Raw genomic sequence first — 57,068 nt, 5'->3', positions numbered from 1 at the left:
GCGCGATGCCGGAGGTCAGGCCGCCACCGCCGCAGCAGACCAGTACATCGGCGCGTGCGATGCCCATCGCGGCGGCATCCTCGGCGATCTCAAGGCCCGTCGTGCCCTGGCCTGCGATGACTTGCGGCTCGTCATAGGGGCGGATCAAGGTCAGGTTCCGCTCTGTGCGTAGCGCCTCGCCAAGATCCTCGCGACTTTCACCGGCGGCGCGGTCGTACAGTACGACTTCGGCGCCCAAGGCGTGCGTGTTGGCGATTTTCAAGCTGGGCGCGTCGGCGGGCATGATGATGACAGCAGGCACACAGTGCTGCGCGGCCGCCAGCGCCACGCCCTGCGCATGATTTCCCGACGAAAACGCCAAAACCCCGCGCGCGCGCTTATCCAGTGCCGAGACAGCCGAATACCCGCCACGATACTTGAAGCTTCCGGTATGTTGCAGGCATTCCGGTTTGACCCAGATGCGTCGACCGGCGATCTGGTCAAGGAACGGCGACGACAGCAGCGGCGTGCGCCGCGCGTGGCCCTTCAGGCGCGCGGCGGCGGCGCGGATCATGTCGATATCGCTCATGCGTAATCCCTGAGGTGGGACAAGATCCCGTCCAGCGATGCCGCCTCGTCAAGGAAGGGCACGTGGCCCCGGTCCGGTACGGTGAATGCGCGCATGGTGGGCGCGCGGGCCTGCATCCGGGCGAAGAGGTCCGCAGATAGCAGATCGGAATTCGCGCCATGCAGCACAGTCAGCGGCATTGACGCCAGCGCATCGAAGAACGGCCAGAGATCGGGGGCGGGCAGGGCGCCGGCCTGTCCCATCAGCGCATCGCGCAGACGCGGATCGTAGCGCAGCGCCAGACGTTCGCCGGGCTGCTCGGCCCAGATATTCTCGGCATGCAGGCGCCAGCGCGCGAGGGTGACGCCGGGAAATTGCGCGTCGTTCACAGCGGACAGCCCCTCTGCCGCCTCATCATAGGTGCGGAATATGGGGCGCCGACCCACATATTCCTTGATCCGGTCCAGCCCGCCGGGGGCAAGTTCGGGCCCGATATCGTTCAAGATCGCACCGTTCAGCCGCCCCGGATGCGTTGCCGCCAGCAGCATGGCAATCAGTCCGCCGCGCGAGGTGCCAAGAATGGTGGCACGCTCCAGCCCCAGATGATCGAGCAGCGCGATGGCGTCCTGCGCCTCTTGCGGCACCGAATAGGTGGTGATGTCGTCTGCGTAATCCGACTGGCCTCGCCCGCGGTAATCCATGCGGATCACGCGGTAGCCCGCCAAAAAAGGCAGAACCAGCCGAAAATCGGCCGAATTGCGCGTCAGTCCTGCAAGGCAAAGGATGGGCGGTCCGTCGCCGCCCTCGTACTCGGCTGTGTCGGAATAATGGAGGCTCAGCCCGTCAGAGGTGGTAAAGTGCGCCATCTACAGCCCCGCCAGTGCGGGAATGCCGCCCAGATCTGCCAGCACATGCGCGGGGCGGCCCGGCAAACGTTCGACCGGGGCGCCGTCGCGATTGACCCACGCCACGTTGAACCCGTAGGCGGCAGCGCCCGCCGCGTCCCAGCCATTGGAGGTGACAAACAGCACCTCGCCGGGCGCGCAGGCAAATCGGTCGCCGACCATGTCATAGACCGCGCGCGCCGGTTTGAAGATGCCGCAGGTCTCGATTGACAACACATCGTCCAGCATCACGCCGATTCCGGCGGAGGTGACGGCGGCACCCAGCATCTCGGGCGTGCCGTTCGACAGGATGGCGGTGTCCAGCCCCGCCGTGTTCAGCGCAGCCAGCATCTGCGGCACTTCCGGGTAGGATTCCAGTTGCCAATACAGCGCCAACAGGCGTTCGCGCAGCGCGGCATCGTCGATGCCCTGCGCCTCCAGCGCCCAGTCCAGCGCATCCTGCGTGATGCACCAGAAATCGACGTGATCCTGCATGATCGTACGCAGCCAGCTGTAATGCAGCTGCCGCAGCCGCCAGTCCTGTGCGATCTGCGGCCAGCACTTGGCCAGCGCGTCCTGACCCGGCTCGGCTGCGGCGGTCCGCGCGGCGGCGGCCACGTCGAACAATGTGCCGTAGGCGTCGAAGATGCAGGTGGTTATGGCCATGGTGCGCTCCGGCTGGAATGGTGGCAGACTGGCATGGATGGCAGATCCGCGAAAGGGTGCAAATGGGGGCGCTCATGTGCACCATGTGGCCTGATTTTGGATGTGCACCGGGGTTTTGTCTGCTGGTATTGTAAAAACATCTCTCAATAACAATCGCTTGATATCAAATTCCTATGCACCGGTTTGCAATCGGGATCTACCGTTGCTAGGTAAAGCGTCAATCCGCACAAGCACCCGCGCGCGGCGCGGCCTTGCCATTCATTCATCCCAAAACACACCAGAACTGGAGTCTTCTCATGACCGAAGTGAAATCGGGCGATACCGTTCATGTTCATTACACCGGCACGCTGACCGACGGCACCGTCTTTGACAGCAGCGACGGACGCGACCCGCTGAAATTCGAAGTCGGCTCGGGTCAGATCATCCCCGGCCTCGATACCGCCATCCCCGGCATGACCGTTGGTGACAAGAAAACAGTCGAAGTCCCCGCCGATCAGGCCTACGGCCAGATCGATCCCAACGCGCGCCAGCAAGTCCCGCGCGAAGGCATCCCGGCAGACATTCCGCTGGACCCCGGCACGCAGTTGCAAGTGCAGACGGAGACCGGTCAGGTCCTGCCCGTGACCGTGCTGGAAGTCACCGAAGAGCATGTCACGCTGGACGCCAACCACGCGCTGGCCGGCAAGGACCTGAAGTTCGACATCGAGCTGGTCGCGATATCCTGAAGCGATTTAGCTAAGGATACAGGGATTGCCCCCGGGTGCGAGTGCTGACGCATTCCGCGCGCGGGGCCAAAATCAAATATGGTCGGCCCGATGGGGCCGGCCATTGCTCGTTTTATGGACGCCGAATTTCGCACCGCCTTCGCCCCTGAATAGGGCCGGGGCGATAGATCGATCTTGGAATGTGATCCGCCGCGCTAGGCGCCACTGCTTTTTCTGGACAGGATGTTCGTTGTATGTTCCTGTGGTGGCAGGCTGGATAGATGTCATCACAGGAACCGCAAATGGACCAGACAGAGAAATTCGCAATCTTTGACGCGCTGCATCGCGGAACCGGCGCGTTCGTCATTCCAAACCCTTGGGATGCGGGGTCTGCGCGGCTGCTGGCCAGTCTCGGGTTTGCGGCGCTTGCGACGACCAGCGCGGGATATGCCTTTGCCGTGGGCAAGCGCGACTCCTTTGCCAGTCTGACCCGTGATGAACTGCTGACCAATGCGGCGCAGATCGTGCAGGCCAGCGATTTTCCGGTGTCGGCGGACCTTGAGGATGGGTTCGGCAGCGACCCGCAGACCTGCGCCGAAACCGTGCGTATGGCGGCAGATGTCGGACTGGTCGGTGGCTCGATCGAGGATGCGACAGGTGATCCGGGCGCACCGATCTTTGATCTGGAATATGCCGCAGACCGTATTCGCGCCGCTGCGGAGGCGGCCCGCGACCTGCCATTCCTTTTGACGGCGCGGGCCGAGAATTACCTGTGGGGGCGCCCGGATCTGAAGGACACGATTGCGCGTCTGCAAGCCTTTTCCGAGGCCGGGGCCGATGTGCTCTATGCGCCGGGCCTCCCCGATCTGGAGGCGATCCGCACAGTTTGCCGCGAAGTGGACAAGCCGGTGAACGTGGTCATGGGGCTTCAAGGGCCGGGGTATTCGGTCGCTCAGCTATCCGATGTCGGCGTGCGGCGTGTCAGCGTTGGCGGATCTTTCGCGCGCGCGGCGTTCGGCGCGCTGAAAAGAGCGGCCGAGGAGGTGCGCGATACAGGGACGTTCACATACGCGCAGCAGGCCATGCCGGGCGACGAACTGGCCGCGCTGATGGCGCAGGATGGGGCGGTTGACCGGCGTTGACGTCGGCGGTTGGCCTGTCAAATTTGCAGTAAGACCGCGCCTGCACGGCCCGGCGTCATCACGGCCTCATGCGCTTTGGCGCAATCCTTCAAACCGTAAACCGTATCTATCGCCGGAATCAGCGCGCCCGATGACAATGCTCTGTGCAGGTGCTGGATTGCCGTCGCGCGTTCGGCTTCGGGCAGGATGTAGATCAGCGTGATGTCGATCTTGATTGCCTTGAACAGCAGTGGGCCGAAGGGCAGGGTGGGCGCCATATCCTTGCCCGAGCCGTAGGCGGCGACGGTGCCGTTCGGGGCCATCACTTCGGCCAGCAGGGGGGCGTTTGCGCCAAATTCAACCTCGACCGCGCGGGCAATACCGGCCCCATCTGAGGCGTCCATGATCTGGGCGGCAAGGTCGGGATCGTTGTAGTCGAGTACCGTATCGGCGCCTGCTGCGCGCACCCGGTCCATCGCGCCCGCACTACAGGTCGCGATCACCCGCGCGCCGGCCCATTTGGCCAGCTGCACCGCGTTATGGCCGACGGCCCCTGCGCCGCCGCTGATCAGCACGGTTTGCCGGGCGATATCGCCGCCGCCCAGCACGGTATGCGCTGCGGTCAGGCCGGGGATGCCCAGCACGGCGCCGATCTGCGGATCAAGGCCATCCGGCATCGCCACGGCCTGCGCAGCAGGCAGGCAGATATATTCGGCGGCGGTGCCGAAGGCGCGTTGCCATTGGCCATTCCAGATCCAGACGGGGTGGCCGATGCGGGCCGTATCCACGCCATCACCGACGGCATCAATCACGCCAGAGCCATCGGAATGGGGGATCACGCGCGCAAAGGGCGGCTTGGTCACGCCGGGGCGCGTGCCCGAGCGCGCCTTGGCGTCAGAGGGGTTGACCCCGGAATAGGCCAGCCTGACGCGGACCTCGCCGGGCGCGGGTACGGGCGCCTCGACCTCGTCCAGTTGGATCACATCGGCGGGCGGGCCAAAGCGGCTGTAAAAGGCGGCACGCATCAGGATTTGCGGCGCAGCCGGATGACAACATCGACCGAGGCGATTTCCGCGCCCTCGGGGGCGGTGGGCAGGCTGGTGATTGTCAATTGGTCGGCGGGCGCATCGGACAGCCGGTTTTCATCCTCCCAGAAGAAATGGGGATGGTCGTGCGTGTTGGTGTCGAAATAGGATTTGGTGCCGTCAACCAACACCTCCTGCATCAGGCCCGCCTCGCAAAACGCGCGCAGCGTGTTGTAGACCGTCGCCAGCGACACCTGCTCGCCGCATCTTTGGACATCGGCAAAAAGGCTTTCGGCGGTGACGTGGCGGTGCTGGCCGTCCCCGATCAGCATTGCGGCCAGCGCCACGCGCTGGCGTGTGGGTCGCAGCCCCGCCGTGGTCAGCCATTCAGAGCCTCGCAGGCTCGCCTCGGGTGTCGCTGTGCATGTCATCGGTCGGTGCATCCTGTTGTCCTGCCCCAATATAGGGCGCGGTGATAGGAAATTTCAAATAGATTTCCCTCAGCAAAGGGCCGTGCTGTCGCCGCAGGCTTGCATGCGCGCGCGCCCGGGTGTTAGAGGATATGGCGCGATCACTGAAAATAACCAGATCCCAGCTCAAAAGGACCGCCCGAATGGCAGACTATCCGACGCACTTCGGAAAAGAAGACCTACTGAAATGCGCGCGGGGCGAACTGTTTGGTCCCGGCAACGCCCAACTGCCCGAGCCACCCATGCTGATGATGGACCGCATTACGGACGTGTCGTCAGATGGCGGCGCGCACGGCAAGGGGCACATCACCGCTGAATTCGATATCACCCCGGATCTGTGGTTCTTCGGTTGCCACTTTCCCGGCAATCCGATCATGCCCGGCTGCCTGGGCCTCGATGGCCTGTGGCAGCTGACAGGGTTCAACCTGGGCTGGCGCGGCTGGCAGGGCCGCGGCTATGCGCTGGGCGTGGGCGAGGTCAAGCTGACGGGCATGGTGCGCCCGGATCGAAAGATGCTGACATACCATGTTGATTTCACGAAGGCCGTGCAGACGCGCCGCCTCACCATGGGCGTGGCCGATGGCCGGGTCGAGGCCGATGGCGACGTGATCTATCTGGTCAAGGATATGAAGGTCGCGCTCAGCGAAAGCTGACCGCAGGCTAAAAGACAAAAGGGAGAGCGCCATGCGCCGCGTGGTCGTAACTGGATTGGGAATCGTCTCGTCTATCGGAAACAATGCCGATGAGGTGCTGGCATCGTTGAAGGATGGGCGGTCAGGCATCACCGCGAACGAGGAAATGGCCGAGCATGGCTTTCGCAGCCGCGTGGCCGGTGCGATCAATCTCGACGTCGCTGAACATGTCGACAAGCGCACCCTGCGCTTCATGGGACCGGGCGCCGCCTATGCCCATATCGCCATGGCGCAGGCGATTGCCGATGCCGGGCTGGAGCCGTCGGATGTGGTCAATCCCATGACCGGCCTCATCGCCGGATCGGGCGGCCCGTCGACGAGCGCCATGCTGAGCGCGCATCAGACCGTGCTGAAAACCGGCGCGACCAAGCGGATCGGCCCCTTCGCGGTGCCCAAATGCATGTCGTCGACCGTCAGCGCGAACTTGGCGACGGCCTATCAGATCAAGGGCATGAATTTCTCGATCACCTCGGCTTGCTCAACCTCGCTGCACTGCATCGGCATTGCGGCGCAGCAGATTGCGCTGGGCGTTCAGGACGTGATGTTCGGCGGCGGTGGTGAGGAATTGGACTGGACGCTGTCCTGCCTTTTCGACGCGATGGGCGCGATGTCGTCGAAATATAATGACACGCCCACCAAAGCCAGCCGCGCGTTTGACGCTGGTCGTGATGGGTTCGTCATTTCAGGTGGTGGCGCCATTCTGGTGCTGGAGGCGCTGGAGCATGCACAGGCGCGCGGCGCCAAGATCTACGCCGAAGTCACTGGATTCGCGGCCACATCTGACGGCGCCGACATGGTCGCCCCCTCGGGCGAGGGCGGCGAGCGGGCAATGCGCGGTGCGCTGCGCACGCTGGGCGAGGGGCGCAAGGTCAGCTACATCAACGCACACGGCACTTCGACCCCGGTGGGCGACGTCGGCGAGGTCGAGGCGGTGCGCCGCGTGTTTGGACAGGGATCGACACCGCCAATCAGCTCGACCAAGTCGATGACCGGCCATAGTCAGGGCGCCACCGGTGCGCAGGAAGCGATCTACTGTCTGCTGGCGTTGCAGGATGATTTCATCATCCCGTCGATCAACGTCGAGACGCTGGACCCCGCGTTGGATGCGTCCGAGGTGGCGACCACCCGCGTCGACAATGCGGGCCTTGATACGGTAATGACAAACTCCTTTGGCTTCGGCGGCACCAACGGCTCGATGCTGCTCAGCAAATTTCACGGATAGGCCTGCATGACACATTCACCCGAATTGCCGACCGCCACCCTGCCGATGCAGGGCAAGCGCGGGCTGATCATGGGCGTGGCCAATGAGCGATCAATCGCGTGGGGTATTGCCAAGGCGATGCACGCGGCGGGCGCCGAACTGGCCTTTAGCTACCAAGGCGAGGCATTCGGCAAGCGGCTGGAGCCGCTGGCGGCATCTGTCGGATCCGATTTCATGGTTGACGTGGATGTGACGGACGACGCGTCGCTGGATGCCGGGTTCGAGGCGCTGGGAAAACGCTGGCCGACGCTGGATTTTGTCGTCCATGCCATTGCTTTTTCGGATAAAACCGAGCTGACGGGCCGGTTTCTGAACACCAGCCGCGCGAATTTCAAGCACACGCTGGATATCTCTTGCTACAGCTTTATCGACGTGGCGCGCCGCGCGCATCCGATGATGCGTGATAACGGTGGCACGCTGCTGACGCTGACCTATCAGGGCAGTAACCGCGTGGCGCCCAACTACAATGTCATGGGCGTTGCCAAGGCGGCATTGGAGAGCGCGACGCGCTATCTGGCTAATGATCTGGGCCCAGACGGGATCCGCGTCAACGCGATCTCGCCCGGGCCGATGAAAACGCTGGCCGGCGCGGCCATAGGCGGCGCGCGGCGCACCTACAAGCATACCGACATGAACGCGCCCCTGCGCTCGAATGCCACGCTGGAAGCTGTCGGCGGCACTGCGGTGTACCTTGCCTCTGACGCAGGCGCCTGCACCACGGGCGAGATTATCCGCGTCGATGGCGGATTTCACGTGCTGGGTATGCCGCAGGCGGAAAACCTGTAATCTGAACCGGTGCCGCCAAGTGGCTGGCGCCGGATTTGGGTATTTTTACCAAGAATAGCCAATGGCTGTCTGCGGGAACGCAGGCGAGGTGCGCGGCGATGGGGCGGAGCTTGATGGCCCGTTCAGGGGCAGCCAAGGCGGTCTGTGCGCCGCCGTCATTCTGCGTGGTAATAGAGTGCGCGCCCATGCAGTGACAGTCAAATTGGGCTAACCAATGGGGCGCTCCACCGTCGCGACAAGGATGGCCCGGAGCTCCCGCGCGTCAGCCTTCGCACCGCTATCATTCATGACGCCCATCATATTGCGCAACGCGGTATTGGCCCTTTGTGCAACTTATACTTGCCACCCGCGCGGGCGGAACGCCGATGACGGACTTCGACACACTGTTTCAGGCGATGACCGCCCATACGACACGCGTGGCGGAAAAGCTAGGCCAGCACGGCCTGCTTGCGGGAACTCTGACGATGTTTCTCCACATCAACCGGCACCGCATGGATCAACCACAATATGCCGGGTGCCGCACACCCCGCCTGACACCGATGTCTTCGGACATCTTCGATCTGGTTGATGCGGTACGGCGATGTGCGCAGGCCTTTATGGTTGCGCTCGATCAGGTGAGTGAACGCTTCGGGGAGAAGACAGTGGTGCTGGCAAATGAGGGTAGGGGGTCCATCTGCTACAGCGTTTCGCGAAAAACCTCGATCACTGCTTTTCGCGAAACGCACGCGACGTATCAGCGTTGCACGCGTTTCACCTTAACCGAGTGCCTCGGGTCTAAGGCGAAACGCCTTAGTCTGTAATCGCCGGACGTAACCTCCCCAAAACCGCCGTTTGAAAATTCCCCAGTCGTGAGCGGCAGGGCCAATTCCGAACCTCAAATATTCGGAATTGGCGCTGACGCGGGACATGAAGCCTGATGCTCCGAATGGAGAGTGACGGGGGCAGGCAGGTGAAGGGACTGAGGGAGATCGTTTTGATCCATGACTTGAAGAAGCAGGGGCTCAGCATTTCCGCGATCGCGCGGAAGGTTGGCTCCGACCGGAAGACGGTGCGGAAATATCTCGACCGTGGGCTGGAGGCGCCGATCTACGGACCGCGCCAACCGCGGGCGCGGGCAATCGAGCCCTATGAACGCTATCTGCAGGAGCGGGTTCAGGCTTTTCCCGATCTCAGCGGTGCGCGCCTTCTGCGCGAGATCCGGGAACTGGGCTATGACGGCGGCTACACCGCGGTGACGGACTTTCTGCGCGAGGTGCGCCCGGCCAGGCAGGCGCAATTCGAGCGCCGGTTCGAGACGCCCCCGGGCAAGCAGGCCCAAGTCGATTTTGCCGAGTTCACGGTGGAGTTCACCGACGAGCCCGGCGTCGTGCGCAAGGTTTGGCTGTTCTCGATGGTTTTGGGCCACAGCCGCTGGCTCTGGGGCCGCTTCGTGGCCAGCCAGAACCTGCAATCGGTTTTACGATGCCACACTGCGGCCTTCACTGAGATGGGCGGCGTGCCGGAGGAGATCCTCTATGACCGGATGAAGACGGCGGTGATCGGCGAGGATGAGGCCGGGATCGTGACCTATAACGCGTCACTCGTCGCGCTGCTGAACCATTACGGCGCGGTGCCGCGGGCCTGCCAGCCGTATCGGGCCAAGACCAAGGGCAAGGTCGAGCGGCCCTTCCGCTATATCCGGCAGGACTTCTTCCTGGCCCGCACGTTCCGGAACATGGATGATCTCAATGCCCAGTTCGACGCTTGGCGGGCCGAGATCGCCAACCCGCGCGTTCATGCCACGACCCGGCAGGTGGTGGACGAAGCCTTCGCCGAGGAACGCCCCAGCCTCAAGCTGCTCCCGGCGATGCCCTACAGCGCCGTGCTGACGGTCGAGCGGCGGGTGAGCAAGGAGGGAATGGTCTCGGTCGGCGGCAACTTCTATTCCGTTCCCGACACCACCCGCCGCCGGACGCTCGAAGTGCAGCACCATGTGACCGAGTTGCGGATCTTCGAAGACGGGCAACTGGTCGCCCGCCATCCGGTTCTGGAAGGCAAGGCGCGCCGCCGTGTTGATCCGGCCCATCGCAAGGCGCCACCGAAGAGACCGGCCCCACCACCTTCGGCACCCGGACTGCGGCGGCCGCTCGACTTCTACGATGCCGTCGGCCGGCGCTTGGCCACTGAGGGGGCGAGGTCATGAGCGAACTTCTGGACCGCATCCGTGGCGCTCTTGTCGGCCTGAAGATGCCGCGCGCGCTGGAGACCCTCGATCACACGGTGCAGCGGCTCGAGAAAGGCGAAATCACCGCGATCGAAGCCATCGACGGGCTGCTGAGCGAGGAATATGCGACGCGCGAGACGCGGCGGATCGATGTCGCCCTGCGCACCGCCAAGCTCCTGCCGGTCAAGACGCTCGAAGGCTTCGACTTCGGCTTCCAGCCGTCGCTGGACCGGGAGCGGATTGCGGCCCTGGCTCAGCTCGACTTCATCCATCGCGCCGAGGTCATCCACTTCCTCGGCCCGCCGGGCACCGGCAAGAGCCATCTGGCCACAGCCCTCGGCGTTGCTGCTGTCAGGGCCGGACGAAGCGTCTACCGCGCGACCCTGGCCGATCTGATCGCCGCTCTGGGGCAGGCCGAAAGGGAGGGACGACTGGCCGAGAAAATCCGCTTCTACATGCGGGCCGCGCTGCTCATCGTCGACGAGATCGGCTACCTGCCGATCACCCCGGGCGGCGCCAACCTGTTCTTCCAACTGGTCAACGCCCGCTACGAAAAAGGTGCCATGATCCTCACCTCGAACCGCGGCTTCGCCGAATGGGGCGAGGTCTTCGGCGATCCGGTGGTGGCGACCGCTTTGCTGGATCGACTGCTGCATCACGCAGTGGTCATCCAGATCGAGGGTGCCAGTTACCGGCTACGCGCTCATGCCGATCTCATACCCGAGCATGTCCGTGCCAACGCCCCCATCACGCCGCCACCGCCGCCGAAGCGGCGCGGACGGCCGCCAAATGCCAAAAACGGAGCGGAAGATCACTGAAACCGGCTGATCACCGGACCCGTGCAAGTGGGGAATTTTACTTCGGCACTTTTGGGGAAAGTTCAAACGACGTTGATATTAGTCGGCGTCACTCGCGTTTACGATCGCATCCGCCAGAAGATTCGCAGCCTGAGTTGGGTGATCTCGGGAATAGACGATTTGAAACCTGTCTTCGAACTTCATCCAGTCTGGCGCCAGGGCGCGAAGTGTTTTTTTGTGAACCAACTCGGCCGCATAGTGATCAGGCAAGAATCCGACATAGGCGCCTGACAATAGCAACAGCAGCGTTCCCTCCATATGCGCGGTTACTGCGTTCCAGCGGAAATCCACACCGCAGATAGGCGTTTCGGGCATATATGAGCGACCTGCAAAGAGTTGCCGGGCCAGCAACTCCGGCGTGAGGTCAGTATCCGGACAGGCAAACAGGGGATGGCCCAGACCACAATAGAGATTCTGCGTCTCGAGAAATATATCGATCGCACGGTTTCGAGGGAAAAACGGTTGGGCAGGCATCAATGCAATTTGATAGCGTCCACTCATGATACCTTGAGATAATACCTGAGGTGCCGCAATATCGACGTCTAACTGCATCTTGGGGGCCTGGCGTGCGAAGGAACCTATAGCTGCATGCAGTTTCAGCTTGGCGTTTGAGGCCATGGCATCGACCGTTCCGAACGTCAGTCGACCGGTCAGTTCGCCCTGAACGTCCCCGACAGCGCCTTGAAAACGTTCGATCGATCCGAACAGATCCAGCACCGCCGAATGAATCTGTTTTCCCTCATCTGTAAGATAGAAGCCGCTTCGTCCCCGTTCGCACAAGCGGACATTGAGCCGTTCCTCCAGGTTCCGCATATGAACGGAAATGGTGGCCTGGGTCATGCCCAAGCTGGCTTGTGCGGCAGTAAAACCGTTACAGCGCACGGTTTCGGAAAAGACCCGCAGCAGTCGCAGATCAACATCACTGAGCGCGCCCTTATGTGCGGATCGGGGTGTCTGACTTACTTGCATACATAGACAATCTCACAAGTAAACATGGAAACATATATATTTTTTCATGATCCGCCATCGCCCAACCTGTTCTAAACGCAACAAACGAGGATCGGTCATGGCTGAGAATTCCTATGATAGCGGACGTCTGAACCTGCCCTTCGTCGGCATCTGCACTTTCGGGAAAAGCCCGTATCAGCCGGATTGGGATCAGATTGATACCGATGTGGCGATCATGGGCGCGCCCTTCGATTTCGGGACGCAATGGCGGGCCGGCGCACGCTTTGGCCCGCGCGGCATCCGTGAAGCCTCGACGTTGTTCTCATTTGGCCACGGTGGCGCCTATGATCATGAAGACGATGTGACCTATCTGTCATCCGAGAAGGTGCGCATGGTGGATCTGGGCGATGCCGACATCGTTCACACCGACACGGAACGCTCGCATGCCAATATCGAGTTCGGGGTGCGCAAGATCCTTGAATCTGGCGCATTACCAGTTGTGCTGGGGGGGGATCACTCGGTCAACATTCCCTGCGTGAATGCTTTTGCCGATGATTGCGCGGCGAATGGGCCAATCCATATCGTGCAGATCGACGCGCATCTGGATTTCGTCGATACGCGGCATGGCGTGCGCTTCGGGCATGGCAACCCTATGCGGAGGGCGGCGGAGAAACCCTATGTGACGGGGCTGTCGCAATTGGGCATTCGCAACGTATCGTCCACGGCAAGGGATGGATATGAGGCGGCGCGGGCGATGGGCTCTGATATCCTGTCCGTCCGCCAAATCAGAAAGCTGGGCGTTGATGCCGTGCTGGACCGAATTCCGGCCGACGCCCGGTATTATGTGACCATCGACATCGACGGGTTCGATCCGTCGATCGCGCCGGGCACCGGCACGCCTTCGCAAGGGGGTTTCATCTATTACGAGGTACTGGAACTTCTTGCGGCGCTGGCAAAGCGCGGGACGATCGTCGGGATCGATCTGGTCGAGGTCGCCCCCGATTATGATCATACCGGCGGCACTGCAATTTTGGCGGCACAGATCCTGATGAACCTGATCGGGCGCGTGATGCACGCCCGGGAGGTCTGAGCGATGGGCCGGGTCTCATATGACTTCACAGGCGAGACGGTGCTGGTCACCGGTGCAAGCCGGGGTATCGGCCATGCCGTTGCGCGCGGATTTGCCCAGGCCGGGGCAGAGGTGACGATCCTGTCCAGCGGTGCCGGCATTCATGCCGCCGCCGAGGGCATCGCGTCGGAAACCGGGCGACCGTGCCGGGCGATCGAATGCGACATCACCGATGGCAAGGTGGTGAAATCCGCCCTGGCCGAGTTGGGGCACATTGATGTTCTGGTCAACAATGCCGGACTGGAACGGATCACGCCGCTGCTGGATCCCGATGATGCGGTCGAGGCAGCCTTTCGCCGCATCACCGACATCAACACCAACGGTACATTTCTGGTCACCCGCCACGCCGCGCCGAAGATGCGCGCAGGCGGGCGGATCATCCTGACTGCTTCAATCTGGAGTCGCGTCGCGGTGCCCGAGTTTTCGGCCTATGTCGCGTCCAAACACGCCAATCTGGGGTTTACCCGGGCAATGGCAAAAGAGCTGGGGCCAAGAGGCATCCGGGTTAACGCCGTCTGCCCCGGATGGGTCAAGACCGAAGCCGCGATGCTGTCGCTGAAAAATATGTCACAGCGCACGGGCCGCAGCGAAGATGACCTGCTGGCCGAAATCGTGGGTGCGCAGGTGCTTCCGGGCCTTCTGGTGCCGGACGACATGGCGCCGCTTTACCTGTTTCTGGCGTCGGAGGGCGCACGCGACATCACCGGACAGGCGCTGATGCTTGACCGGGGCGAGGTGATGGCATGAGACGGGTCCTGATCACCGGGGCTGGGCGTGGCATCGGTGCTGCCTGTGCGCTGGCCTTTGCCGAAACGGGCGCGCGGCTGGCGCTGGCTGATCTGAAGGCCCCTGCCGCGACGTCCGCACAGGCCCGCAGCCGCGGTGCGGCTGAGGTTCTGGACCTGACCTGTGATGTATCCGATGGCGCCGCTGTGGCCGCGATGGCCAACCGGGTCGAGGGCGCCTTTGGTGGGCTAGACGTGTTGGTTCACTGTGCCGGCGTCATCCACGAAGCGCCGCTTCTGGAGACGCGGGTCGAGGATTTCGACCGGGTGATTGCCGTCAATCTGCGCGGCAGCTTTCTTGTCGGTCAAGCGGCCATTCGCATGATGCGCGGAACGCAGTCTTCGCCTTGCCGGGTAATCCTGATTGCCTCTGATATGGCTTATTATGGCCGCGAGACGTTCTCGCCCTATGTCGCCTCCAAGCACGGGGTGCTGGGGCTGGTACGGTCCTGGGCGAAGGAATTCGCACCGCGTATTCTGGTCAACGCCCTTTGCCCCGGCCCGATCGACACCGAAATGCTGGGCGCTGCCAACATGAGCGCCGAATGGCGCGAAAGGGAGCTGGCGATTCCGCTGGCACGCTTTGGCCTGCCAGAAGAAGTTGCCCGGCTTGCACTGTTTCTTGGCGGCGAGGGCGGCGCCTATATCACCGGGCAGGGCATCGGTATCAATGGTGGGAGCGTCATGCCATGATCAGCAACCCCATTCCTTGGCCGAACGGCGCGCGCTGCGCTGCCTGCGTGACCTTCGACATGGACGCCGACAGTCTGGTTCATATCGGTCACCCGACCGAGGGTCACAGCCGCGTCTCGGCCATTTCCATGCTGCAATATGGGCCAAAGGTGGCGATCCCGCGCATTGTTGACAGCTACGCCGCGCTTGGCATCAAGCAGACCTTCTTCATTCCCGCCTGGTGTATCGAGACCTATCCCGAAGCGGTCGAGATGATCCTGAAGGGTGGTCATGAGATTGCCCATCACGGCTTCATGCACGAGCATCCGCGTGAGCTGAGCGACGCGGATGAGGAACACTGGCTTGACCGGGGCATCGAGGTGATCGTCCGGGCAACCGGCCAGCGCCCGCGCGGCTGGCGGGCGCCGCTTTACAATTTTTCGCATCGCTCTGCCGATCTGCTGGCAGCGCGGGGCTTTGTCTATGACGCCTCTCTGATGGGCGATGATCAGCCCTATCTACTGGACAGTTCCGCTGGACGGTTGGTCGAGCTGCCGTCGCATTGGGGGCTTGATGACTGGCCACAGTACGTTCAGTCAATGGACCTCGACTACATGATGCCGATCCGCGCGCCCGAGCACGGATTGGCCACCTTTGCCCAGGAATTCGAAGCCTCTTATGCCCACGGCGGGCTTTGGGTGCCTGTGGTTCACCCTTTTGCGACAGGCCGGTTGGCGCGCTGGTATGTCTGGCACAGATTCCTGGAGGGGCTTCGGGCGCGCGGCGATGTGTGGTTCGCGCCGATGGAGGACATCGCGGCGCATGTTCTGGCCGTGGTGGCCAGCGGCGAATGGCACCCGCGCGTGGATCAACTGCCCTATTTCGCCCAACCGGTGAAGGCCATCTGAGGATCGACCACCCCTGCAGAGGACGGCAGCGGGACGACACTACCGAAGTGGAAAGCAGCCGAATGCATGTTCGGCGGCCATAGGGAGGACGGAAATGCAAAAAGCGAACCATTCCTGGCAGGACGAAATCGACCGCCGCGCCAAGCACTACGCAGAAATCGACGCCCGCAACGGATGGCAGGGCTGGATGAAGGCGGCCGACTATCTGGGGTTGCTGACACTGGTGCTGGTGCTTGTCGTGGGCTTCTGGATATGGGGGACCTGACATGGCAGATCAAACAAAAGAGTTTCGCGCTGCCGCAGAACGGGGCGACGCCCCCCTGCTGCCATCCGAGCGCCTCTGGGGGTTTTGGGAGTTCACCTATGCCAACTCTGCCCTGGCAATTGCAACCTGGGCCTTTCTGATCGGCGGTGCCGTCGGCCTGTTCGTCGGCCCGAAAGAAGGGATTGCCGCCATTGTCATCGGCAACATCATCGGCGTCGTGCTGACTGCCCTTGCCACTTGCATCCCGGCCGGAAAATATGGCGCGGAACAGTTCGTGGTGCTGCGCAGCCAGTTCGGCACCAACGGCAGCCGACTGGTGTATTTCCTGGCCGTGGTCTTTCTGACGATGGGCTGGCTGGCGGTTCTGGCGATGATGTTCGGACGATCGATCGACGGGATGGCCGCAATGGTCAGTGGCGGCGACGCGTCGCCCACGGGAATAAAGATGGTGATCGCGGCCTTGGGTGCGATCTGCCTAACCTGGTTCATCGTGGCCCGTGGGCCGACGTCGATCAAGGTTTTCAACATGATCGTGTCGCCGGCACTTGTGGGGCTGATGGTGGTCATGCTGTTCCTGATCTTGCGCCAGCAGTCGTTCAGCGACCTGCTGGCCATGCCTGCGATTGATCCCCCGTTCGAGGACAGGCACCTCAACTTCATAATCGCGGTCGAAGTAAACATGGCAGCCGGATTTTCCTGGTGGCCCTATATCGGCAACCTTGCCCGTCTGACCAAGAATGAGCGCACAGCCTTCTGGCCCAACATCATCGGCATCTTCGGTGCGGCAGTTCTCGGCGAGATCGTGGGGCTATTCGGCGCAGTGGCGCTTGCCAACAGCGATCCGACGATCTGGATGACGATAGTGGGGGGCGTTGGTGTCGGAGTGATCGCGCTTGGCTTTGTCGCCTTCGCCAACATTACCTCGATGGCGAACATCCTTTACTCTTCGGTCGTCGGCCTGCGGCAAGTCGGAACGGACGGCATTCGGCGGATCAGGTGGGAGATCATTCTGGCTCTGTTCTGCGTTATCCCGGTAATCCTCGTGCTGGTCTATCCGGGCATGTATGATGGTTTCTTCATCTTCCTGGTCTGGACCTCGGCCCTGAACAGCGCCCTGGCCGGGATCGGGATTGCGGACTATTTCTTCCTGCGCCGCCAGAAGCTTGATCTGGCGGCGCTCTACAGCCCGCCCGCCAAATCCGTGTTCCGCTTTGTCGGGGGGTTCAATCCGATCGGGCTTTTTGCGCTGGCAGTAGGCTTTATCGTCTATGTCTGGGTCTTCAACCCGCAGACTCTGGCGAACGCCGCGGCGTTCAAATACCTGACTGCGTCGATCCCGTCCTGCTTGGCGGCGGGGCTGGTCCACTTTGTTTTGACCAAGGCCTTCGCGGCGGCCAAGGGCTGGGGCGCCTATCCCCGGCGCTAAGCCACAAGGAGCAAGGCGGGGTGCTCTTCCCGCACCCCGCCATCCCGCAGATTGTCACTACGCCCAACCTGAGAGGAGCGTGCTATGCAAGAGTCGTTCGACTATATCATTATTGGCGCCGGTTCAGCCGGTTGCGTGCTTGCCAACCGGCTCAGCGAAGACCCTACCGTTTCGGTGCTGGTGCTGGAATTCGGCGGCAGCGACAAGAGCATCTTCATCCAGATGCCGACCGCCCTGTCGATCCCGATGAACGGAACGAAATACAACTGGCGCTATGAGACGCTTCCCGAACCGGGGCTGGACGGGCGCCGTGTTAATTGCCCGCGTGGCAAGGTTCTGGGCGGGTCGTCGTCAATTAACGGTTTGGTCTACATGCGCGGCCATCCGCGTGATTTCGATGAATGGGCATCGCTGGGCGCGAAGGGCTGGTCTTACGCCAACTGTCTGCCGTATTTCCAGAAGGCCGAAAGCTGGACCGATGGCGGCGACACCTATCGAGGCAGCAATGGCCCCCTGGCGACCAATGCGGGCAACCGGATGAAGAACCCCCTTTATAAGGCCTTTGTCGAGGCCGGTCATCAGGCGGGCTATATCAAGACCGAAGACCCGAACGGCTATATGCAGGAAGGGTTTGGTGCGATGCACATGACAGTTAAGGATGGGGTGCGCTGGTCAACCGCCAATGCCTATCTGCGCCCGGCGCTGGAGCGGCCTAATCTGAAGGTTATCACCCACGCCATGACCCGGCGCATTCTCCTAAACGAGAAGCGCGCCGTCGGGGTCGAATACGATTGGAATGGTGCGCGCCATACCGCAAACTGTCGGCGCGAGGTCGTCGTTTCCGCCGGGCCGATCGGATCGCCGCATCTTCTGCAACGCTCCGGCATCGGTCCGGGTGCGGTGCTGTCGGGCGCGGGGGTCGAGGTTTTGCACGAGCTGCCCGGCGTCGGCGAGAACCTTCAGGATCATGCCGAAGTCTACATCCAGTATGCCTGCAAGGAGCCGATCACGCTGAATGGCAAGATGGGATTGTTCAGCAAGTTCCTTATCGGCGCAGAGTGGTTTTTCTTCAAGCGCGGGCTGGGCGTCAGCAATCATTTCGAATCCGGAGGCTTCATCCGCTCGGACGCCTCTCTGGCCTGGCCCGATATCCAGTTCCACTTCCTGCCTGCCGCAGTGCGCTATGACGGTAAGAAGCCGCTGAAGGGGCATGGCTTCATGGTCCTGACCGGTCCGAACAAACCCAAGAGCCGCGGCTATGTCCGCCTGCGGTCGGCCGATCCCGCAGAGCACCCCGACATACTGTTCAATTACCTTGACCGCGAAGAGGATCGCGAAGGCTTCAGACGCTGTCTGCGTCTGACCCGCGAGATCATCGCTCAACCAGCGATGGACCGCTACCGCGCTGATGAAATCGCGCCGGGCAAGGACGTGCAGAGTGACGATGAAATCGACGCATTCGTTCGCAAGACGCTGGAGAGCACTTATCACCCTTGCGGCACCTGCCGAATGGGCGAAGATGACATGGCCGTGGTCGACAGCGAGTTACGGGTGCGTGGTGTCGAGGGCCTGCGTGTTATCGACAGCTCGGTCTTTCCGACCGAACCGAACGCCAACCTGAATGCGCCGACGATCATGCTGGCCGAGCGGGCCTGCGACATGTTGCGCGGACGCCCGCTATTGCCGGCATCCAATGCCGAAGTTGGCGTTGCCCCTGGTGTCGGTGTCACCCAACGCAGCGCGGCACCGACGCGCAAGACATCGCCATAGTTGAGATCCAGATCACCTCAAGAGTGTTCGTGCCGAGAAGGCCCGGAGCCATCGGGCGAACAAATCGCCATTGTTGAGAAAGCCGGACAGCTGACCGTATTCTTGGCCTACTTCGCGTCGCACCGGCACAGATGCGCGTGTGCAGTGGCGGGGCGTAGATCAGGATGTCTGGACCTACCGACCTTGCAACGACACAGATGGCCACGATGGGGTTCCCGGAGACGGAGCGGATTGCTGTGTAGCGTCAGGCAGACCGGCGTGCCGGGGGGCTGACCGCGCTGCGGGACGAGCGATAACTGTCGCGGGCCAGCGGCTGCCGATTGTAGCGCGCCACGAACCAGTCAGATTTCCGGCGCGGCCATGACGGTTTGGCGGCCACGGTGCAGAGCGAACTGGGGCTTGATCCTCCCACATCGACAACCCAACGTTGGCGGCGCAGCCTATCAGAGATATGTGCAAAAACGGCTAAGGTCCATAAAGAGCTCTTGCACTAATTCGCTCCGCGATAGGGCACCAGTATCTGCACGCGCAATCAGACCATGACCGGGGTCAAATTCCTGTTCCGTGTGACGCTTCGACGGCAAGAACTTGTAGCCGAGATCTTCAGCCTGAAAGAACCCGTAAAGGTGCCACTGGTGCTGAGCAAAAAAGGAGATCAAGTGCATCCTAGCAATGGCTCAAGCTTGAAGGCCAAGGTCATGTCGTCACGTGCCTATGGCTGTGGGATGCGCGCACGCTTGAGCGTCGTGCGGCTCAAGGTTGGTGATATCGACAGCGCTCAGGAGATCATCCGGATTGTCCAGGCGAAGGGGTGTAAGGATCGCACCGTGGTGTTGCCAGCTGAGATTTCAGACCTGCTGCGTGCGTGGTGGAAAGAGCGGCCCATCAGTCAGGACAAGGATGTCCCTGAACCCGAGCGGGTCCTTTTTCCCGGCTATCGTGGGAGGCACCTTTCGGCGCGACAGAGATCGCGACTGTTCAGACAGACAGCGCAGGAGGCCGGGATCACCAAGCCGGTCACGCTGCACAGGTTACGCCATTCCTTTGCTACCCACCTGCTGGAACGCGGCGTCGATATCCGGGTGATCCAAGCCCTGCTTGGGCATACTAAACTGACGACCACCGCACGCTATGCCAGCGTGGCAACTGGTATGATTGCAGCCGCGGACGGCCCGCTGGACGATCTGAACCAAACCAAGCGCAAGAAGGGCAAGGCCGGGCCGTCATAAGCCGCCATGCCAGTTCAATCTCTGGAGGTCGCGGATATTTTCCGCGCCCATGGTGCTGCATGGCGTAGGGCGAATGCAGGGCACTTTAGCCTGAACCAGTTCAAAGTCATGAGTGCCATTGAGCGCTGCCGCACGGCGGCGCCTGGCGGTCATGTGGTGCGCTGCGCTGACTGCGCGCATGAGCACATCGCCTGTAATTCCTGCCGCAATCGTCACTGTCCCAAATGCCAATCCACTGCCGCAAAAGCATGGCTGGCGGCGCGCGAGGCGGAACTGCTGCCCGTGCGGTACTTCCACTTGGTCTTCACCTTGCCCAAACAGATTGCCGACATTGCATCCCAAAACAAACGAGAGATCCATAATCTGCTAATGCGGGCAAGTGCGGACACGGTGATCAAGATTGCCGCCGACCCCAAGCACCTTGGTGCCCGGGCCGGCATCATTTCCGTCCTCCATACCTGGGGCTCGGCATACCTGGGGCTCGGCAATGACCCACCACCCCCACGTCCACATGATCGTCCCGGGCGGGGGCTTGTCTGCGGATGGCACAAAGTGGATCGCCTGCCGCAAGACCTTCTTCCAGTCCGTCCGCGTGCTGTCCCGTCTGTATCGCCGTCACATTCAGGAAGGGCTGGGCAAGCTGCATGATGCCGGGAAACTGCAGTTCTTCGGCGATCATGCGGGCCTCATTGACCACAATACCTTCAACAACCTCCTGCAACCACCGCGCAAAATCGACCGGGTCGTCTACGCAAAGGAACCCTTCGCCGAGCCCAAAGCAGTATTGGCATATCTGTCGCGATACCCCCATCGTGTCGCCATCTCAAACAGTCGCCTGATCCGCATCGACGACCACCGCGTCACCTTCCGCGTCAAAGATTACCGTCTCAAAGGCGCGGGCCGCCACACCACCATGACCTTGGCCACGAATGAGTTCATCCGCCGGTTCCTGATCCATGTCCTGCCAAAAGCCCAACACCGCATCCGTCACTACGGCTTTATGGCAATGGTAATCGTGCCGCCAATATCGCGCGGATCAGGCAACTGCCTGGGGCCAACCGATCAGACAAAGATCGCGCTGATGAGGGCCGTCCCAGCGATACCAATGAGCCGCCCCGTGTCCTGGCATTGCCTTGTCCATGTTGTGGCGGACAGTTGATCATCGTTGAGACAATCGCACCAGCACAGCACTCCAGAGCACCGCCAAAACCACAAAGGGCCGCAGCATGACCCGCGTGCCGTACAATACGAACGATATCCTCAGCCGCAGGCTATATCTCCTGCGAACCAATCGTCATGCACAGCTCAAGGTATCAACTCCGCGAAAGCGGATAATATCGACAAGAAACAGCACGAATAGGCCAGGTGTTGGCAAAACCGGCACCGTGCTTAGCCTAACAAACCACGGTCAACGGGTCTGTCAGATCGGATCCGAGACAAGCCCGCCGCCCAAATCCCCATGACAACAAACGACCCACCAAGCCCAACCCCGCGATTTCCCGCCTGAGCGCCTCTCCGACGACAGGCAACGTCCCGCGTCACACAAACGTCCCGCAGCGCGCCAGAGAAACCTACATCGAATCAATTTTTCACATATATGCGTTGCCGCGCTGGACCAGACAGGGTTTTGGCCCGCAGGGATTTGCGATCATGCAGGTTCCACGCCGAGGACTTCCCAAAAGTCGGCCCGCAGGTTGTGGTGAGGAAATGGCTCATCGGGCACCTCGACCTTTAGGAATGAACAGAGCGGTTCCCATCCTTCCGCCACGTCAAAGACGAGCAACCGGTCAACGGGCAGCGCCTCGCGCACTTCTTCCGTCCGGCGGCGATAGGCGGCCAGTGCGATCTCCTTGTCGTCAAGAACGCCGCCGAAAGTGCTTTTCCCAGCCAGATCGTTCCAAGTCGAGAGAATGTCGCGAACGTGTGGCGGCAGCGGCAGTTCCTTATATCGGGCCATCAGCTTGCCAATCGTCTTGTCGAAGCTGGCCCACCATTTCTCTTCCGGGCGGACCGTATGGACCACTTTTGCGTCTGAAAACGCCTCGGCTAGCTCGCGCCAGACATGTGCTCCCGGCCAGTCAACCTGAGATTTATACCCGTCGAAGACAATCTCCCAGTCAACAATTTCGCCGACCGCCAGCCGCCGCCAATGCACGACTTGTTCGGGGTTCACGACGATCTCGTGCATGTGATGACAATTTCCGTAGCCCAGCCGTTCCAACGCGGCTTTCAGAGATTTCGTTCCGGTCCTGCCGAACCCTGAGCCGATTACTTCAAGCGTCATGCCATTTCCCTCCCCAAGGATTGGAAAAGTATCTGCCCCAATTCAAGCCGCGTCTATGATATTCATCGCGTCGCCCCGGGTAATCTGGAGGAAATGAACGGCAGCTTTGTCCCGCATAGCGGTCATCTGCGCGTTTTGCAGCTAAGGTCTGAAAATGGACCCACTTTGTCGATATTCTGCGTCGCCGCGAATGTCAGCTTTGCTAAATCGGATACTCCCCAGATTGCTCGATGTCAGACTTTTTTCAGGCCAGCCAGATTTCAGGCTGTAGACGCCTGCCTCCCGCTGACGTTTGTCTTGGTTAAGTTCTAGGACTTCACATCTCTATCTACCTCTTTTCCGCATATCGCGCGGATGGCCGCCCGGCGCTCTATATTCGAAGACCGGATGCCGATTATCTTTGTAGCGGGGGTGAGCGGTCTTTTGGCCGTGGCTGATGCGCTTTTTTGGGGATCTATGTTAGCCCCAAAGCGCTGGGTGCCGTCACGATGATGTTCCCGGTCCACATGTTGATTGGTGCGCTCTCGACGGGTGTGTCGAACGGAATGTCGAGCCTTGTGGCACGGCATCTGGGCGTGGCGAGAGCTGCATTTGCTGCGGCAGTTAAACGGTTCCCCCAACGACAGCCACGACCCATCTCGGCGACTCCTCGCAGCAGACAACTTTGCGTGGCGCTTGAAGACACCCGGAGGTTTCACGCGCTACAAATACACCTGCAAATCTGGACACCCGAGCCAGAAAGACAAAACCTTGATCAAAGACATCAGATTTACGGACTAAGCGCATAGTTTAATTTATTTTTCGGCAGGACGCCGGAAAGACGGTTTTCAAACCGCAGATTGCCGGGGTGGGGCGGCAGTCAGATCGCGTTTGCAGTATCCTGAAGCCACGGCAGGATTTCTGCCTGGATACGAGCATCATCCCAGTGATGGGCCGAAACCGAACAATGGACTGCCGCGAAGCCCCTGCCATCCGGGCCGCGAATGGCGCAGGCGATGCCAACCTCGTTCAGGATCATCTGGTCACGGGTGATGGCATGGCCGGTTTGGGCTGCCGCGTCGATTTGCCCGGCGATTTCCGCGCGATCCATCGTGGTGCGCGGCGTTTGGGCGTGCAAGCGCCAGTCGCGGATGGCAGCCACGCGTTCGTGTGGTGGGAACGTTGCCAGAATAGCCTGACCGGGCGACGTGCTGAGGGCAGGCACCGATCGGCCCGGCACTGACGCGGCAAAAATTGTGCGGGTGCAGGGCAGGCGCGCGGCATAGATGATCTCCTGCCCTGACAACTGTGCCAGATTCACCGTTTCGCCGAGGCGCTGGGACAGATCAATCAGCTTGGGCATGGCGCGTGCGATCAGTGGATCGGACCAATAATAGGCATAGGCCAGACGCAGCCAGGCATGAGACGGCCTGTAGCGCCGCGTTACCGGATCCTTGTCCAGCATCCCCTCGACGTGCAGCGTATTGGCAAGGCGCTGGACCGCGCTTTTGTCGAGGCCAGTGATCTGGACCAGCCCTGCCAGCGACAATTCGGTATGTGTCTGGTCGAAGGCCCGTAGAATGCTCAGACCCTTGGCCAGCGAACCTACAAAAAGGGTATTTTGTTTGGGCTTGGTCACCAAATTTCTCTTTTCTGGAATGGTTTGGGCGCGGGCATGATAATTGACACTTGATTTTTCGATAAGCTCGGAGTTCTACTAATTACATGATAATCTATCATATTACTATATGATACGTTTTTCGTATAAGCGGAATTTTGGCGAACAGCCGCAGCACGACTGCGGGAGGGAGGAGATCAGATGAAAGCAGTATTCTTGAAATCGACAGCCTTGGCGCTGGCCATGTCGGTGGCCACAACCGGTGCCGTGCTGGCAGACAAGGCCAGCGACACGCTGAGCGTTGCCTTTACCAAAGAACTGGAGAACGTCGACAGTTTCTTCAACTCGTCGCGCGAGGGTGTCGTGATGCAGCGTGCCGTTTGGGACGGGCTGATCTACCGCGATCCCGCGACCAATGAATACAAGGGTAACCTTGCGACCAGCTGGGAGTGGATCGACGACAAGACGTTGGAGTTCAAGCTGCGCGAAGGTGTGAAGTTCCATGACGGATCGGATTTCACAGCCGATGATGTGGTGGCCACCGTCAATTTTGTCGCCAAGGAGGAAAACGGCGTCAAGACGCAGCGCAACGTGAACTGGATGGAAGCCGCCGAAAAAATCGACGACTACACCGTGCGCATCACCACCAAAGACGTATTCCCGGCGGCGATCGAATTCCTGTCCGGTCCTGTTTCGATGTACCCGGCGGACTATTACGCCGAAGTCGGCCCGTCGGGCATGGGCCTGAAACCTGTCGGAACCGGCCCCTACAAGGTGACCGAGGTCGTTCCCGGCCAGCATTTCAAGCTGGAGAAATACGACGGCTACCATGACAGCCCCAAGGGTCAGCCGACGATTTCCAAGATCGACATCCGCACCATTCCCGACGTGAATACCCAGATGGCCGAACTGTTCTCCGGCACGCTGGATCTGATCTGGCAGGTGCCCTCGGATCAGGCCGAAAAGCTGGGCGAGATGGATGACCGTTTCACCGTGTCCAACGAATCCACGATGCGCGTCGGCTACCTCTCGATGGACGCGGCGGGCCGCTCGTCGATGGATCCCAACCCCTTCACCGATCTCAAGGTGCGCCAGGCTGTCAACCACGCCATCGACCGTCAGGCGCTGGTCGACAACCTGCTGAAAGGCAAATCCAAGGTCGTCTCGACCGCCTGCTTCCCCAGCCAGTTTGGCTGCGCGCAGGACGTGACCAACTATGATTATGATCCGGAAAAAGCCAAGGCACTGTTGGCCGAGGCGGGCTACGAGGACGGGTTCAGCACCGAATTCTACGCCTATCGCGACCGCGAATATGCCGAGGCAATTTCGAGCTACCTGAACGCTGTCGGCATTCAAACCGACTTCAAATTGCTGCAGTATTCTGCGCTGCGCGAGCTGAACATGAAGGGCGAAGTGCCGATCGCGTTTTTGACTTGGGGCAGCTATTCGGTCAACGACGCGTCGGCCATGGTCAGCCAGTTCTTCAAACAGGGCAGCCTTGACGATGCGCAGGACGATCAGACCAAGGAATGGCTGGACGTTGCCGACAGCTCGACCGACCCGGACACGCGGGTTGAATTCTACACCAAGGCGCTGCAGCGCATCGCGGATCAGGCCTTCTGGGCGCCGCTGTTCAGCTACAACACCAACTACGTCATGACCAAAGAGGTGGCCTACACCCCGACAGCGGACGAGGTGCTGCGCTTTACGGATATGACCTGGAACTGAACCGACACCTTCGGCCCGGCGGGCCTCCGCGCCTGCCGGGTCATTGCATGATTCAAGTCCACGCCCACCAACCGCAATTTCGGCAGGGAGGTCGCAGCACATGCTGCCATTCATTCTCAAGAGGCTCGGCCTCGCGCTTCTCGTGGCCTTCACGGTCAGCTTCATCAGCTTTTCGTTGTTGTTCCTGTCGGGCGATCCGGCGGCGGCCCTCGCTGGCGAAACGGCCAGTGGCGAAGATATCGAATCGCTGCGCGTCCTTTATGGCTTCGATCGGCCCATGCTGGTGCAATACGGCGATTGGCTATGGCAGGCGCTGCAGGGGAACTTTGGCGAAAGCTATTATTTCAAGCTGCCCGTCTCCAGCCTGATTGCGGACCGCCTGTCGGTCACGATGACGCTGGGTGTCTGCGGGATCACCTTCGCGCTGCTGACGGCCGTGCCGCTGGGTGTGGTAGCGGCGATCCGGCCCAATTCCATCATCGACCGCGTCGCGCTGTTCCTGTCGGTAGCGGGGCAGGCGATGCCCAGCTTCTGGTTTGGCCTGATCCTGATCGTGCTATTCGGGATCAAACTGGGATGGCTGCCGCCCTCGGGCGCGTCTACATGGCGGCATTTCATCATGCCGACCGTCGTTCTGGGTTACTATGCCATGCCCGCGATCATGCGTCTGACGCGCGCCGGGATGCTGGAAGTGCTGAACTCTGACTACATCCGCACCGCGCGCGCCAAGGGCGCCAGCGAGGGGCGCGTGATGTTCAAGCACGCGCTGCGCAACGCGATCATTCCGGTGGTCAGCCTTGCCGCGGTTCAGATGGGCTTCATGCTGGGTGGCTCGATCGTGGTCGAGTCTGTCTTTGCCCTGCATGGCGCCGGATACCTCGCGTGGGAGAGTATCGCGCGCAACGACCTGCCCACCGTGCAGGCGCTGATCCTGATCTTTTCGATGTTCTACATCATCTTTACCTTTCTGGCGGACGTGCTGAACGCATGGCTCGACCCCCGCATGAGGAGTTCGTAAGATGGCCGTGCCGAAAACCACCCTGAACGCGACCGCCGACCCCCTGCTTGAGGACATCAGCGGCCCGACCCCGCGCCAGATCCTGATCAAGCGGGTGCGGGGCCATACCGGACTGCTCTTTGGTCTCGGTGTTGTGCTGCTGCTGGTGCTGGTCGCACTTTTTGCACCGGTGCTGGCGCCGCACAGCCCTTATGAGCAGAGCCTCAGCAACCGCATGGTGCCGCCCGTGTTTCTGGACGGCACGTGGGAACATCCGCTGGGCACCGATCATCTGGGGCGCGATTACCTGTCGCGCCTGATCTATGGCGCGCGCGTGTCCTTGTTGATCGGCGCTGTCGCCGCGTTGGTCTCGGGGATCATCGGCACGGCGATGGGCGTCGCAGCCGGGTATTTCGGGGGCAAGGTGGACGCCGTCGTGACCTTCCTCATTAACGTGCGCCTCGCCATGCCCGTCGTGCTGGTCGCGCTGGCGGTGGTCGCCATCCTTGGCGGCTCGCTTCAGGTCGTGATCGGCGTGCTGGGCTTGCTGCTGTGGGATCGTTTCGCCGTGGTCATGCGCGCCTCGACGCTGCAAGTGCGCAGGCGCGAATATGTGGCGGCAGCGCAAGCCATCGGCGCCTCGACCCGCCGCGTTATCCTGTCCGAAATCATGCCGAACATCGTCAACAACCTGATCGTCATCGTGACGCTGGAAATGGCCCACGCCATCCTGCTGGAAGCGACGCTGTCATTTCTCGGGCTGGGCGTGCAGCCCCCGACGCCCAGCTGGGGCCTGATGGTCAGCGAGGGCAAGAACATGATGCTGTTCGAACCTTGGCTGGTGCTGATTCCCGGCATCGTGCTGTTCGTTCTGGTCCTTGCGATCAACCTGATGGGCGACGGTCTGCGCGACGTGACCGCCCCCGAAAACCGGAGTTGACCTGATGAGCAATGACACCGCCAAACCGCTGCTCAGCGTGCGGGGCCTGACGCTGGAGATCCCACTGGCCAGCGGCATGCTGCACGCCGTACGCGGCATCGATTTTGACCTGCAACGCGGCGAAACGCTGTGCATCGTGGGCGAATCGGGGTCGGGCAAATCACTGACCTCGCTTGCCATCATGGGCCTGCTGGAGAAAAATATCCGGCGCAGCGCCAAAAGGATGGATTTCGACGGGATTGAACTGACGCGTGCATCAAAGCGGCAGATGCGCGCCCTGCGGGGTGACCGCATCGCCATGATCTTTCAGGAACCGATGACGTCGCTCAACCCGGCCTATACCATCGGCGATCAGCTGATCGAGGCGCTGCGCCTGCACCGCAATGTCAGCCGCGACACGGCGCGCGCGCGCGCCGTCGAACTGCTGGAGAAGGTCGGGATCACGGCGGCTGCCAGCCGCCTCGGTCAGTATCCACACCAGCTGTCGGGCGGTCTGCGCCAGCGCGTCGTGATCGCCATGGCCCTGATGTGCGAGCCGGAATTGATCATCGCGGACGAGCCGACGACGGCGCTGGACGTGACCATTCAGGCGCAGATCCTGCGCCTTCTGGTGGACCTGACCAAGGAAATGGACGTCGCGATGATCCTTATCACCCACGATCTGGGCGTCGTCGCCCGCGTCGCGGACAACGTGGGCGTCATGTATGCGGGCGAACTGGTGGAAACCGGCCCCGCCGCCAGCGTCTTCGGCAAGCCGCTACATCCCTATACGCGCGGGCTTCTGCGCTGCATCCCGCAGCCGGGCAAGACCGAGCGCGGCGCCGCGCTGGGTACGATCCCCGGCATCGTCCCGTCGCTGGTCGGCGATGTGCAGGGCTGCGCATTTCGCACGCGCTGCCCCCATGCGGTCGATGCCTGCCGCGATACCATCCCCGAGCGCGGCGCGCCGCCGCATGAATTCCTATGCGTCCACCCCGATGGCGCCCGCGCCGCCGAAGGAGAACCCGCATGAGCGCCCCCGTTCTGGAACTGCGCAATGTCGCCAAGACCTACCGCGTCAAGCAAGGCATCTTCGGCAAGCCGAAGCCGCTGAACGCCGTCAACGACGTGTCCCTCACGCTGGGCCGGGGCGAGGTGCTGGGCCTCGTGGGCGAGTCGGGCTGCGGCAAGTCCACGCTGGCCAAGATCCTGCTGGGGCTGGAGGCGCCCACTTCGGGTCAGGTGCTGGTCGACGGGGAGCAGATCGGTGGTCAGGACCGCCTTGCGCTGGCGCGCCGTATCCAGCCGATCTTTCAGGATCCTTATTCGTCGCTGAACCCGCGCAAGACCATTGCCGATATCGTGTCGCTGCCCCTGCGCGTCCACGGAGTTGGCGATGCGAAAAGCCGCGCCAAATCCGTGCGCGAGATGCTGGATCTGGTCGGTCTGCCCGCGCGCGTGCTGAACACCTATCCCAGCCAGATGTCAGGCGGCCAACGCCAGCGCGTCGCCATCGCGCGCGCGCTCATCATGCACCCCGAAATCGTCATCTGTGACGAGCCGACTTCGGCCCTCGACGTGTCCGTGCAAAGCCAGATCCTGAACCTGCTCAACGAGCTGCGCGAAGAATTCGGGCTGACCTATCTTTTCATCAGTCACGATCTGGCGGTGGTCGAACATCTGGCGACGCGGGTTGCGGTCATGTATCTGGGCCGCATTGTGGAAGAGGCCGAGGTGGGAGCGCTATTTGACGCGCCGCGCCATCCTTATGCGCGTGCGCTGCTGAATTCGGTGCTGACGCCCGATCCGGCGCAGGGCATACCCGACACCCAGCTGGGCGCGGCCTATCCCAACCCGATCGCGCCGCCGCCGGGGTGCCATTTCCACCCGCGTTGCCCCTTCGCCGGGCCGGAGTGCAAGATCAAGGCGCCGCGCCCGGTGCCGCGCGAGGGTGGGCATGTCGAATGCCATCTGCACGATCCCGATAGCGCGATGTATCGCCCTGGTTTCACAGTCTAAGCCTTAAAGTTTAAGCCCCAAGGAGCCGTCCCATGGCCTCGTCCCTGTCTCGCAGCATGCACACAAGCAAGACCGTTATCGAGACGAAGGGCGGCGTCGTCGCATCCCAGCACCGCCTTGCCGCCGAGGCGGGCGCGCAGGTGCTGCGCGCCGGGGGCGATGCGGTGGATGCCGCGGTCGCCACGTCCTTCGTCGTCGGGGTGCTTGAGCCTTGGATGAGCGGCCCGGCGGGCGGCGGCGCGATGATGCTATGGCGCGCGGGCGAGGAAAAGGCCGTGGCCGTGAACCACGGGATGCGCGCACCGGGTGGGTTGCGCGTCGAGGATTTCCCGCTGTCGGGCGCCGGTGTCGCAGGCGACCTTTTCCCGTGGGAGCATGTCACCGGTGACGTCAACGTGCAGGGCGCCAAGGCGATCGCCGTGCCCGGCGTCGTGGACGGTCTGGGGCAGGTCCATAAGCAGTTCGGACGGATGCCATGGGCCGATCTGCTGGCCCCCGCCATCGCCCATGCGCGCGAGGGGATGCTGGTCGATTGGTATGCCGCACTGATCATCGCCTCGACCACCCGCGCGCTGGCCGAGGATACGGATGCCGCCGCGCTGTTCCTTGAGGACGGCCAATGGCCGACCATATCGGGCTGGACTGCGCTGGCCGAAAAGAGACTGGATCAGAGCCGCATGGCGGATAGCCTCGACATCATCGCACGCGACGGGTCGCGGGCGCTGTATGACGGCGATGTGGGCGCCGCGATGGCCCGCGATGTGCAGGACAAGGGCGGATACCTTAGCCACGATGACCTGCGCGCCTATCACGCCGAAATGCAGGCTCCGCTGCGCGTGGCCTACCGCGATGCGCGGTTCCACGCACTGGACGGGCTGACCGCCGGGCCGACCTTCGCCCATGCCATGAGCGAGCTGGAACAGCGCGATCTGAGCACCAAGCCCGAGGCCTTCGCCGCCTATGCCGACGCGCTGAACAGCGCCTATGCCGCGCGGCTGGGCAAGATGGGCGATACCGGCGAAAGCCCGCACGCCCCAGGTTGCACCACGCATTTTTCGGTTGTGGACCGGATGGGCAACATGGTGTCGCAGACGCAGACGCTGCTGTCGATCTTTGGCAGCCGGGTCGTGTCGCCCTCGACCGGATTCCTGATGAACAACGGCATCATGTGGTTCGACCCGGTGCAGGGGCGTCCCAACTCGCTGGCGCCCGGCAAGCGGTGCCTGATGAATGTCTGCCCGATCCTCGGCGAGGTGGGCAGCCGCCGCTTCGCCTTTGGCGCGTCGGGCGGGCGCAAGATCGTGTCGGCCATGACGCAGATGGCGTCCTTCGTCGCCGATTTCGGCATGGATATCGAGGCCGCGTTCCATCACCCGCGCATCGACGTGTCGGGCGGGCCCATGGTGGTCGCAGACGAGGCCCACGCCCCCGATGTGCTAGACCGCCTGCGCAAGGGCCGCGACGTCGTCACTGCCCCGCGCACCGTCTTTCCCTATGCCTTCGCTTGCCCGGCCGGGGTGATGCGCGACGGGGACACCAACACCGGTTGCACCGAAATCATGTCGCCCTGGGGCGACGCCGCGCTTGAGACAAAGGACTGAACCATGAGCCGCGAGACCGCCATTGACACCGTCACCGCCTATTTCGACACCGGCACCTTTCAGGCCGAACTGGCCACCCTCGTCGCCTACCCGAGCGAGAGCCAGAACCCCGAGGCCGCCCCCGAGCTGATGCGCTATCTGACCGAAGCGATGCAGCCGCGGCTGGAAAAAATAGGGTTCGAAACCGAAATCATCGCCAACCCGGACCCCAGCGGCGGCCCGCTGCTGATAGGGGAGCGGCGCGAGGGCGGCGACCTGCCCACGGTCCTGACCTACGGCCATGGCGACGTGATCCGCGCGCAGGACGGCATGTGGCGCGAGGGGCTGGCCCCGTTTGATCTGGTCGAGGAGGGCGACCGTCTCTATGGGCGCGGCACGGCGGACAACAAGGGCCAGCACCTCATCAACATCGCCGCGCTGGAGGCGGTGCTCGAGGTGCGCGGAAGCCTTGGTTTCAACACCCGCATCGTGCTGGAAATGAGCGAGGAGGTCGGATCGAGCGGTCTGGCTGACGTGTTCCGCAGCCACAAGGACCGGCTGACCGCCGATGTGCTGATCGCCTCGGACGGCCCGCGCCTGCAACCCGACGTGCCGACCGTCTTCATGGGATCGCGCGGCGGCGTGACCTTCGATCTGGAACTGACCCTGCGCGAGGGCGCGCATCATTCGGGCAACTGGGGCGGTCTTCTGGCCGACCCGGCGATCATTCTGGCCCATGCGCTTGCGACGATCACCGACCGGCGCGGGCAGATCCAGATTGCCGAATGGCGCCCCGACAGCCTGACCGCCGATGTGCGCGCAGCGCTGGATGGTCTGCCGGTCACCGGCGGCGATGGTCCCGACGTCGATCTGGACTGGGGCGAAGAAAGCCTGACCCCGGCCGAGCGCGTTTATGGCTGGAACAGTTTTGCCGTCCTCGCCATGACCAGCGGCGTCCCCGAGGCGCCGGTCAACGCCATTTCCGCAACGGCGCGCGCCACCTGCCAGCTGCGCTATGTTGTCGGCACGGACCCCGAAGACATTGTTCCGGCGCTGCGTAGGCATCTGGACGCACATGGCTTCGAGGCGATCGAGATCCTTGCGCATGATCGCGGCTTCTTTGCCGCGACGCGGCTGGATCCAACGCATCCATGGGTCCGGTTCGTCACCTCTTCGATCGAGCGCACGGCAGGTAAGGCACCGCATGTATTGCCCAATCTGGCAGGGTCGCTGCCCAATGACAGCTTTGCCGATATTCTGCGCCTGCCGACCGTGTGGGTGCCACATTCCTATCGCGGCTGCTCGCAGCACGCCCCGAATGAGCATGTGCTGAAATCCCTCAGCCGCGACGCGCTGCGCGTGATGGCGGGGCTGTTCTGGGATGTGGGCGCAGGCGGAACGCCGGACACATGAGATAGCAAACCGGCTTGGGTGATGTCACCGCGCCCGGAGGGCACTGGTGTACCAAGATATATCTGCGACGATCCAAAAAAGGAGGGCGGTCCCTGCGGCGATCAGTGATCACTGGCGCAGCCGGGCACGTGGCTGGATTTCACCACAAGACCGGAATGATCGTGACGGCCAAATAGCGCGGCCAAACGGAGGCCAGCTATCCGGTTGCCTCGATGTCGGCCATGAGCTGGTCGGTGGGTATTCCGCGACGAACCGCACTTTCGTGGACGGCGGATTGAATGACCTTGCTGCGTTTGAGAAGGCGCAAGAACCGCCCTTCGTCCAGAACAAGCAGCGTCGAGGGCGCGATGGCGCGCACTTCGGTAAGTTGCGGGCGGCGCATCAGCACACCGATCTGACCGAACATCTCGCCGCGGCCAAGTCGCCAGGTTTGCCCCGCCATGTCCAGTTCGACCGCACCGGATGCCACGAAATAGACGTTACGCGCCGGGCTGTCGCGATGCAGGACTTTTTCGCCGGGATTGATGTATTTGGTGACCAATGCCCGCGCCAGTCTGTTCAAAACACGCTCTTCCATTTCTGAAAACAGCGGGAACTGGCGCACCAATTCGGCCTTTTGCAACGTCAGATCCAGCAAAGGCGTTGATTCCGCGCGGTCACGGCGCGCAGCGACGTCCTGCGTCAGGGCGCTGTGGACTTCTTCGCCGATCAGCCCGTCCTCCAGCAGCGTGTCGTACTCCCGCTCTTCCAGACGCAGGGCGGTGCGGTGGATAAACCGGCGCTCCATGTCCTCGGCGTAGCCCGGATACTGCAGGCGCAGCCCGTCCAGCGCCTGTTTCACCCGCTTGATACGCTGGTCCAGCATATCGTGCAGCAACTCCGCCACGCGGCGGCCGTGGATGCGCCGGATGCGCCCGTCGATGAATCCGTGCAGATCGCGCAGGATCAGCCGCTGCGCCAGCAAGAGGCCGAACCGCATCGCCGTAATTCGCGCCAGAGGGGCCGAAATCCGCAGGCGGTTGTGCAGGAAAATCGCGGGTCTCAGCCAGATGCTGAACCCCAGGCTGCGGCTGGAGGCCTTCTTGTAGCCCGAGCGCCCGCCAAACCGCGACCCTTCGATCAACGCGTCGGCCTCGGATAGCATCCGGTCAGACAGGGTCGATGATATTGTTCTGTCGCGAAAACGGGCGAGAATGGTATCGCGCTCGGCGCTGGCCAATGCGACAAGGCCAAGGGTAATCCGGTCGCGGTCCAGAATTTCCGTGCTGTCTTCTGCGGATTTGACCGCAAAATCCAGACGTTCGCCAAAACGCTTGGCCTCGGAGCGGACGGTTTCCTTGGTCAGTTCATAGTTTTCAGTCACTTTCGCCAGATCTTCGCGGACGGTCTGCAAGGCGACCGCGATCACCTGATTATACAGCGCGTTATCGAGCGGCGAGAGTTTGTCCAGCCCCAGCCGGCCGATCACCCAGCGCAGTGTCGTACCTTGGACCAACAGCGTGAACAGGGTGAAGCCGGTGGCGAGGATGGCCACCTGTCTTTTGACGTCGGGCGGTATCAGGTAACTTTCGGTCACGGCCAAGGCGAGCGACAATGTTACCGCGCCGCGCAAGCCGCCCCACATGATGGCCACGCGATACGGCCGCTCGACCACCGGCGAAAGGCGAAGCCGGGTAAGCAACGGAAGCAGCCCGTAGAGGATGATCGCCCTTGCCACGATGGCCGCCAGCACGACCACCATAATGAGGCCCAGATCCGACAGTTGCACCGTTTCCAGCATTCGCGGGATCAGCAGTGCGGCAAGGATGAAGATCAGCGCCCCGGCCCAATGCGCCAGCAGATCCCACACTTCGCGCAGGTTCTGCCATGTCGATGGCGGCAGCCGTCCCGGTCCGGTGAGTTGAAGCGTCATGGCCGCAACGACCACCGCGATGACGCCCGATGCGCCGACGCTCTGCTCGGCTATAATATAGGCGAGGTAGGGCAGGGCGATGGAAACCGAAACCACCGCCAGTTCGTACCGGGCAAAGAGTGCCATGATCCAGATCGCGATACGCGCCGCGATCCAGCCGACCAGAACACCCCCGGCCAGCAATACGGGAAAGCGTGCCAGCGCGTTTTGCACAGACGGGTCCGGGACGCCCGCCTTGACAAATTCCATGAACAGCGCGGCCAAGGCGATGGCGGCGGCGTCGTTCAGCAGGCTTTCGCCCTCGATAATCCGGGCCAAACGGCGTGGCGCCGAGATGGATCGGAAAATGCTGACGACTGCGGATGGATCCGTGGTCGACACGATGGCCCCGACCAATAGCGCCGCCGACAGCGTCAGGGCAGAGGTGAACGCCAGTGCATACCCAATGACGAACGTCGCTACGAAAACGGCCACGACCGCCAGCACCAGTATCGGCACCCAGTCGTCGATCATGCGCCGCAGATTCAGGCCCAGCGTGACCTGAAAAACAAGGGTGGGCAGAAAGACATACAAAAAGACATTGGACCTGATCGGCAGCGCCAGAATGGCAGTTGCCACCGGATTGAGTGCATCGGTCAGATCTGTGTGCAGGAAAAACGTCGCGGCGACACCGACGAGAATACCGAGGCAGGCGATAATCACGGCATAGGGTAGCCGCAGACGGCTGGCCAGCGGCTCGGCGGCGCCGATCAGCAGGAACAGGGACGCGATGATGGTCGTGATCAGAATGATGTCCATGGGGCTGAAATAGCAGAATAACAGCGGCAGCACAGCCAAAACAGATCACAAGCGGCCCAATTTCAAGCGGCGCTCGCGTATATGACTCAGTGCGGCAGATCGGGCGGTATCGCCAACACGTCGCGGGCCGCCCGGCGCAGAACTTCTTCGGCAACGCTTCCGAGAAATGTCTTGCTCAGACCGACGCGCCCCTGACTGGCAACCACGATCAGATCCACGTCAAAATCCCCCGCCGATTGCAGAACCGCAGCAGAGGTCGCCCCGCTGCTCTGACGGGCGACACGGTTGCAATCGTCGAAAGACAGTGATTCCGCGAAATCCTTTAGGTCCTGTTCGGCCTCGATCTGCAATTCTGCGAGATACCGGGTCATCTGGTCCTCAGCCAGCACATCGCTCATGATCAGGCGCCGCGCCGGTGCGTCGATGATATGCAGCAGTGTATGGTCCTCGGGCGGCGCCAGATTCAGCTTGGCAAGATGCGCCGCCGCGCGGCGAGAGTTTTCGGACAGGTCGGTGGCCATCAGGACGTTGCGATAGGTCTGTGAGGGCGGCGCATTGACCATCAGGACAGGCCAGCGGGCACGGCGGATCGTGCGTTGGGCTGTGGTGCCCACGAACACATCACGCAGTACGCGGCGGCGGTGCGCGCCGATCACCAACAGGCGCGGATTGATCGTATCGGCAAAACCGCAGATCCCCTCGAACGGATCACCCAGCAACACGTCGCATGTGCACTGCAACCCGTCGATCTGGTTCAGCCGCGCGATCTCTTCTTGCAGGATCTGCTTCGAGATGGCGGTTTCACCTTCGACGATCCGCGGCTTCTGATCGTCATCAACGACGTGAATCAGATGCAATTGAGCGCGCGACTTGGCGGCAATCAGCGCGGCTCGGGCCACCGCAAGATCGGAGCGGTCAGAAAAGTCGGTCGCAACAAGTATCGTTTCCATCAACGCGTCTCCAAGTGGTATTGCGCCGCTACGCATATATCGGGAACCGGCCTGCTAGCGATCTTTTGGTCCGAAAATAATGCTAACATGGAACACGTCTGTCATTACATGCAACTGAAAGAGCCCGGCATCCGGCAACTGTGACCCGGATGGGTTTGCGTCGCGATGAAATGCGCCGCGCGCTCAGGCCGAACAGCTGGCGCCGCCCAGAACGCAGAACTTGGCGCAATGGGGGTGGTTCAGGGACACCTCGCGCTCGGCCTCGGCCAGGGTGTGGCCCAGCTCGAATTCGGGCGCATAGGGCAGCAGGGTGCAGGCCAGAACGGCAGGGCGGTCGGCGCCCCTGCGTTTGACCACCATGCGCGAGGACGCACACATCACATCGGTCGGGGACTTGCCCAGAATGTCCCAGCAGGCGGTGGTGATTTCGGGCACCGCGACGTCTTCGTCCATTTCGGGAAACAAAACAGTGGCGCCGGGATCATGCGCGTCGATAGCGAAACGGTGCTGCGCGTATAGCGCGGCGTAACCGGCGCGCCCTTCCGCCTCGTCTTCGCCCCATACGGTGCGCCCGGCGACGGCCATGGATATGCCTGCATCGCGCAGCCATTCCATCCCCTCGATCGTGCGGCCAAAGGCGCCGGCGCCGCGCTCGACGTCATGCAGGGACTCGGACCAGTGATCGACCGAGATCCGCAGAGTCATCTGGCCGGGAAAATCGCGCTCCAGCGCGCGCAGCCCATCCTGCATGGCCCTGCGCATCATCGGGCGCATGGCGTTGGTCAGGATCAGCACCTTGTAGCCGCGCGCCAGCGCTGCGCGCGTCATGCCGATCATCTGGGGGTTCATGAATGGCTCGCCGCCGGTAAAGGCGATCTCGTCCACCGGCCAGGCGCGGGATTCGATCTGGTCCAGATAATCGCTGACCTCGTCTTTGGTGATGTAGACCAGTGCGTCATTGGTGGGCGAAGAGGCGATATAGCAATTGGCGCATTCGATATTGCACAGCGTGCCGGTATTGAACCACAGCGTCTGGGGCCGCGTCAGTGCGACATGCGCGCGCGGCTCGCCCTTGGCAGTGCGCTGCGGGTCCTGAAATTTACCGGTGTTAGCGGCTGCGCTGTCTTTCATGCTGTCCTTGCCTTGGTTGGTGATATTCTGACTAGCGCGGCGCAGGCGGGGATGAAACCCGCACGACGGCGTCTGACACAGTTGTGAACGCAGCGCAGCCTGCTAAGGTGTTCGCATTGCACAAGCGTTTTGCGTTTGATCCCATCAGAGGGATCGAACATAAAACGCGCGAAACAATCGAACGTTGCGCGCGTTTTGCCATAATTCGCGGATCAGGATTTTGGCAAAACGTCTTAGGAGGAAGCCCATGGTATCGCGCGTCATTCCCGTCCAGCCGTTCGATCTGGTGATCTTCGGTGGCACCGGCGATCTGGCCCGGCGCAAGATCCTTCCGGCGCTGTTCCGGCGGTTCTGTGCAGGCCAGATGGACGAGGGCGCGCGAGTCATCGGCGCCGCCCGTGGCGATATGGATGGCGCAGGGTATCGCGCGTTTGCGCGCGATGCGATTACCGAATTCGATGGCGACATCGCCACGATGGACGCGCATCTGGCCGGGTTCCTGGAACAGCTGGATTATGTCACGCTGGATGCCGCGGGCGAGGCCGGGTGGGGCGCGCTGGCTGGCAAGCTGACCGACCCCGAGCGCGTCCGCGCGTTCTATTTCTCGGTCGGGCCGGCGCTGTTCGGTGAACTGGCTACGCGGTTGCACGCCCATGGCCTTGCCTCGCCGGAATGCCGGATCGTGGTGGAAAAGCCGTTCGGCCGCGATCTGGGATCGGCCCGCAAGCTGAACGCCGTGCTGGCCGAGCATTTCGACGAGGCGCAGATTTACCGGATCGATCACTACCTGGGCAAGGAAACGGTGCAGAACCTGATGGCGATCCGCTTTGCCAACACCTTGTTCGAGCCGCTTTGGAACAGCCAGTATGTCGATCACATTCAGATCACGGTGGCCGAATCCGGCGGTGTCGGCACGCGCGGCGGCTATTACGACAGATCCGGCGCGATGCGGGATATGATGCAAAACCACATCATGCAGCTGCTGTGCCTGACCGCGATGGAACCGCCCGCAAAATACGATCCCGATTCGGTGCGCGACGAAAAACTCAAGGTGATCCGCGCGCTCGATCCGGTCGAGCCGGGCGACGTGGTGCGCGGCCAGTATGAAAGCACCGAGACCCTGCCGGGCTACCGCAACGAGGTGGAAAACCGCGATACCAATACCGAAAGCTTCGTCGCGCTCAAGGCGCGGATTGGCAACTGGCGCTGGGCTGGCACGCCGTTTTACCTGCGCACCGGCAAGCGCCTGCGCGCGCGCGCCAGCGAAATCGCGGTCGTGTTCAAGGATGCACCGCATTCGATCTTTGGCGCCGATGCAGGGCGGCACCGCAATATCCTGACCATTCGCCTGCAACCCAACGAGGGCATCGAAATGGGCGTCACCATCAAGGAACCGGGACCGGGCGGCATGCGCCTGGTCGATGTGCCCCTGGACATGACATTTTCCGAGGCGCTGGGACCGCAGAGCGAAGATGTCCCCGACGCCTACGAGCGGCTGATCATGGACGTCATTCGCGGCGATCAGACCCTGTTCATGCGCGGTGACGAGGTCGAGGCGGCATGGGGCTGGACCGACCCCATCATCAAGGGGTGGGAGGCGGTCGGCGCGCAACCCGAACTGTACAGCACCGGCAGTTCCGGGCCGGATGACGCGCTGGCCCTCATACATCGCGACGGACGTCGCTGGCGGGAGATACGACCATGAAGTTTCAGGATTACCCGGACGCCGAATTCATGGCGATGGGTCTGGCAGATGTGATGTCGACCCAGCTGAACGCGGCCCTGCGGCAGCGCGATCGTGCGCTGTTGGTGGTGCCGGGCGGCACGACGCCGGGGGCGGTGTTTGACACGCTGTGCGGCGCGCGGCTGGAGTGGGACCGCGTCGATATCCTGCCCAGCGACGAGCGGTGGCGTCCTCAGCCGCATATCCGCTCGAACGCCGGTATGATCGCCAAGCACTTGATATGCGAACGGGCGGCGGCGGCGACGTTGCTGCCGCTCTATGTCGAGGGCATCTCTCCCGAGGCGGCGGCGCCGCAGCTGGCCGCGGATCTGGCGCCGCGTCTGCCCATTGACGTCGCATTGGTCGGCATGGGCGAGGATATGCACACCGCGTCGCTGTTTGCGCACGCACCGGGGTTGGAGGCGGCGCTGGCGCATGACGCGCCGCTGGTGCTGCCGATGCGGATCGACGGTGAGCCTGAGCCGCGCATCACGCTGGCCGCGCATGTGCTGAATTCGGCAATGCATCTGCATATCGTCATCATCGGCGCCGCCAAGCGCGACGCGCTGGAGCGCGCACGCGGGCAGGATGCGTTGATCGCGCCCATCACGGCATTGCTGGACGATGCCACCGTGCATTGGGCACCCTGACATGTGGCGTGACCTGAAGGTAATGGCGGGCAAGGCCCGCGCACGCGGTATTGCGCCACTGTTCGGCACGGGCCGGGCGGCTGATTTTTCGGTTGAGGCAGGCGGCCTGCTGCTGGATTATTCCAAGACGGCAATAGACGCAGAGGCGCGCGCGGTGCTGATCGAACTGGCCGCCGCGCGTGACGTGGCGGGCCAGCGCGAGGCGATGTTCACCGGCGCCGCGATCAACGAAACCGAGGATCGCGCCGTGCTGCATACCGCCCTGCGCAACCTGTCGGGGCGCCGCGTCATGGTGGGTGGCGTCGATGTCATGCCGGACGTGCGCGAGACGCTGGAGCGGATGAAATCCTTTGCGGGGGCGGTGCGCAGTGGCGCCTATCGCGGGGCAGGCGGGGCCTTTACGGATGTGGTCAATATCGGCATTGGCGGCTCGCATCTGGGCCCCGAAATGGCGGTGCGCGCCTTGTCACCCTATGGCGACGGGCCGCGCTGCCATTTCGTGTCGAACGTGGATGGCGCCGATATTTCCGACACGCTGGCGCGGCTTGATCCTTCGCGCACGCTGATATTGGTCGCGTCCAAGACCTTTACCACGACCGAAACGATGACTAACGCCGCCACGGCGTATAAATGGATCGAGGGTGCCGTGGAGGCGCCCGGCGCGCAGTTCGTCGCGCTGTCATCTGCGGCGGACAAGGCGGCGGACTGGGGCATCGATGCCTCGCGCGTCTTTGGGTTCGAGGATTGGGTCGGCGGGCGCTATTCCATCTGGGGGCCGATCGGCCTGTCACTGATGATCGCCATCGGCGCCGGGGGCTTCACCGATTTCCTGCGCGGCGCCGAGGCGATGGATGATCATTTTCGCAGTGCGCCGCCGGTTGAAAACATGCCCATTATGCTGGCGCTGGTCGGTCTGTGGCACACCCACGGATGCGGCTATGGCACGCGCGCCGTGCTGCCCTATGATCAGCGGCTGGGCCGCCTGCCGGCCTATCTGCAACAGCTTGAGATGGAATCAAACGGCAAGGGCGTTGCCATGGACGGGCGCAGCCTTGGCCATGCGTCGGGTCCGGTCGTCTGGGGCGAACCGGGCACCAATGGGCAGCATGCGTTTTATCAGCTGATCCATCAGGGCACGGCTGTTGTCCCCTGCGAGTTTCTGATCGCTGCACGCGGTCACGAGCCGGATCTGGCGCATCACCACGGGCTTCTGGTCGCCAATTGTCTGGCGCAGTCCAAGGCGTTGATGCTGGGCCGCGACCTCGAGACGGCCCGCGCCCTGATGCATGACGCCGGATATCGCGGCGCCAAGCTGGAGCAGCAGGCCCGCCACCGTGTGTTTCCCGGGGACCGCCCATCGACCACGCTGATATACGACCTTCTGACGCCTTACCGGCTGGGTCAGATCATCGCGCTTTATGAACACCGGGTCTTTGTCGAGGGGGTGATTTTGGGCATCAATTCCTTCGATCAGTGGGGGGTAGAACTGGGTAAGGAACTGGCCAAGACGATCCAGCCGATGCTGGACGGCACGGCACCTATGGACGGCAAGGACGGATCGACCCGGCAACTCGTGTCATTCGTGCAATCGAACCGTGGATGATCCGCCCTCTGGCGGCATCTGCCCTTTGGGGGCAGATGCCGCCACCGTTGCCGCCCGCTTGAGCGGGCGACATGTTGCCATACACGCAGCCCAAGCGGGCGAAGTTTCGCCCGGACCATGATTATTTCAACAATCGGGTAAAAGGGCGCGTCAATCTGTGGAACCAGTGCCCCGCGATCGCGTTTCAAACACAGCGTCCTTCGGGGGGCCGTTTCTGGCTGGAATGGTTGCGCGACGGCGACAATAAAGATTGAAGAGGAGAACACTATGAAAACCTGGATATACGCAATTGCGTGTACCGCCGTGCTGGGCCTCGGCGCCTGCGATAACATGACGTCGCAGCAGCGTACCGTTGCTGGCGCGGCAGGTGGTGCAGCAGCTGGTCTTATCACCGCTGAGGCACTGGGTGCGAACAGCAATTGGCGCCTGATTTCCGCCCTTGGCGGCGCAGCAGCGGGTACAGTCGTTGCGCAGAACCAGAACCGCAAGGTTTGCGCATATTCGCGCGGAGACGGCAGCTATTACGAGGCGCCTTGCCCGTAAAAATTCCCCGGTAAGCACCGATCTATAAGGTGATTTATCCGAAATAATCCAAGGCGCGGCAACCATGCCGCGCCTTTTGTCATTCTTGCCCAGCCCCGGGTGGCAGGTATCAGCCCCGCAGGATGCTGCGACCGGCATATTCTGCCGTCTCACCCAGCATTTCCTCAATACGGATCAACTGGTTGTACTTTGCCAACCGGTCCGAGCGCGCCAGCGATCCGGTCTTGATCTGCCCGCAATTGGTGGCGACGGCGAGGTCTGCGATGGTCGCATCCTCCGTTTCGCCCGAACGGTGCGACATGACGTTGGTATAGCCCGCGCGGTGGGCCATATCGACGGCGCGCAGCGTTTCGGTCAGCGTGCCGATCTGGTTGACCTTGACCAGCATCGAATTGGCGCAGCCGCGCGCGATGCCATCGACCAGACGGTCGGGGTTTGTCACGAACAGATCGTCACCGACCAGTTGCACCTTGCCGCCCAGCTTGTCCGTCAGGGCCTTCCAGCCGTCCCAGTCGTCTTCGGCCATGCCGTCCTCAATGGAAATGATCGGGTAATCCGCCACCAGCGCCGCCAGATAGTCGGCGTTTTCGGCTGAGGTCAGTGATTTGCCCTCGCCGGTCATATCGTACTTGCCGCCCTTGAAATATTCGGTCGCGGCGCAATCGAGGGCCAGATACATGTCCTCGCCCGGCTTGTAGCCCGCCTTTTCGATGCTTTTCAGGATGAAATCCAGTGCTTCGCGGGTGCTGGCGATGTTCGGGGCAAATCCGCCCTCGTCGCCGATACCGGTTGACAGGCCTGCCGCCGACAGTTCTTTTTTCAGGGTGTGGAACACTTCGGCGCCCATGCGCACGGCCTCGCGGATGTTTTCCGCTGCCACCGGCATGATCATGAATTCCTGGATGTCGATGGGATTGTCGGCATGTTCGCCGCCATTGATGATGTTCATCATCGGCACAGGCAGAACGCGGGCCGACGTGCCGCCAACGTAGCGATAGAGCGGCTGGCCGGTGTAATCCGCTGCCGCCTTGGCTGCTGCCAGAGACACCCCAAGGATCGCATTGGCGCCAAGGCGCGATTTGTTGTCGGTGCCGTCCATTTCGATCATCGCCAGGTCCAGTGCGACCTGCTCGGTCGCATCAAACCCTTCCAGCGCGTCGGCGATTTCGCCGTTCACAGCCTCGACTGCGTCCAGCACGCCCTTGCCCATATAGCGGGCCTTGTCGCCATCGCGCCGCTCGACCGCCTCATGCGCGCCGGTGGACGCGCCCGAGGGTACGGCGGCGCGGCCCATGGTGCCGTCCTCAAGGATCACATCGACCTCGACCGTCGGGTTGCCCCGGCTGTCCAGTATTTCGCGTGCGTGAATGTCGATGATGCTGCTCATGTGGGTGACCCTCTGGTGAAAAAATGTTGATGCAGCTTTATCAAAGCGGCGCGGTAAATGGAATTGCAACGATTACAGCGGCCCCGCAGGTCTGGCGCGCCGGTAGGCGCGTGCCAGACGTTGCTCGCGGATCAGGGTATACAACCCCGAGGCGATGATGATCGCGGCGCCGATCAGCGTCCACATATCGGGCCGCTCGCCCAGCAGCGTCATGCCGAGGATCAGCGCAAAGATCAGTCGCGCATAGCGAAACGGCGTGACGGCTGCGACTTCGCCTACGCGCATCGCGCCGACGATGAAGTAATATGCCACGACACCGAACACCATCGCGCCAAAGAGGTAGAGCCAGCTAACCGGCTCCAGCGGGGTCAGATTGCCGTGAAACATCAGCATCACAGCGCCGGTCGGGACCATAGTGCCAAACGCGTAGCAGGACAGCTGAATGGACGACACAGACGGCGGAATCGCCCGCGTTGCCAGATCTCGTATGGCAAGGCCCACGACGGAAACGATGGCAAAGATCGAAGACGCATCGAACGCGTCCAGACCGGGCCGCACGATCATCAGGACGCCGGCCATGCCGACCAGAATTGCCGACCAGCGCCGCCAGCCGACCTGCGCGCCCATGAACAGCGCCGCGCCCACCGTCACGGCCAGCGGCGTCGCCTGAAGAATGGCCGACACGGTCGACAGATCCGCCAGCGCCAGCGCGGTAACATAGCACACGGCGGCGATGATCTCGCCCAGATTGCGCAGCATCACGGCGCGGGTCAGCAGAACGCGGGTGAACAGTTTGCCGCGCCCCATCTTGGTAAAGACGGCAAAGACCAGACAACCGGATGCCCCCAGCATCATCAGGATCTGCCCGACGGGCAACTGCACCGACAGCAGTTTGACAAAGTAATCTTCCAGCGCGAATCCGGCCATCGCCAGAACCATCAGCGCGCTGCCGCGCAGGTTATCCATGGGTTCGCCCTTTCAGGGGGATGTCAGGCGCGCAGGCGCACCCAGATGGGGACGTGGTCAGAGGGCTTCTCGCGGCCGCGAATCTCGGCATCGATCTGGCAGTCCTCCAGCAGATCGGCACATTCGGGGCTGAGCAGGAAATGGTCAATGCGGATCCCGTCGCCGCAGTTCCACGCACCGGCCTGATAATCCCAGAAGGTGTAATGCCCCGGCCCGTTTTGGCGTGCGCGGAATGCTTCGGTAAAGCCCATGTTGAGGATCCGGCGATAGGCGGCGCGGCTATCAGGCCGGGCCAGCGCATCCTCCTGCCACGCCTCGGGGCGTTTGGCGTCTTCGTCCTGGGGGATGATGTTATAATCGCCCGCCATCAGAAACGGCTCTTCCAGCGCCAGAAGGTCGGCAGCGCGGGCTTGCATCCGCTCCATCCAGGCCAGTTTATAGTCGTATTTCGGCCCCGGCACCGGATTGCCGTTGGGCAGGTAGAGGCCGCAAACCCGCACCGCTGCGGTGTCGCCCATGATGGTCGCCTCGATCCAGCGGGCCTGTTCGTCACTCTCGTCACCGGGCAGGCCGCGCGTCACATCCTCCAGCGGTAGCTTTGAAAGGATCGCAACCCCGTTGAAGCCCTTTTGCCCGTGGGTTTCCACAGTATAGCCGCGATCCTCGAAAATCTCGCGCGGAAATGCCTCATCCACCGACTTGATTTCTTGCAGCAGCACGACATCGGCCTCTGCCTCGTCCAGCCAGTCGGGCAGGGCATTGATGCGGGCCTTGATCCCGTTGATGTTGAATGACGCGATCTTCATGGGCGGTCCTCGCTGCGGTAGGGGCGCCTCTTCTATCGCCCAGGCTTGCGCCGGGGGCAAGCGGCTGGCGGAACACGCCGCGATTCGCTCCCGCGGCTGATCTGCCTCAGTATGGCGATCGATTCCGAACGACACGTTAGGGTTGCGTTAAAAACAGCGGCGTCCATTTTTGAGACGGCAGAAAGAAGCCGGATAAGTTCAGGCCGTGGATAAGTTTTTCGGCCGTCCAGTTTTTGTATTTAGAAGATAGGCTTACACGGAGAAGTTGATTGAAGGGTTGAATGGAATATCTTCTTTAAGTTGAAAAACCCTCTTGGCAAGACTCGGATTGAGTGCAAAGCCTTGAGGGGTCTGAAACGCCATTCTGGGAAACATGAAATAATGTCCGCACAACGTAAAGTAGAATCCACATCCGCAATAGCCGCCGCCAAGCCCGTTGCCGCAATGAACCTGCACGACGGCGCAGCCGTCGAGGCGTTCACGTCGTCGCTGAGCCCTGTCACCAGCGCGGATGCCGGCCTTGGTGAAGGGCTGGAAATGTTCACGTCATCGCTGGCCCCTGCTGCCCGGGCGCGTGAAGGTGACGCTGTCGAAATGTTTACATCCAGCCTCTAAGGCTGAACCCTGAACGGGGCCTTGGGCCGGGACTGATCACTGGAGATCAAAGACATGACCACTATCGTCCAGCTCAACGTCCCGTTCCGCCAACACAGCAAGGCCGCACGTCAGGCGGCCCTGCTCAAGGTTTTTGCCCAGGGGCGACGCACCCAAGAGGATGTTTTCTGGCTCAAGGAAAACGCCGAGATGCTGAACATCCTGGAGTCGACCGGCGCCGATCTGGCACCCGGCGCGCTTGACGTGTACGGGGCATTCCATGACGATATCGAACAGCGGATGGAGTTCTTTCCGCAGTATTACAGATTTCTGTTGTCGATCTGCCTTGATCTCGAGGATCTGGGCGCGCCCGGCAACAAGGGGGCGGCATTGACCGAATGGGTCGCGCAGCAGGGCCTACCCGAGGCAGAGCTTTCTGATCTGCAACGCGCAGAGGCGCGGCGCCTGTGTGCGCGGCGCGGGATTGATCCGCTGCCCGCCGATGATGGGCTGGACGCGCGGTTGCGCCGATTTGCCGCGCGGTCGCAAACCTTCGCCATGCCGAACAAGAAGGCGGCGTATGAGTTGACCCATATCGTGTTCTACCTGTCAGAATACGGTCGCAAGGATCCGAGGATCTGCGCCGCCACCACATCCAGCCTGATGTTCGCCGGCACGCTGGCATTCCTTGATTTCAACGCCGACCTTCTGGCCGAAATCTGTCTTGCCCTGCGCTTTGCCGGGCAAGCGGTACCCCGGGTGTGGGAGCTCTGGCTGACCCAGCAGATCCGCACTTTTACATTGAAGGATTGCGACGGGCTACAGGACGACTACCACGAATACCTGATGCTGAACTGGTTCATGTCCCGCGCCGGGCAGGGTGGCTTTGGCGATAATGTCCCGCGGGGGCGACTGACCTTTGCGCGCACGCGCCCGGCCTCGGCGCCGCTGCGGGAACTGTCGCAGTGCATCTATTCCATGGGTGCGGGCCGCTCCGCCGATTGGGAGGTGATGCGCACCGAAGTGTGCGGCCAGCTGTCAGGCGAGGCGCAGGCGGCGCTGGTTGCGGCAGAGGCATCGACCGATCAGTTTGGCGCGTTCTTCGAGGGGTTCGCCCGTGTCGGGCTGCGCCCCATTGCGGAGGCGCGCTCATGATCGCCGCGCGCACCGGGGGCGCCGCAATCCTGACCGGGGTTGGCCTGACGATCGGCTATACGGCGCTGATCTCCGGCGCCGACGCGATTACCAAGATGTTCGCCGCCAGCTATGCCGCGCCGCAGCTCTTCGCGCTGTCGGGCGGTATTGTCGCGCTGCTGGCGGTGCTGGCCGACCGCGCGGGGCCTGCGCCGCGCGGGGTGCGCACGGCATGCCCGCGCGCCATGGCGATCCGCAGCGCGGCGACGGTGCTGGGCGCCGCCGCGTTTTTCCATGCGTTCCGCCTGCTACCCTTTGCCGAAGTATTCCTGTTCATCGCGATGATCCCGCTTTTCGCAGCGCTCCTGTCCGGCCCCGTGCTGGGCGAGTCGGTGCGCCCGCAGGCATGGGGTGCGCTGATGCTGGGGCTGGTTGGCTTGCTGTGGGTCGCACCCGCCGGGATCAGCAGTCTTGGCCTCGGCCATGCGGTGGCGCTGGCCGCCGTGCTGTTGGGAACGATATCAATGATGGCGTCGCGGTACATCGGGACGCGTGACGTCAACCTGCTGGCGCAGGTGTTCTGGCCGAATTTGGCGCTGGCCGGAGTCATGGCCTGCGCGCTGCCCTTTGTCTGGGCGCCGATGGGACGGGCCGATCTGGGCTGGGCCTGCGCCTATGGCGCGCTTTTGTTTGCGGCGCGCTGGCTGCTGGTCGGCGCATTTCGGGCGCTACCGGCCTATGTGATCACACCTCTGATGAACCTGCAATTCCTCTGGATGGTCGTCATTGGCGCCGCCATATTCGGCGAGGTGCCGGGCGCGGCGATCTATATCGGGGCGACACTTGTGATCACGGCGGGGGTGTGGCTGATCTATGATCAGGTCTATCCGGCGGCCACGATGCGCAGGGTCGTTACGGCGGAGTGATGTAATGCCTCAGGATAGGCGCGCACGCTCTTGATTTACATAGAAAATGATGTTCCACAGCCGCAGCTGCTGCTGGCATTCGGATTTTCGATGACGAACCGCGCGCCGATCAACTCTTCGCTGAAATCTATGACCGCGCCGGTCAGGAATGGCAGCGACACGGCGTCGATCACCACCTTCTGGCCCTGACCTTCCAGCACCAGATCATCACCTGCCGGGTTGTCCAGCTTGATCTCGTATTGAAAGCCTGAACATCCTCCGCCCTCGACGGCGACGCGCAGGGCCTGACCCTGATTGCCTGCCCCGATTTCGCTAAGGCGTTCAAACGCGCGGTCGGTGACTTTGGGCGGCAGGTTCATCGCGGATCTCCGTCGTTTGGCGCAGAAATGTTTCGCGCCGGTTTCAAATGCAATATATGCCCCCGATGACCACCCGGCAAGGAGCCCGCCCATGACCGCGTCGCATATGCCCGTGCCATCGCCCATTGCCGCGCGGCCCAGCCAATCGCGCGGACGGCTCGTGCCCGAGGAGGAAAGCGCATTTCGCTCGTGTTTTCAGCGTGATCGCGACCGGATTATCCACTCCAGCGCGTTTCGTCGACTGAAACACAAGACGCAGGTCTTCGTTGCACATGAGGGCGATTATTTCCGCACGCGCCTGTCGCACTCCATCGAGGTTGCGCAGGTCGCGCGGACGATATCCGGCGCTCTGGGCCTGAACGGAGAGCTGACCGAGGCGGTCGCGCTGGCGCATGATCTGGGCCACACGCCGTTCGGACATACCGGCGAGGACGCGTTGCATCGCCTGATGCAGCCCTACGGCGGCTTTGACCACAACGCGCAGGCGATCCGCATCGTCACGGCGCTGGAGCGGCATTATGCTGAATTCGACGGCCTGAACCTCAGCTGGGAGACGCTGGAGGGGCTGGCCAAGCATAATGGTCCTGTGACCGGCGATCTGCCCTATGCGCTGGCCCAATACGCCGCCTGCCACGATCTGGAACTGCACACCCATGCCGGGGCCGAGGCGCAGGTGGCCGCGCTGGCCGATGACATCGCCTATAACAACCACGATCTGCATGATGGCCTGCGCGCGGGTCTGTTCAGCGAGGACGAGGTTGCCGCGCTGCCCATCGTCGGCCCGTGCTACGCCGAGGTTGATCGGCTCTATCCGGGCCTCGATGGGTATCGACGCCGTCACGAGGCGCTGCGCCGGGTGTTTGGTGTGATGGTGGGCGACGTGATCGACGCGTCGCGCGGCATCATTGCCGCCGCCGATCTGCCGGACATCGACGCCGTGCGCCATTTTGGCCAGCCGGTCATCCGGTTTTCACCCGGCCTGTGGCAGGGTTTGCAAGGTGTGCGCCGCTTTCTTTTCAAGCGGATGTATCGCGCGCCGATGGTCATGGTGCAGCGCGCGCAGGCGACGGCAGTGGTCGATGGGCTGTTCCCGTTCTACATGGCGCAGCCGGACCATTTGCCGCGCCGCTGGCAGTGCGATGTGCGGGCGGCCGAAACAACGACGGAACTTGCACGGCTTGTTAGTGATTACATTGCAGGGATGACGGACCGTTTTGCCCTGGCGCAACACGCGCGGCACTTGGGCGGGCGCGGCGGAGCCGGATCCTGGCCCGAAAAAATGGAAGGATAGGCCATGGCTGTCGAGACCGCGGGCGCAATGTCGCCCGTCATGGCGTTCGCGCTGGTGGGCGCCATCGGCGTCGGGGCCCAGTGGGTCGCATGGAAGCTGCGGCTGCCGGCCATCGTGCTGATGCTGCTGGCGGGGCTGGCCATCGGGCCGGGGCTGGGCATTTTCAACCCCGAGCGTGATATCGGCCCGCTGATGGGGCCGATGATCAGTATCGCGGTGGCGATCATCCTCTTTGAAGGTGGCATGACGCTGAACCTGCGCGGCTTGCGCGAGGCGGCCAAGGGTGTGCGCAGGCTGGTGCTGATCGGCGCGCCGGTGGGCTGGCTGGGATCGGCGCTGGCGTTGCATTATGTGGCCGGGCTGAGCTGGGCCAGTGCGGCGGTCTTTGGCGGGATCATGATCGTGACCGGCCCTACAGTGATCGCGCCACTCTTGCGCACCGCGCGTCTGGCCAAGCGTCCTTCGCAATTGTTGCAATGGGAGGCGATCGTAAACGACCCGATCGGCGCGCTGGCGGCGGTTCTGGCGTTCGAGGTCGTGCTGGTTGTCTACGCCAGCGAAACCTTTGGCGCTGCGATCTGGGACATGAGCGTCGGCATCGTCGGCGCGACCATGATGGGCGTGGCCGCAGGGTGGTTTCTGTCCGAAGGCTTCCGCCGGGGCAGGGTGCCGGAATACATGAAGGTTCCGGTCCTGTTTGCGTCGTTACTGGTGGTTTTCGCGCTGGCCGATCACGTGCTGCACGAAAGCGGCCTTCTGGCGGTCACGATCATGGGCTTCTACATCGCCAACGCGGACCTGCCCAGCTATACTGAACTGCGCCGGTTCAAGGAACACGCGACGGTCCTGCTGGTGTCGGGCGTGTTCATTCTGCTGGCGGCATCGATGAATATTGAACGGCTCAGCCTGTTGGGCTGGCCTGCGCTGGCGTTCATCGTAGTGACGATCCTTGTGGTGCGCCCGGTTACGGTGATGCTGTCGCTGGCCTTCACCAACATCCCGATGAAAGAGCGTCTGCTGGTTGCTTTTACCGGCCCGCGCGGCGTGGTTCTGGTGGCGGTGGCGGGGCTGTTTTCGGACCGGTTGGTCAGCGCGGGCATCGCCGATGCGGCCCTTCTGACGCCGCTGGCGTTTGCCCTGGTGGCGGCGACTGTGGTTCTGCACGGCTTTACCTTGCGGCCCATGGGGCAGGCGCTGGGGCTGGCGGGCGGGCAGGTGCCTGGGGTCATCTTCGTCGGCGGTTCACAATTCTCGTCCGCCTTTGCCGCCGCATTGCAAAAAGAAGAGATCCCGGTGCTGATTGCGGACGCCAACCGCGCGCGCCTGCGGTCGGCGCGCGAGCAAGGCTTGCCAATCTATGTGGGTGACATCCTGTCGGACGGGGCCGAGCATGGCGTCGAGTTCATCAGCTTTGGGCGCGTCATCGCATCGTCTGATAATGACGCCTACAACACACTGGTCGCGACCGACCTTGGCCCGGAATTTGGGCGCGAACATGTCTATCAGTTGAAACGCGCCAAGCAGGAACAGACGCGCCATGCGTTGCCCGCCACCTTGGGCGGGCGCAGCATTGCGGGCGGCCTGCGCTATCTGGAACTGGCGCGCCACATGCGGCAGGGCTGGGAAATTCGCGCCACCAACATCACCGAGGAATACGGCGTGGATGACTGGCAGGCCGACAACCCCGACTCGGTTCCGCTGGCCGAACTGACGCCGGGCCGCAACATGCGCATCATTGCCGGCGACGCCGAGATCAAGGCGGGCCCCGGCATGCGCCTGCTGGCCCTGTCGCCGGGCCGTGAACGTGCCGCCGAAGCCGCCGAGCGCAAGGGCGCGAGCGAGGACGAGGCCAAAGTTGCCCAGAAGGCCGCCGACAAGGCGCAGGTGGAGGCCGACGAAAAAGCACAGCAAGAGGGCGACAGCATGAGCGCTGACAAACCCCGCAGCACCAGTGCGGATTGACGCGCGCCGCCGCAGTGTTAAACCGGGCCGGGAATGCAAGGAAACCACGCCATGAACCTATTTACCGATATCCGCGCCGCCGTTCTGGACGCCCTGAGTGCGATGGAGACCGTCGGCGCGCTGCCCGCCGGCCTTGACCGCGCCAACGTCACGGTCGAGCCGCCCCGCGATCCGGCGCATGGCGATATGGCAACCAATGCCGCCATGGTGCTGGCAAAACCTGCGGGGATGAAACCGCGCGACATCGCCGACGCATTGGCCGCCGAACTGGCTAAAGATTCCCGCATCGACAGCGCCGAGGTGGCTGGCCCCGGATTTCTGAATCTGCGCCTTGCGCCCGACAATTGGCGCGCCATCGTCGGCGCGGCGCTGGCCAAGGGCACCGACTTTGGCCGCTCGGGCATGGGGCAGAGGCGGCGCGTCAACGTTGAATACGTCAGTGCCAACCCCACCGGCCCTTTGCATGTCGGCCACACGCGGGGCGCGGTTTTTGGCGATGCGCTGGCCAGCCTGCTGGATTTCACCGGCCATGACGTCACCCGCGAATACTACATCAACGATGGCGGCGCGCAGGTCGACACTTTGGCCCGGTCCGTCTACCTGCGGTATCTTGAGGCGCATGGCCGCGCCGTCGATTTCCCCGATGGCACCTATCCCGGTGATTACCTGATCGCGACCGGCGAGGCACTAAAAGACAAGGTTGGCGATGCCTGGGTCGGTCAGCCAGAAGAGGTCTGGCTGGACGAATTGCGCGACTATGCGACGGGTGCCATGATGGACCTGATCCGCGCCGATCTGAAATCGCTCGGCGTCGAGATGGACAAGTTCAGCTCGGAAAAGTCCTTTTACGGCACGGGGTTGATCGAAAAGGCGATTCAGTCACTGGACGACAAGGGGTTGATTTACGAGGGCGTTCTGGAGCCGCCAAAGGGCAAGATGCCCGAGGATTGGGAACCGCGCGAACAGACGCTTTTCCGCTCCAGCGCGCATGGCGACGACGTGGATCGCCCGGTCAAGAAATCCGACGGAAGCTGGACCTATTTCGCCCCCGACATCGCCTATCATTACGACAAGGTGACGCGCGGGTTCGACCTGCTGATCGACGTCTTCGGCGCCGATCATGGTGGTTACGTCAAACGCATGAAGGCCGCCGTTTCGGCCCTGTCGGACGGCAAGGTGCCGCTGGAGATCAAGCTGACCCAACTGGTCAAGCTGTGGAAGAATGGCGAGCCGTTCAAGATGTCCAAGCGCGCCGGCACTTTCGTGACGCTGCGCGACGTGGTGGAACTGGTCGGCGCGGATGTGACCCGCTTTGTCATGCTGACCCGCAAGAACGACGCGCCGCTCGATTTCGATTTCGACAAGGTGCTGGAGCAGTCCAAGGATAACCCGGTGTTCTACGTGCAATACGCCCATGCCCGCGTGCGCTCGGTGATGCGCAAGGCGACCGAGGCGGGGATTGACGTGTCGGACGCAGCGCTGAATGCCGCCGATCTGGACCTGATCGCCCACGAGGCCGAGCTGGCGCTGGCGCGCAAGATCGCGGAATGGCCGCGTCTGGTGGAAATCGCCGGGCGCACGAACGAGCCGCACCGCGTCGCGTTCTACCTCTACGATCTGGCATCCGAGGTGCATGCGCTGTGGAATCGCGGCCATGACGCGCCCGAACTGCGGTTCCTTCAGGAGGGCGACCCGGCGACGACACAGGCGAAAATCGCGCTGGTCAAGGCTGCAAGCGTTGTTATTTCCGCAGGTTTGGGTATCTTGGGCGTCACTCCGGCTGAAGAGATGCGATAGAGCCGCACACCGCCGGACGAACAGCGAGGCAGAGCAGTCAGGCCGGTGGGCACGACCCATCGGTGCACGAGAGGCGAAGAATGTCACGACACCAAGATGATAGATCCCGGTCCTCAGGTGCCCCGGATGCACCTGCGCATCCGCTGTCGCGTGCGACCTATGCCTTGGGCTCTATCGTGTCGGTCGGGCTGGTCATCGGCCTTGGCGTCTGGGGCTACAAGCTGCTGGTGCGCGACGTCAGCGGCGTGCCGGTGATCCGCGCAGCCGAGGGACCGATGCGTATTCAGCCCGAGGATCCGGGCGGGCGGCAGGCGCTGAACCAAGGGCTGTCGGTCAATGATGTCGCGGCTGTGGGCACGGCAGGGGCAGCGCCCGATCAGCTGATCCTCGCCCCGGCACCGCTGGATCTGAGCGACGAGGACGCGGCGGGCAACGTCCCCGCGCCGCCGGACCGCACGTCGGCGCTGCCCGGCGGCGATGCACCAGAGTCGGTCACAAATACTCAACCCGAAGCTACCCCGTCATCAGAAGATGAGATGGATATGCTTGCCCTTGCGGAGGCGATCGGCGCAAGTATCACCCCGCTGGAGGATCTGCCTGACGTCGGCGATGTCGCCGCAGATGGCACAGACGATGAAAACGTCGTCGCCACCTCCCTGCGCCCCAGGGCGCGCCCCGCCGATCTGCGCAATATCCGCGGAGCCGCCGCAGTCACCGCGAGCTCGCAGAGTGTCCGCGATATCGACCCCGAGACGATCCCCGTGGGAACCCGCCTTGCCCAGCTGGGCGCCTTTGCCAGCGAAGAGATCGCGCGCGAGGAATGGGACCGCCTTGGCAAGCGGTTCGAGGAATTTCTGGACGGCAAGGACCGCGTGATCCAGCGTGCCACCAGCGGCGGGCGCACCTTCTATCGCCTGCGCGCCATGGGATTTGACGATCTGGCCGATGCGCGGCGTTTTTGCTCGGCCCTTGTATCGGAAAAAGCAGAGTGCATTCCGGTTGTTACACGGTGATAGTGATGCAAGATAAGGCAACGGCATGACGCATTTTGGCGCCACGATCCTAGATGCCGAGGGCCATCGCCTGACGGCTGAGGAGAAACGCTTTTTCGCCTCGGCTGATCCGTTCGGCTTTATCCTGTTCGGGCGCAACATCGGCACCGCCGATCAGGTTCGTGCCCTGTGCGCCGATATGCGCGAGGCGGTGGGCCGCGATGCCCCCATCACCATCGATCAGGAGGGCGGGCGCGTGCAGCGCCTGCGCCCGCCGCTCTGGCGCCAGTGGCCCGCGCCGATGGACCATGTCGACCTCGCAGGCCCGCAGGCCGCCGAGGCGATGTATCTGCGCTATCGCCTGATCGCGACCGAACTTCATGCGCTTGGTATCGACAGCAATTGCGCGCCTCTGGTCGACGTGGCGGGCGCATCCACGCACGCATTTCTGCGCGACCGCTGCTATGGCACGGACGCGGAGCGCGTTGCATTGTTGGGCCGTGCGGTGGCCGATGGCCTGCTGGATGGCGGCGTGCTGCCGGTGCTGAAACACATCCCCGGCCATGGCCGCGCGCAGGCCGACAGCCATCTGGATCTGCCGGTTGTGACCGAGGACAAGGCCACGCTGACCGCCTGCGACTTTGCGCCGTTCGAGGCGCTGAATGATCTACCGATGGGCATGACAGCGCATCTGGTCTATGGGGCGATAGACGACCGCCCGGCCACCGTATCGCCGGTCATGATGCAGCTGATCCGCGACGAGATTGGCTTTGACGGGCTGATCATGACCGATGATATCTCGATGAAGGCGCTCAAGGGTAGCCTGACCGACATCACGCGCGCATCGCTGGGGGCGGGCTGCGACGTGGCGCTGCTGTGCAATGCCACGCTGGAGGATCGCCGCGCGGTTGCTGATGCGGCGGGGCGCCTCGATGATGCAGGACAGGCCCGCGCCCGTGCAGCCCTGGCCGCCCGGCGCACGCCCTCGGACGTAGATGTTTCTGCGCTGGAGGCTAAGCTGTCCGCCATGTGCGACGGTCTGACATATGGCAGATGACTGGGGCCATACACGCAGCGCGGTTGCCGACAGGATGGCCGCCGAGGCACTGATTGTCGATGTCGACGGGTTCGAGGGCCCGCTGGACATGCTGTTGACGCTGGGGCGCACGCAAAAGGTGGATCTGCGCAAGATCAGCGTTCTGCAACTGGCCCGCCAATATCTGGAATTTGTTGAACAAGCCCGCCAGTTGCGGCTGGAACTGGCTGCCGATTATCTTGTCATGGCTGCTTGGCTGGCCTTTTTGAAATCGCGGCTTCTGCTGCCCCCCGATCCCGATGAGGAGGGTCCATCGGGCGAGGAACTGGCCGCGCATCTGGCCTTTCAGCTAGAGCGGCTTCAGGCCATGCGCGACGCCGCCGCGCGGCTGATGGCGCGCGGGCAGCTGGGGCGTGACTTCTTTGCCCGTGGTCAGCCCGAGACGGTCACGCGCACGCGCAGCGTTACTTATACCGCGTCGCTTCTGGACCTGATGCAGGCCTATGCCCGCACGCGCACGCGCGATGAATTCCGGCCCTACGCGATGGACCGCGAGGCGATCTTCTCGCTCGAGCAGGCGCTGGAGCGGATGCGCAGCCTGATCGGATTTTCCGGGGGCTGGACGGACATTTCAACCTATTTGCCCGAAGGGTTCGGCACCGATCCCGCGCGCCGCCGCTCGGCCGCTGCCTCGACATTTGCGGCGTCGTTGGAATTGGCCAAAGAGGGGCGGATCGAACTGCGCCAGGCCGAAATTTTCGCACCAATCGAAATTCGAAGGCGGGATTAGCATCGTGACGCAAGTATCAGAAAAAGAATGTGAAATCCTGTTCGATGCACCGCTCATGGCCGAGCAGGAGCGCATGATCGAAGCGATCCTTTTTGCGTCATCCGAGCCGGTCAGCAGCCGCGAGTTGGACGCGCGCCTGCCCCCCGGCTGCGATGCGGCCGAGGCGCTGGTGCATCTGCGCCGCCGCTACGAAGGGCGCGGCGTCACGTTGGTGCGGATCGGGGATGCCTACGCGCTACGCACAGCGCCGGATCTGGGCTACCTGATGCAGCGCGAGACTGTCGAGACACGCAAGCTCAGCCGCGCCGCGATCGAGACGCTGGCAATCATCGCCTATCACCAGCCCGTGACACGCGCCGAGATCGAGGAAATTCGCGGCGTTTCGGTTAGCCGGGGCACGGTCGATCAACTGCTCGACATGGAATGGATCCGCTTTGGCAGGCGCAGGATGACGCCGGGGCGGCCTGTAACATTCGTCGTCACCGATACTTTTCTTGGGCATTTCGGTCTGGAAACCGCGCGCGATCTGCCGGGATTGAGGGAACTGCGCGCCGCGGGTCTGCTGGACAGCCGCCTGCCGCCGATGTCGATGCCCGGTGCGAAATCCGACGAGGATGAAGATGATTTGCCGTTGAAAGAAGGCGATCAGAGCGAACTTTTCGAAGAGTGATCGCGATGCCCTGAAATCATCGTGATTTGATGTTATGTAGAAGTATTAGAAAAGAAGGAGGGCGCAATGAACGCCAATCAACTGATAAACATGGCGATGCGCATGATCATGCGTCGTCTGATGCGTAGGGGCATCGACGCTGGTATTGGCGCCGTGGGCAAGC

The 57,068-nt window shown here is 62.6% G+C and carries 54 protein-coding genes and 1 pseudogene (2 of these 55 only partly in view); 40 read left to right on the top strand and 15 right to left on the bottom strand.

What is annotated here, in order from left to right:
- The 3 genes in view from FGD77_RS16770 to FGD77_RS16760 are tightly spaced (each overlapping or abutting the next) and all read right to left on the bottom strand, a layout consistent with a single transcriptional unit that may run on beyond the window.
- On the bottom strand, positions 1–568 hold the 5' portion of the coding sequence (locus FGD77_RS16770) for a threonine/serine dehydratase (protein ID WP_255011350.1). Its footprint begins 413 nt before the window's first position; only the first 568 of its 981 coding nucleotides appear in the window; its start codon is at positions 566–568; the stop codon falls past the left edge of the window.
- Positions 565–1,413 carry an alpha/beta fold hydrolase gene (locus FGD77_RS16765; protein ID WP_255011349.1) on the bottom strand — a complete coding sequence of 283 codons (849 nt, stop codon included), beginning with the start codon at positions 1,411–1,413 and terminating at the stop codon, positions 565–567. The genes FGD77_RS16770 and FGD77_RS16765 overlap by 4 nt, the downstream gene beginning before the upstream one ends.
- Positions 1,414–2,097 (bottom strand): haloacid dehalogenase type II, encoded by a 684-nt coding sequence (locus FGD77_RS16760; protein ID WP_255011348.1) that lies wholly within the window; start codon positions 2,095–2,097, stop codon positions 1,414–1,416. It abuts the gene before it with no gap.
- Between the two features lie 296 nt (positions 2,098–2,393).
- Between FGD77_RS16760 and FGD77_RS16755 the strand changes: the two genes are divergently transcribed.
- The gene (locus FGD77_RS16755; RefSeq protein WP_255011347.1) at positions 2,394–2,822 is read left to right on the top strand and encodes a peptidylprolyl isomerase; all 429 of its coding nucleotides are present in this window, start codon (positions 2,394–2,396) and stop codon (positions 2,820–2,822) included.
- A 281-nt stretch (positions 2,823–3,103) separates the two neighbouring features.
- Entirely contained in the window at positions 3,104–3,943 is an 840-nt protein-coding gene (locus tag FGD77_RS16750) for an oxaloacetate decarboxylase (RefSeq protein ID WP_255011345.1), read from the top strand.
- A gap of 17 nt (positions 3,944–3,960) precedes the next feature.
- Here the strand turns inward: FGD77_RS16750 and FGD77_RS16745 are convergent, their stop codons facing one another.
- Together FGD77_RS16745 and irrA are read right to left on the bottom strand one after the other, a co-directional pair.
- Entirely contained in the window at positions 3,961–4,947 is a 987-nt protein-coding gene (locus FGD77_RS16745) for an NADPH:quinone reductase (protein ID WP_255011344.1), read from the bottom strand.
- Positions 4,947–5,378, bottom strand: coding sequence for an iron response transcriptional regulator IrrA (irrA, locus tag FGD77_RS16740; RefSeq protein ID WP_255011343.1), 432 nt, complete (start codon positions 5,376–5,378; stop codon positions 4,947–4,949). The genes FGD77_RS16745 and irrA overlap by 1 nt, the downstream gene beginning before the upstream one ends.
- Positions 5,379–5,560: 182 nt before the next feature.
- Between irrA and fabA the strand changes: the two genes are divergently transcribed.
- From fabA to istB, 6 genes are all read left to right on the top strand, one after another.
- A complete protein-coding gene (fabA, locus tag FGD77_RS16735) occupies positions 5,561–6,070 on the top strand; it encodes a bifunctional 3-hydroxydecanoyl-ACP dehydratase/trans-2-decenoyl-ACP isomerase (RefSeq protein WP_255011342.1) in 510 nt (169 codons plus the stop codon).
- A 31-nt stretch (positions 6,071–6,101) separates the two neighbouring features.
- Positions 6,102–7,331 (top strand): beta-ketoacyl synthase N-terminal-like domain-containing protein, encoded by a 1,230-nt coding sequence (locus FGD77_RS16730; RefSeq protein WP_255011340.1) that lies wholly within the window; start codon positions 6,102–6,104, stop codon positions 7,329–7,331.
- 6 nt (positions 7,332–7,337) lie between these two features.
- A complete protein-coding gene (locus tag FGD77_RS16725) occupies positions 7,338–8,156 on the top strand; it encodes an enoyl-ACP reductase (protein WP_255011338.1) in 819 nt (272 codons plus the stop codon).
- A 326-nt stretch (positions 8,157–8,482) separates the two neighbouring features.
- Positions 8,483–8,956, top strand: coding sequence for a hypothetical protein (locus tag FGD77_RS16720; RefSeq protein WP_369682730.1), 474 nt, complete (start codon positions 8,483–8,485; stop codon positions 8,954–8,956).
- A gap of 149 nt (positions 8,957–9,105) precedes the next feature.
- Complete coding sequence (istA, locus tag FGD77_RS16715; RefSeq protein ID WP_255011336.1) at positions 9,106–10,338, top strand: IS21 family transposase; 1,233 nt, start codon at positions 9,106–9,108, stop codon at positions 10,336–10,338.
- A complete protein-coding gene (gene istB, locus FGD77_RS16710) occupies positions 10,335–11,177 on the top strand; it encodes an IS21-like element helper ATPase IstB (RefSeq protein WP_255011335.1) in 843 nt (280 codons plus the stop codon). The genes istA and istB overlap by 4 nt, the downstream gene beginning before the upstream one ends.
- Before the next feature lie 78 nt (positions 11,178–11,255).
- On the opposite strand, the gene FGD77_RS16705 is transcribed toward istB, so the two are convergent.
- Positions 11,256–12,185, bottom strand: coding sequence for a LysR family transcriptional regulator (locus tag FGD77_RS16705; RefSeq protein ID WP_255011334.1), 930 nt, complete (start codon positions 12,183–12,185; stop codon positions 11,256–11,258).
- A 97-nt stretch (positions 12,186–12,282) separates the two neighbouring features.
- On the opposite strand from FGD77_RS16705, the gene speB reads away from it, so the two are divergent.
- The 9 genes and pseudogenes from speB (at position 12,283) to FGD77_RS16660 (ending at position 21,578) form a co-directional block, all read left to right on the top strand.
- Entirely contained in the window at positions 12,283–13,254 is a 972-nt protein-coding gene (speB, locus tag FGD77_RS16700; RefSeq protein ID WP_255011333.1) for an agmatinase, read from the top strand.
- A gap of 3 nt (positions 13,255–13,257) precedes the next feature.
- Positions 13,258–14,040 (top strand): SDR family NAD(P)-dependent oxidoreductase, encoded by a 783-nt coding sequence (locus tag FGD77_RS16695; protein ID WP_255011332.1) that lies wholly within the window; start codon positions 13,258–13,260, stop codon positions 14,038–14,040.
- Positions 14,037–14,771 (top strand): SDR family NAD(P)-dependent oxidoreductase, encoded by a 735-nt coding sequence (locus FGD77_RS16690; protein ID WP_255011331.1) that lies wholly within the window; start codon positions 14,037–14,039, stop codon positions 14,769–14,771. Before FGD77_RS16695 ends, FGD77_RS16690 begins: the two co-directional genes overlap by 4 nt.
- A complete protein-coding gene (locus FGD77_RS16685; RefSeq protein WP_255011329.1) occupies positions 14,768–15,658 on the top strand; it encodes a polysaccharide deacetylase in 891 nt (296 codons plus the stop codon). Before FGD77_RS16690 ends, FGD77_RS16685 begins: the two co-directional genes overlap by 4 nt.
- 94 nt (positions 15,659–15,752) lie before the next feature.
- Positions 15,753–15,923 carry a hypothetical protein gene (locus FGD77_RS16680; protein ID WP_255011328.1) on the top strand — a complete coding sequence of 57 codons (171 nt, stop codon included), beginning with the start codon at positions 15,753–15,755 and terminating at the stop codon, positions 15,921–15,923.
- A 1-nt stretch (position 15,924) separates the two neighbouring features.
- Entirely contained in the window at positions 15,925–17,349 is a 1,425-nt protein-coding gene (locus FGD77_RS16675; RefSeq protein WP_255011327.1) for a cytosine permease, read from the top strand.
- Between the two features lie 84 nt (positions 17,350–17,433).
- Positions 17,434–19,119: a choline dehydrogenase gene (gene betA / locus FGD77_RS16670; RefSeq protein ID WP_255011325.1), complete on the top strand. Its 1,686-nt coding sequence runs from the start codon at positions 17,434–17,436 to the stop codon at positions 19,117–19,119.
- Between the two features lie 539 nt (positions 19,120–19,658).
- Entirely contained in the window at positions 19,659–20,348 is a 690-nt protein-coding gene (locus tag FGD77_RS16665; RefSeq protein WP_303626379.1) for a tyrosine-type recombinase/integrase, read from the top strand.
- Positions 20,349–20,354: 6 nt separating this feature from the next.
- Positions 20,355–21,578: pseudogene (locus tag FGD77_RS16660) on the top strand (IS91 family transposase).
- A gap of 418 nt (positions 21,579–21,996) precedes the next feature.
- On the opposite strand, the gene FGD77_RS16655 reads toward FGD77_RS16660, so the two are convergent.
- Positions 21,997–22,632 carry a sulfotransferase family protein gene (locus FGD77_RS16655; protein ID WP_255011324.1) on the bottom strand — a complete coding sequence of 212 codons (636 nt, stop codon included), beginning with the start codon at positions 22,630–22,632 and terminating at the stop codon, positions 21,997–21,999.
- Between the two features lie 859 nt (positions 22,633–23,491).
- Positions 23,492–24,250, bottom strand: coding sequence for an IclR family transcriptional regulator (locus FGD77_RS16650; protein ID WP_255011322.1), 759 nt, complete (start codon positions 24,248–24,250; stop codon positions 23,492–23,494).
- 222 nt (positions 24,251–24,472) lie between these two features.
- Here FGD77_RS16650 and FGD77_RS16645 point away from each other — a divergent pair, with 222 nt between their 5' ends.
- From FGD77_RS16645 to FGD77_RS16615, 7 genes are all read left to right on the top strand, one after another.
- Positions 24,473–25,957, top strand: a complete 1,485-nt coding sequence (locus tag FGD77_RS16645; RefSeq protein ID WP_255014294.1) for an ABC transporter substrate-binding protein — start codon at positions 24,473–24,475, stop codon at positions 25,955–25,957.
- Between the two features lie 100 nt (positions 25,958–26,057).
- Positions 26,058–26,975 carry an ABC transporter permease gene (locus FGD77_RS16640; protein WP_255011320.1) on the top strand — a complete coding sequence of 306 codons (918 nt, stop codon included), beginning with the start codon at positions 26,058–26,060 and terminating at the stop codon, positions 26,973–26,975.
- A gap of 1 nt (position 26,976) precedes the next feature.
- Entirely contained in the window at positions 26,977–27,894 is a 918-nt protein-coding gene (locus FGD77_RS16635) for an ABC transporter permease (RefSeq protein ID WP_255011319.1), read from the top strand.
- Positions 27,895–27,898: 4 nt separating this feature from the next.
- Positions 27,899–28,906, top strand: a complete 1,008-nt coding sequence (locus FGD77_RS16630) for an ABC transporter ATP-binding protein (RefSeq protein WP_255011318.1) — start codon at positions 27,899–27,901, stop codon at positions 28,904–28,906.
- On the top strand, positions 28,903–29,892 hold the full coding sequence (locus FGD77_RS16625) for an ABC transporter ATP-binding protein (RefSeq protein ID WP_255011317.1): 990 nt from the start codon (positions 28,903–28,905) through the stop codon (positions 29,890–29,892). Before FGD77_RS16630 ends, FGD77_RS16625 begins: the two co-directional genes overlap by 4 nt.
- A 32-nt stretch (positions 29,893–29,924) precedes the next feature.
- Positions 29,925–31,493 carry a gamma-glutamyltransferase family protein gene (locus FGD77_RS16620; RefSeq protein ID WP_255011316.1) on the top strand — a complete coding sequence of 523 codons (1,569 nt, stop codon included), beginning with the start codon at positions 29,925–29,927 and terminating at the stop codon, positions 31,491–31,493.
- A 3-nt stretch (positions 31,494–31,496) separates the two neighbouring features.
- Positions 31,497–32,885: a M20 family metallopeptidase gene (locus FGD77_RS16615; protein ID WP_255011315.1), complete on the top strand. Its 1,389-nt coding sequence runs from the start codon at positions 31,497–31,499 to the stop codon at positions 32,883–32,885.
- Positions 32,886–33,081: 196 nt separating this feature from the next.
- Here FGD77_RS16615 and FGD77_RS16610 read toward each other — a convergent pair whose 3' ends face one another.
- From FGD77_RS16610 to FGD77_RS16600, 3 genes are all read right to left on the bottom strand, one after another.
- Positions 33,082–35,595 carry a cation:proton antiporter gene (locus FGD77_RS16610; RefSeq protein WP_255011314.1) on the bottom strand — a complete coding sequence of 838 codons (2,514 nt, stop codon included), beginning with the start codon at positions 35,593–35,595 and terminating at the stop codon, positions 33,082–33,084.
- An 86-nt stretch (positions 35,596–35,681) separates the two neighbouring features.
- Positions 35,682–36,545 carry a universal stress protein gene (locus tag FGD77_RS16605; protein ID WP_255011313.1) on the bottom strand — a complete coding sequence of 288 codons (864 nt, stop codon included), beginning with the start codon at positions 36,543–36,545 and terminating at the stop codon, positions 35,682–35,684.
- A gap of 183 nt (positions 36,546–36,728) precedes the next feature.
- The gene (locus FGD77_RS16600) at positions 36,729–37,676 is read right to left on the bottom strand and encodes a radical SAM protein (protein WP_255011312.1); all 948 of its coding nucleotides are present in this window, start codon (positions 37,674–37,676) and stop codon (positions 36,729–36,731) included.
- A gap of 247 nt (positions 37,677–37,923) precedes the next feature.
- Here FGD77_RS16600 and zwf point away from each other — a divergent pair, with 247 nt between their 5' ends.
- The 5 genes from zwf (at position 37,924) to FGD77_RS16575 (ending at position 42,195) form a co-directional block, all read left to right on the top strand.
- The gene (zwf, locus tag FGD77_RS16595; RefSeq protein ID WP_255011311.1) at positions 37,924–39,381 is read left to right on the top strand and encodes a glucose-6-phosphate dehydrogenase; all 1,458 of its coding nucleotides are present in this window, start codon (positions 37,924–37,926) and stop codon (positions 39,379–39,381) included.
- Positions 39,378–40,049: a 6-phosphogluconolactonase gene (pgl, locus tag FGD77_RS16590; RefSeq protein ID WP_255011309.1), complete on the top strand. Its 672-nt coding sequence runs from the start codon at positions 39,378–39,380 to the stop codon at positions 40,047–40,049. Before zwf ends, pgl begins: the two co-directional genes overlap by 4 nt.
- Before the next feature lies 1 nt (position 40,050).
- Positions 40,051–41,652, top strand: a complete 1,602-nt coding sequence (gene pgi, locus FGD77_RS16585; protein ID WP_255011307.1) for a glucose-6-phosphate isomerase — start codon at positions 40,051–40,053, stop codon at positions 41,650–41,652.
- Between the two features lie 71 nt (positions 41,653–41,723).
- Positions 41,724–41,906, top strand: a complete 183-nt coding sequence (locus FGD77_RS16580) for a hypothetical protein (RefSeq protein ID WP_255011306.1) — start codon at positions 41,724–41,726, stop codon at positions 41,904–41,906.
- A gap of 13 nt (positions 41,907–41,919) precedes the next feature.
- On the top strand, positions 41,920–42,195 hold the full coding sequence (locus tag FGD77_RS16575) for a glycine zipper 2TM domain-containing protein (RefSeq protein WP_255011305.1): 276 nt from the start codon (positions 41,920–41,922) through the stop codon (positions 42,193–42,195).
- 109 nt (positions 42,196–42,304) lie between these two features.
- Here FGD77_RS16575 and eno read toward each other — a convergent pair whose 3' ends face one another.
- The 3 genes from eno to xth form a co-directional block, all read right to left on the bottom strand.
- Entirely contained in the window at positions 42,305–43,582 is a 1,278-nt protein-coding gene (gene eno / locus FGD77_RS16570) for a phosphopyruvate hydratase (RefSeq protein WP_255011304.1), read from the bottom strand.
- Positions 43,583–43,654: 72 nt separating this feature from the next.
- The gene (locus FGD77_RS16565) at positions 43,655–44,548 is read right to left on the bottom strand and encodes a DMT family transporter (protein ID WP_255011303.1); all 894 of its coding nucleotides are present in this window, start codon (positions 44,546–44,548) and stop codon (positions 43,655–43,657) included.
- Positions 44,549–44,571: 23 nt separating this feature from the next.
- The gene (gene xth / locus FGD77_RS16560) at positions 44,572–45,354 is read right to left on the bottom strand and encodes an exodeoxyribonuclease III (protein ID WP_255011302.1); all 783 of its coding nucleotides are present in this window, start codon (positions 45,352–45,354) and stop codon (positions 44,572–44,574) included.
- A 381-nt stretch (positions 45,355–45,735) separates the two neighbouring features.
- Between xth and FGD77_RS16555 the strand changes: the two genes are divergently transcribed.
- Genes FGD77_RS16555 through FGD77_RS16545 form a run of 3 tightly spaced genes read left to right on the top strand, consistent with a single transcriptional unit; the run spans position 45,736 to position 48,008 of the window.
- The gene (locus FGD77_RS16555; protein WP_255011301.1) at positions 45,736–45,969 is read left to right on the top strand and encodes a DUF6749 family protein; all 234 of its coding nucleotides are present in this window, start codon (positions 45,736–45,738) and stop codon (positions 45,967–45,969) included.
- Between the two features lie 54 nt (positions 45,970–46,023).
- Positions 46,024–47,103 (top strand): hypothetical protein, encoded by a 1,080-nt coding sequence (locus FGD77_RS16550; protein WP_255011300.1) that lies wholly within the window; start codon positions 46,024–46,026, stop codon positions 47,101–47,103.
- Positions 47,100–48,008, top strand: a complete 909-nt coding sequence (locus FGD77_RS16545) for a DMT family transporter (protein ID WP_255011299.1) — start codon at positions 47,100–47,102, stop codon at positions 48,006–48,008. The genes FGD77_RS16550 and FGD77_RS16545 overlap by 4 nt, the downstream gene beginning before the upstream one ends.
- Positions 48,009–48,043: 35 nt before the next feature.
- Here the strand turns inward: FGD77_RS16545 and FGD77_RS16540 are convergent, their stop codons facing one another.
- A complete protein-coding gene (locus FGD77_RS16540; protein WP_255011297.1) occupies positions 48,044–48,367 on the bottom strand; it encodes an iron-sulfur cluster assembly accessory protein in 324 nt (107 codons plus the stop codon).
- A 91-nt stretch (positions 48,368–48,458) separates the two neighbouring features.
- Here FGD77_RS16540 and FGD77_RS16535 point away from each other — a divergent pair, with 91 nt between their 5' ends.
- The 8 genes from FGD77_RS16535 to FGD77_RS16500 all read left to right on the top strand — a co-directional run.
- Positions 48,459–49,658 carry a deoxyguanosinetriphosphate triphosphohydrolase gene (locus FGD77_RS16535; RefSeq protein ID WP_255011296.1) on the top strand — a complete coding sequence of 400 codons (1,200 nt, stop codon included), beginning with the start codon at positions 48,459–48,461 and terminating at the stop codon, positions 49,656–49,658.
- 3 nt (positions 49,659–49,661) lie between these two features.
- Complete coding sequence (locus FGD77_RS16530) at positions 49,662–51,620, top strand: sodium:proton antiporter (RefSeq protein WP_255011295.1); 1,959 nt, start codon at positions 49,662–49,664, stop codon at positions 51,618–51,620.
- A gap of 51 nt (positions 51,621–51,671) precedes the next feature.
- A complete protein-coding gene (argS, locus tag FGD77_RS16525; protein WP_255011294.1) occupies positions 51,672–53,417 on the top strand; it encodes an arginine--tRNA ligase in 1,746 nt (581 codons plus the stop codon).
- Positions 53,418–53,497: 80 nt separating this feature from the next.
- A complete protein-coding gene (locus FGD77_RS16520) occupies positions 53,498–54,430 on the top strand; it encodes an SPOR domain-containing protein (RefSeq protein WP_255011292.1) in 933 nt (310 codons plus the stop codon).
- A 25-nt stretch (positions 54,431–54,455) separates the two neighbouring features.
- Positions 54,456–55,466, top strand: a complete 1,011-nt coding sequence (gene nagZ, locus FGD77_RS16515; RefSeq protein WP_255011291.1) for a beta-N-acetylhexosaminidase — start codon at positions 54,456–54,458, stop codon at positions 55,464–55,466.
- Positions 55,456–56,235, top strand: coding sequence for a ScpA family protein (locus FGD77_RS16510; RefSeq protein WP_255011289.1), 780 nt, complete (start codon positions 55,456–55,458; stop codon positions 56,233–56,235). Before nagZ ends, FGD77_RS16510 begins: the two co-directional genes overlap by 11 nt.
- Before the next feature lie 4 nt (positions 56,236–56,239).
- Positions 56,240–56,905 (top strand): SMC-Scp complex subunit ScpB, encoded by a 666-nt coding sequence (scpB, locus tag FGD77_RS16505; RefSeq protein ID WP_255011287.1) that lies wholly within the window; start codon positions 56,240–56,242, stop codon positions 56,903–56,905.
- 66 nt (positions 56,906–56,971) lie between these two features.
- A protein-coding gene (locus FGD77_RS16500) for a hypothetical protein (RefSeq protein ID WP_255011285.1) crosses the window boundary here: on the top strand, positions 56,972–57,068 show its start. It continues 104 nt past the right edge of the window; 97 of the gene's 201 nt are visible here — the first part of the coding sequence; it begins with the start codon at positions 56,972–56,974; its stop codon lies off the right edge, out of view.

The organism is Roseovarius sp. M141 (genome assembly GCF_024355225.1).
Classification (GTDB): Bacteria; Pseudomonadota; Alphaproteobacteria; order Rhodobacterales; family Rhodobacteraceae; genus Roseovarius.
The sequence above is the reverse complement of the archived record's forward strand: the minus strand, read 5'-3'. Positions and strand labels throughout refer to the sequence as shown.

Bases quoted from the DNA above. Each gene is read 5' to 3' on its own strand.
- zwf (WP_255011311.1), top strand. From the start codon at position 37,924: ATGGTATCGCGCGTCATTCCCGTCCAGCCGTTCGATCTGGTGATCTTC.
- irrA (WP_255011343.1), bottom strand. From the start codon at position 5,378: ATGACATGCACAGCGACACCCGAGGCGAGCCTGCGAGGCTCTGAATGG.
- FGD77_RS16750 (WP_255011345.1), top strand. From the start codon at position 3,104: ATGGACCAGACAGAGAAATTCGCAATCTTTGACGCGCTGCATCGCGGA.
- eno (WP_255011304.1), bottom strand. From the start codon at position 43,582: ATGAGCAGCATCATCGACATTCACGCACGCGAAATACTGGACAGCCGG.
- FGD77_RS16705 (WP_255011334.1), bottom strand. From the start codon at position 12,185: ATGCAAGTAAGTCAGACACCCCGATCCGCACATAAGGGCGCGCTCAGT.
- FGD77_RS16685 (WP_255011329.1), top strand. From the start codon at position 14,768: ATGATCAGCAACCCCATTCCTTGGCCGAACGGCGCGCGCTGCGCTGCC.
- FGD77_RS16600 (WP_255011312.1), bottom strand. From the start codon at position 37,676: ATGAAAGACAGCGCAGCCGCTAACACCGGTAAATTTCAGGACCCGCAG.
- FGD77_RS16615 (WP_255011315.1), top strand. From the start codon at position 31,497: ATGAGCCGCGAGACCGCCATTGACACCGTCACCGCCTATTTCGACACC.
- FGD77_RS16545 (WP_255011299.1), top strand. From the start codon at position 47,100: ATGATCGCCGCGCGCACCGGGGGCGCCGCAATCCTGACCGGGGTTGGC.
- pgi (WP_255011307.1), top strand. From the start codon at position 40,051: ATGTGGCGTGACCTGAAGGTAATGGCGGGCAAGGCCCGCGCACGCGGT.
- FGD77_RS16580 (WP_255011306.1), top strand. From the start codon at position 41,724: ATGTTGCCATACACGCAGCCCAAGCGGGCGAAGTTTCGCCCGGACCAT.
- fabA (WP_255011342.1), top strand. From the start codon at position 5,561: ATGGCAGACTATCCGACGCACTTCGGAAAAGAAGACCTACTGAAATGC.
- istB (WP_255011335.1), top strand. From the start codon at position 10,335: ATGAGCGAACTTCTGGACCGCATCCGTGGCGCTCTTGTCGGCCTGAAG.
- betA (WP_255011325.1), top strand. From the start codon at position 17,434: ATGCAAGAGTCGTTCGACTATATCATTATTGGCGCCGGTTCAGCCGGT.
- FGD77_RS16635 (WP_255011319.1), top strand. From the start codon at position 26,977: ATGGCCGTGCCGAAAACCACCCTGAACGCGACCGCCGACCCCCTGCTT.
- FGD77_RS16745 (WP_255011344.1), bottom strand. From the start codon at position 4,947: ATGCGTGCCGCCTTTTACAGCCGCTTTGGCCCGCCCGCCGATGTGATC.
- FGD77_RS16690 (WP_255011331.1), top strand. From the start codon at position 14,037: ATGAGACGGGTCCTGATCACCGGGGCTGGGCGTGGCATCGGTGCTGCC.
- FGD77_RS16520 (WP_255011292.1), top strand. From the start codon at position 53,498: ATGTCACGACACCAAGATGATAGATCCCGGTCCTCAGGTGCCCCGGAT.
- FGD77_RS16640 (WP_255011320.1), top strand. From the start codon at position 26,058: ATGCTGCCATTCATTCTCAAGAGGCTCGGCCTCGCGCTTCTCGTGGCC.
- FGD77_RS16540 (WP_255011297.1), bottom strand. From the start codon at position 48,367: ATGAACCTGCCGCCCAAAGTCACCGACCGCGCGTTTGAACGCCTTAGC.
- FGD77_RS16610 (WP_255011314.1), bottom strand. From the start codon at position 35,595: ATGGACATCATTCTGATCACGACCATCATCGCGTCCCTGTTCCTGCTG.
- pgl (WP_255011309.1), top strand. From the start codon at position 39,378: ATGAAGTTTCAGGATTACCCGGACGCCGAATTCATGGCGATGGGTCTG.
- FGD77_RS16605 (WP_255011313.1), bottom strand. From the start codon at position 36,545: ATGGAAACGATACTTGTTGCGACCGACTTTTCTGACCGCTCCGATCTT.
- FGD77_RS16675 (WP_255011327.1), top strand. From the start codon at position 15,925: ATGGCAGATCAAACAAAAGAGTTTCGCGCTGCCGCAGAACGGGGCGAC.
- FGD77_RS16550 (WP_255011300.1), top strand. From the start codon at position 46,024: ATGACCACTATCGTCCAGCTCAACGTCCCGTTCCGCCAACACAGCAAG.
- speB (WP_255011333.1), top strand. From the start codon at position 12,283: ATGGCTGAGAATTCCTATGATAGCGGACGTCTGAACCTGCCCTTCGTC.
- FGD77_RS16765 (WP_255011349.1), bottom strand. From the start codon at position 1,413: ATGGCGCACTTTACCACCTCTGACGGGCTGAGCCTCCATTATTCCGAC.
- FGD77_RS16665 (WP_303626379.1), top strand. From the start codon at position 19,659: ATGACCGGGGTCAAATTCCTGTTCCGTGTGACGCTTCGACGGCAAGAA.
- FGD77_RS16620 (WP_255011316.1), top strand. From the start codon at position 29,925: ATGGCCTCGTCCCTGTCTCGCAGCATGCACACAAGCAAGACCGTTATC.
- FGD77_RS16645 (WP_255014294.1), top strand. From the start codon at position 24,473: ATGTCGGTGGCCACAACCGGTGCCGTGCTGGCAGACAAGGCCAGCGAC.
- FGD77_RS16755 (WP_255011347.1), top strand. From the start codon at position 2,394: ATGACCGAAGTGAAATCGGGCGATACCGTTCATGTTCATTACACCGGC.
- FGD77_RS16555 (WP_255011301.1), top strand. From the start codon at position 45,736: ATGTCCGCACAACGTAAAGTAGAATCCACATCCGCAATAGCCGCCGCC.
- FGD77_RS16695 (WP_255011332.1), top strand. From the start codon at position 13,258: ATGGGCCGGGTCTCATATGACTTCACAGGCGAGACGGTGCTGGTCACC.
- FGD77_RS16760 (WP_255011348.1), bottom strand. From the start codon at position 2,097: ATGGCCATAACCACCTGCATCTTCGACGCCTACGGCACATTGTTCGAC.
- FGD77_RS16565 (WP_255011303.1), bottom strand. From the start codon at position 44,548: ATGGATAACCTGCGCGGCAGCGCGCTGATGGTTCTGGCGATGGCCGGA.
- FGD77_RS16655 (WP_255011324.1), bottom strand. From the start codon at position 22,632: ATGACGCTTGAAGTAATCGGCTCAGGGTTCGGCAGGACCGGAACGAAA.
- xth (WP_255011302.1), bottom strand. From the start codon at position 45,354: ATGAAGATCGCGTCATTCAACATCAACGGGATCAAGGCCCGCATCAAT.
- FGD77_RS16680 (WP_255011328.1), top strand. From the start codon at position 15,753: ATGCAAAAAGCGAACCATTCCTGGCAGGACGAAATCGACCGCCGCGCC.
- FGD77_RS16535 (WP_255011296.1), top strand. From the start codon at position 48,459: ATGACCGCGTCGCATATGCCCGTGCCATCGCCCATTGCCGCGCGGCCC.
- argS (WP_255011294.1), top strand. From the start codon at position 51,672: ATGAACCTATTTACCGATATCCGCGCCGCCGTTCTGGACGCCCTGAGT.
- FGD77_RS16725 (WP_255011338.1), top strand. From the start codon at position 7,338: ATGACACATTCACCCGAATTGCCGACCGCCACCCTGCCGATGCAGGGC.
- FGD77_RS16575 (WP_255011305.1), top strand. From the start codon at position 41,920: ATGAAAACCTGGATATACGCAATTGCGTGTACCGCCGTGCTGGGCCTC.
- FGD77_RS16630 (WP_255011318.1), top strand. From the start codon at position 27,899: ATGAGCAATGACACCGCCAAACCGCTGCTCAGCGTGCGGGGCCTGACG.
- FGD77_RS16510 (WP_255011289.1), top strand. From the start codon at position 55,456: ATGGCAGATGACTGGGGCCATACACGCAGCGCGGTTGCCGACAGGATG.
- FGD77_RS16530 (WP_255011295.1), top strand. From the start codon at position 49,662: ATGGCTGTCGAGACCGCGGGCGCAATGTCGCCCGTCATGGCGTTCGCG.
- nagZ (WP_255011291.1), top strand. From the start codon at position 54,456: ATGACGCATTTTGGCGCCACGATCCTAGATGCCGAGGGCCATCGCCTG.
- FGD77_RS16625 (WP_255011317.1), top strand. From the start codon at position 28,903: ATGAGCGCCCCCGTTCTGGAACTGCGCAATGTCGCCAAGACCTACCGC.
- FGD77_RS16730 (WP_255011340.1), top strand. From the start codon at position 6,102: ATGCGCCGCGTGGTCGTAACTGGATTGGGAATCGTCTCGTCTATCGGA.